This window comes from Roseomonas haemaphysalidis (assembly GCF_017355405.1).
GTDB classification, from domain to species: Bacteria; Pseudomonadota; Alphaproteobacteria; order Acetobacterales; family Acetobacteraceae; genus Pseudoroseomonas; species Pseudoroseomonas haemaphysalidis.
Map to the genome: position 1 here is coordinate 952937 of NZ_CP061177.1, position 55468 is coordinate 1008404.

The 55468-nt window shown below is 72.8% G+C and carries 55 protein-coding genes (2 of these 55 cut by a window edge); 24 read left to right on the forward strand and 31 right to left on the reverse strand.

Going from position 1 to position 55468, the window contains the following annotated elements; translation table 11 throughout:
• Positions 1-397 carry the 5' portion of an NAD(P)-dependent oxidoreductase gene (locus IAI59_RS04360; RefSeq protein ID WP_207419734.1) on the reverse strand. 578 nt of this gene lie to the left of the window's left edge, so 397 of the gene's 975 nt are visible here — the first part of the coding sequence; it begins with the start codon at positions 395-397; the stop codon falls past the left edge of the window.
• Positions 398-504: 107 nt separating this feature from the next.
• Between IAI59_RS04360 and mntR the strand changes: the two genes are divergently transcribed.
• On the forward strand, positions 505-927 hold the full coding sequence (mntR, locus tag IAI59_RS04365) for a manganese-binding transcriptional regulator MntR (RefSeq protein ID WP_207419779.1): 423 nt from the start codon (positions 505-507) through the stop codon (positions 925-927).
• 112 nt (positions 928-1039) lie between these two features.
• Here the strand turns inward: mntR and IAI59_RS04370 are convergent, their stop codons facing one another.
• The 4 genes from IAI59_RS04370 to IAI59_RS04385 all read right to left on the reverse strand — a co-directional run bounded on the left by IAI59_RS04370 (position 1040) and on the right by IAI59_RS04385 (position 4849).
• Positions 1040-2620 (reverse strand): aldehyde dehydrogenase (NADP(+)), encoded by a 1581-nt coding sequence (locus IAI59_RS04370; protein WP_207419733.1) that lies wholly within the window; start codon positions 2618-2620, stop codon positions 1040-1042.
• Positions 2621-2705: 85 nt separating this feature from the next.
• Positions 2706-3533, reverse strand: coding sequence for a Brp/Blh family beta-carotene 15,15'-dioxygenase (locus tag IAI59_RS04375; protein WP_207419732.1), 828 nt, complete (start codon positions 3531-3533; stop codon positions 2706-2708).
• The gene (locus IAI59_RS04380; protein ID WP_207419731.1) at positions 3530-4240 is read right to left on the reverse strand and encodes a bacteriorhodopsin; all 711 of its coding nucleotides are present in this window, start codon (positions 4238-4240) and stop codon (positions 3530-3532) included. Before IAI59_RS04380 ends, IAI59_RS04375 begins: the two co-directional genes overlap by 4 nt.
• A gap of 132 nt (positions 4241-4372) precedes the next feature.
• A complete protein-coding gene (locus IAI59_RS04385) occupies positions 4373-4849 on the reverse strand; it encodes a MarR family winged helix-turn-helix transcriptional regulator (RefSeq protein WP_207419730.1) in 477 nt (158 codons plus the stop codon).
• A 122-nt stretch (positions 4850-4971) separates the two neighbouring features.
• On the opposite strand from IAI59_RS04385, the gene IAI59_RS04390 reads away from it, so the two are divergent.
• Positions 4972-5400 (forward strand): organic hydroperoxide resistance protein, encoded by a 429-nt coding sequence (locus IAI59_RS04390; protein WP_207417872.1) that lies wholly within the window; start codon positions 4972-4974, stop codon positions 5398-5400.
• Positions 5401-5489: 89 nt separating this feature from the next.
• Here IAI59_RS04390 and IAI59_RS04395 read toward each other — a convergent pair whose 3' ends face one another.
• Both IAI59_RS04395 and IAI59_RS04400 read right to left on the reverse strand, forming a co-directional pair.
• Positions 5490-6233: a response regulator transcription factor gene (locus IAI59_RS04395; RefSeq protein ID WP_207419729.1), complete on the reverse strand. Its 744-nt coding sequence runs from the start codon at positions 6231-6233 to the stop codon at positions 5490-5492.
• A gap of 11 nt (positions 6234-6244) precedes the next feature.
• The gene (locus tag IAI59_RS04400) at positions 6245-8299 is read right to left on the reverse strand and encodes a sensor histidine kinase (RefSeq protein WP_207419728.1); all 2055 of its coding nucleotides are present in this window, start codon (positions 8297-8299) and stop codon (positions 6245-6247) included.
• A gap of 495 nt (positions 8300-8794) precedes the next feature.
• Between IAI59_RS04400 and IAI59_RS04405 the strand changes: the two genes are divergently transcribed.
• Complete coding sequence (locus IAI59_RS04405; RefSeq protein WP_207419727.1) at positions 8795-9127, forward strand: helix-turn-helix domain-containing protein; 333 nt, start codon at positions 8795-8797, stop codon at positions 9125-9127.
• 15 nt (positions 9128-9142) lie between these two features.
• On the opposite strand, the gene IAI59_RS04410 is transcribed toward IAI59_RS04405, so the two are convergent.
• On the reverse strand, positions 9143-9535 hold the full coding sequence (locus tag IAI59_RS04410; RefSeq protein ID WP_207419726.1) for a VOC family protein: 393 nt from the start codon (positions 9533-9535) through the stop codon (positions 9143-9145).
• A 133-nt stretch (positions 9536-9668) separates the two neighbouring features.
• Here IAI59_RS04410 and IAI59_RS04415 point away from each other — a divergent pair, with 133 nt between their 5' ends.
• Complete coding sequence (locus tag IAI59_RS04415) at positions 9669-11357, forward strand: coiled-coil domain-containing protein (protein WP_207419725.1); 1689 nt, start codon at positions 9669-9671, stop codon at positions 11355-11357.
• 114 nt (positions 11358-11471) lie between these two features.
• On the opposite strand, the gene IAI59_RS04420 is transcribed toward IAI59_RS04415, so the two are convergent.
• The 10 genes from IAI59_RS04420 to IAI59_RS04465 all read right to left on the reverse strand — a co-directional run bounded on the left by IAI59_RS04420 (position 11472) and on the right by IAI59_RS04465 (position 23174).
• Positions 11472-12557, reverse strand: coding sequence for a protein-glutamate methylesterase/protein-glutamine glutaminase (locus IAI59_RS04420; protein ID WP_207419724.1), 1086 nt, complete (start codon positions 12555-12557; stop codon positions 11472-11474).
• Between the two features lies 1 nt (position 12558).
• Entirely contained in the window at positions 12559-13404 is an 846-nt protein-coding gene (locus IAI59_RS04425) for a CheR family methyltransferase (RefSeq protein ID WP_207419723.1), read from the reverse strand.
• 16 nt (positions 13405-13420) lie between these two features.
• On the reverse strand, positions 13421-15433 hold the full coding sequence (locus tag IAI59_RS04430) for a HAMP domain-containing methyl-accepting chemotaxis protein (protein WP_207419722.1): 2013 nt from the start codon (positions 15431-15433) through the stop codon (positions 13421-13423).
• A gap of 44 nt (positions 15434-15477) precedes the next feature.
• Positions 15478-15900 (reverse strand): chemotaxis protein CheW, encoded by a 423-nt coding sequence (locus IAI59_RS04435; RefSeq protein WP_237181191.1) that lies wholly within the window; start codon positions 15898-15900, stop codon positions 15478-15480.
• Positions 15901-15937: 37 nt separating this feature from the next.
• Positions 15938-17749, reverse strand: coding sequence for a methyl-accepting chemotaxis protein (locus IAI59_RS04440; protein WP_207443837.1), 1812 nt, complete (start codon positions 17747-17749; stop codon positions 15938-15940).
• Between the two features lie 13 nt (positions 17750-17762).
• A complete protein-coding gene (locus IAI59_RS04445; protein ID WP_207419190.1) occupies positions 17763-18251 on the reverse strand; it encodes a chemotaxis protein CheW in 489 nt (162 codons plus the stop codon).
• 10 nt (positions 18252-18261) lie between these two features.
• Entirely contained in the window at positions 18262-20211 is a 1950-nt protein-coding gene (locus IAI59_RS04450; protein ID WP_207419189.1) for a chemotaxis protein CheA, read from the reverse strand.
• The gene (locus IAI59_RS04455) at positions 20211-20576 is read right to left on the reverse strand and encodes a response regulator (RefSeq protein ID WP_207419188.1); all 366 of its coding nucleotides are present in this window, start codon (positions 20574-20576) and stop codon (positions 20211-20213) included. The genes IAI59_RS04450 and IAI59_RS04455 overlap by 1 nt, the downstream gene beginning before the upstream one ends.
• A complete protein-coding gene (locus IAI59_RS04460) occupies positions 20573-20905 on the reverse strand; it encodes an STAS domain-containing protein (protein ID WP_207419187.1) in 333 nt (110 codons plus the stop codon). The genes IAI59_RS04455 and IAI59_RS04460 overlap by 4 nt, the downstream gene beginning before the upstream one ends.
• A gap of 259 nt (positions 20906-21164) precedes the next feature.
• Positions 21165-23174 (reverse strand): 4Fe-4S dicluster domain-containing protein, encoded by a 2010-nt coding sequence (locus IAI59_RS04465; RefSeq protein ID WP_207419186.1) that lies wholly within the window; start codon positions 23172-23174, stop codon positions 21165-21167.
• An 89-nt stretch (positions 23175-23263) separates the two neighbouring features.
• On the opposite strand from IAI59_RS04465, the gene IAI59_RS04470 reads away from it, so the two are divergent.
• The 5 genes from IAI59_RS04470 (at position 23264) to IAI59_RS04490 (ending at position 27016) form a co-directional block, all read left to right on the forward strand.
• Positions 23264-23953, forward strand: coding sequence for a biotin/lipoate--protein ligase family protein (locus tag IAI59_RS04470; protein WP_207419185.1), 690 nt, complete (start codon positions 23264-23266; stop codon positions 23951-23953).
• A gap of 160 nt (positions 23954-24113) precedes the next feature.
• Positions 24114-24662, forward strand: coding sequence for a DUF6505 family protein (locus IAI59_RS04475; protein WP_207419184.1), 549 nt, complete (start codon positions 24114-24116; stop codon positions 24660-24662).
• Positions 24659-25681, forward strand: coding sequence for a DUF6352 family protein (locus IAI59_RS04480; RefSeq protein ID WP_207419183.1), 1023 nt, complete (start codon positions 24659-24661; stop codon positions 25679-25681). The genes IAI59_RS04475 and IAI59_RS04480 overlap by 4 nt, the downstream gene beginning before the upstream one ends.
• Positions 25682-25871: 190 nt before the next feature.
• Positions 25872-26393: a DUF3305 domain-containing protein gene (locus IAI59_RS04485; protein ID WP_207419182.1), complete on the forward strand. Its 522-nt coding sequence runs from the start codon at positions 25872-25874 to the stop codon at positions 26391-26393.
• Entirely contained in the window at positions 26390-27016 is a 627-nt protein-coding gene (locus IAI59_RS04490) for a DUF3306 domain-containing protein (protein ID WP_207419181.1), read from the forward strand. The genes IAI59_RS04485 and IAI59_RS04490 overlap by 4 nt, the downstream gene beginning before the upstream one ends.
• Before the next feature lie 50 nt (positions 27017-27066).
• Here IAI59_RS04490 and IAI59_RS04495 read toward each other — a convergent pair whose 3' ends face one another.
• The 3 genes from IAI59_RS04495 to IAI59_RS04505 all read right to left on the reverse strand — a co-directional run bounded on the left by IAI59_RS04495 (position 27067) and on the right by IAI59_RS04505 (position 29830).
• The gene (locus tag IAI59_RS04495; protein WP_207419180.1) at positions 27067-27984 is read right to left on the reverse strand and encodes a hypothetical protein; all 918 of its coding nucleotides are present in this window, start codon (positions 27982-27984) and stop codon (positions 27067-27069) included.
• Between the two features lie 109 nt (positions 27985-28093).
• On the reverse strand, positions 28094-29170 hold the full coding sequence (gene mltA / locus IAI59_RS04500) for a murein transglycosylase A (protein ID WP_207419179.1): 1077 nt from the start codon (positions 29168-29170) through the stop codon (positions 28094-28096).
• 3 nt (positions 29171-29173) lie between these two features.
• On the reverse strand, positions 29174-29830 hold the full coding sequence (locus tag IAI59_RS04505) for a Tim44/TimA family putative adaptor protein (RefSeq protein WP_207419178.1): 657 nt from the start codon (positions 29828-29830) through the stop codon (positions 29174-29176).
• A gap of 127 nt (positions 29831-29957) precedes the next feature.
• Between IAI59_RS04505 and IAI59_RS04510 the strand changes: the two genes are divergently transcribed.
• The 3 genes from IAI59_RS04510 (at position 29958) to murJ (ending at position 32928) form a co-directional block, all read left to right on the forward strand.
• Positions 29958-30527, forward strand: coding sequence for a histidine phosphatase family protein (locus IAI59_RS04510; RefSeq protein ID WP_207419177.1), 570 nt, complete (start codon positions 29958-29960; stop codon positions 30525-30527).
• A gap of 80 nt (positions 30528-30607) precedes the next feature.
• The gene (gene secB / locus IAI59_RS04515; RefSeq protein ID WP_207419176.1) at positions 30608-31117 is read left to right on the forward strand and encodes a protein-export chaperone SecB; all 510 of its coding nucleotides are present in this window, start codon (positions 30608-30610) and stop codon (positions 31115-31117) included.
• A gap of 269 nt (positions 31118-31386) precedes the next feature.
• Positions 31387-32928, forward strand: a complete 1542-nt coding sequence (gene murJ, locus IAI59_RS04520) for a murein biosynthesis integral membrane protein MurJ (protein ID WP_207419175.1) — start codon at positions 31387-31389, stop codon at positions 32926-32928.
• Between the two features lie 215 nt (positions 32929-33143).
• On the opposite strand, the gene IAI59_RS04525 is transcribed toward murJ, so the two are convergent.
• Both IAI59_RS04525 and ubiA read right to left on the reverse strand, forming a co-directional pair.
• Positions 33144-33803 carry a class I SAM-dependent methyltransferase gene (locus IAI59_RS04525; protein ID WP_237181192.1) on the reverse strand — a complete coding sequence of 220 codons (660 nt, stop codon included), beginning with the start codon at positions 33801-33803 and terminating at the stop codon, positions 33144-33146.
• Positions 33800-34732: a 4-hydroxybenzoate octaprenyltransferase gene (gene ubiA, locus IAI59_RS04530; protein ID WP_207419174.1), complete on the reverse strand. Its 933-nt coding sequence runs from the start codon at positions 34730-34732 to the stop codon at positions 33800-33802. Before ubiA ends, IAI59_RS04525 begins: the two co-directional genes overlap by 4 nt.
• On the opposite strand from ubiA, the gene IAI59_RS04535 reads away from it, so the two are divergent.
• Both IAI59_RS04535 and IAI59_RS04540 read left to right on the forward strand, forming a co-directional pair.
• Positions 34725-35450, forward strand: coding sequence for a 16S rRNA (uracil(1498)-N(3))-methyltransferase (locus IAI59_RS04535; protein ID WP_207419173.1), 726 nt, complete (start codon positions 34725-34727; stop codon positions 35448-35450). The two genes, ubiA and IAI59_RS04535, sit on opposite strands and share 8 nt — an antisense overlap.
• A 70-nt stretch (positions 35451-35520) precedes the next feature.
• The gene (locus IAI59_RS04540) at positions 35521-36879 is read left to right on the forward strand and encodes a glutamate--cysteine ligase (RefSeq protein WP_207419172.1); all 1359 of its coding nucleotides are present in this window, start codon (positions 35521-35523) and stop codon (positions 36877-36879) included.
• Positions 36880-37145: 266 nt separating this feature from the next.
• Here the strand turns inward: IAI59_RS04540 and IAI59_RS04545 are convergent, their stop codons facing one another.
• Genes IAI59_RS04545 through IAI59_RS04555 form a run of 3 tightly spaced genes read right to left on the reverse strand, consistent with a single transcriptional unit; the run spans position 37146 to position 38792 of the window.
• Positions 37146-37466 carry an AzlD family protein gene (locus IAI59_RS04545; protein ID WP_237181193.1) on the reverse strand — a complete coding sequence of 107 codons (321 nt, stop codon included), beginning with the start codon at positions 37464-37466 and terminating at the stop codon, positions 37146-37148.
• Entirely contained in the window at positions 37463-38182 is a 720-nt protein-coding gene (locus IAI59_RS04550; RefSeq protein ID WP_237181194.1) for an AzlC family ABC transporter permease, read from the reverse strand. The genes IAI59_RS04545 and IAI59_RS04550 overlap by 4 nt, the downstream gene beginning before the upstream one ends.
• Positions 38175-38792: a RecX family transcriptional regulator gene (locus IAI59_RS04555; protein ID WP_207419171.1), complete on the reverse strand. Its 618-nt coding sequence runs from the start codon at positions 38790-38792 to the stop codon at positions 38175-38177. Before IAI59_RS04555 ends, IAI59_RS04550 begins: the two co-directional genes overlap by 8 nt.
• A gap of 92 nt (positions 38793-38884) precedes the next feature.
• On the opposite strand from IAI59_RS04555, the gene IAI59_RS04560 reads away from it, so the two are divergent.
• Complete coding sequence (locus IAI59_RS04560; protein ID WP_207419170.1) at positions 38885-39487, forward strand: TetR/AcrR family transcriptional regulator; 603 nt, start codon at positions 38885-38887, stop codon at positions 39485-39487.
• 21 nt (positions 39488-39508) lie between these two features.
• Positions 39509-40309: a type I methionyl aminopeptidase gene (gene map, locus IAI59_RS04565; RefSeq protein WP_207419169.1), complete on the forward strand. Its 801-nt coding sequence runs from the start codon at positions 39509-39511 to the stop codon at positions 40307-40309.
• Here map and IAI59_RS04570 read toward each other — a convergent pair.
• Together IAI59_RS04570 and IAI59_RS04575 are read right to left on the reverse strand one after the other, a co-directional pair.
• The gene (locus IAI59_RS04570; protein ID WP_237180929.1) at positions 40306-42384 is read right to left on the reverse strand and encodes a protein-disulfide reductase DsbD family protein; all 2079 of its coding nucleotides are present in this window, start codon (positions 42382-42384) and stop codon (positions 40306-40308) included. The two genes, map and IAI59_RS04570, sit on opposite strands and share 4 nt — an antisense overlap.
• Before the next feature lie 69 nt (positions 42385-42453).
• Complete coding sequence (locus IAI59_RS04575) at positions 42454-43128, reverse strand: YggS family pyridoxal phosphate-dependent enzyme (RefSeq protein ID WP_207419168.1); 675 nt, start codon at positions 43126-43128, stop codon at positions 42454-42456.
• Between the two features lie 254 nt (positions 43129-43382).
• Between IAI59_RS04575 and IAI59_RS04580 the strand changes: the two genes are divergently transcribed.
• From IAI59_RS04580 to holA, 5 genes are all read left to right on the forward strand, one after another.
• A complete protein-coding gene (locus tag IAI59_RS04580) occupies positions 43383-44663 on the forward strand; it encodes a porin (RefSeq protein WP_207419167.1) in 1281 nt (426 codons plus the stop codon).
• A 122-nt stretch (positions 44664-44785) separates the two neighbouring features.
• Positions 44786-45310, forward strand: coding sequence for a DUF3576 domain-containing protein (locus IAI59_RS04585; RefSeq protein ID WP_207419166.1), 525 nt, complete (start codon positions 44786-44788; stop codon positions 45308-45310).
• Between the two features lie 221 nt (positions 45311-45531).
• Positions 45532-48141: a leucine--tRNA ligase gene (gene leuS, locus IAI59_RS04590; RefSeq protein WP_207419165.1), complete on the forward strand. Its 2610-nt coding sequence runs from the start codon at positions 45532-45534 to the stop codon at positions 48139-48141.
• The gene (lptE, locus tag IAI59_RS04595; protein ID WP_207419164.1) at positions 48134-48661 is read left to right on the forward strand and encodes an LPS assembly lipoprotein LptE; all 528 of its coding nucleotides are present in this window, start codon (positions 48134-48136) and stop codon (positions 48659-48661) included. The genes leuS and lptE overlap by 8 nt, the downstream gene beginning before the upstream one ends.
• 4 nt (positions 48662-48665) lie before the next feature.
• Positions 48666-49706 (forward strand): DNA polymerase III subunit delta, encoded by a 1041-nt coding sequence (gene holA, locus IAI59_RS04600; RefSeq protein WP_207419163.1) that lies wholly within the window; start codon positions 48666-48668, stop codon positions 49704-49706.
• Positions 49707-49889: 183 nt separating this feature from the next.
• Here the strand turns inward: holA and IAI59_RS04605 are convergent, their stop codons facing one another.
• Together IAI59_RS04605 and IAI59_RS04610 are read right to left on the reverse strand one after the other, a co-directional pair.
• Positions 49890-50354 (reverse strand): DedA family protein, encoded by a 465-nt coding sequence (locus IAI59_RS04605; protein WP_237181195.1) that lies wholly within the window; start codon positions 50352-50354, stop codon positions 49890-49892.
• Positions 50351-52039: an ArnT family glycosyltransferase gene (locus IAI59_RS04610; RefSeq protein ID WP_207419161.1), complete on the reverse strand. Its 1689-nt coding sequence runs from the start codon at positions 52037-52039 to the stop codon at positions 50351-50353. The genes IAI59_RS04605 and IAI59_RS04610 overlap by 4 nt, the downstream gene beginning before the upstream one ends.
• 131 nt (positions 52040-52170) lie before the next feature.
• On the opposite strand from IAI59_RS04610, the gene IAI59_RS04615 reads away from it, so the two are divergent.
• From IAI59_RS04615 to IAI59_RS04625, 3 genes are all read left to right on the forward strand, one after another.
• Entirely contained in the window at positions 52171-53463 is a 1293-nt protein-coding gene (locus IAI59_RS04615; protein ID WP_207419160.1) for an RsmB/NOP family class I SAM-dependent RNA methyltransferase, read from the forward strand.
• Positions 53464-53580: 117 nt separating this feature from the next.
• Positions 53581-54672 carry a hypothetical protein gene (locus IAI59_RS04620; RefSeq protein WP_207443839.1) on the forward strand — a complete coding sequence of 364 codons (1092 nt, stop codon included), beginning with the start codon at positions 53581-53583 and terminating at the stop codon, positions 54670-54672.
• An 11-nt stretch (positions 54673-54683) separates the two neighbouring features.
• Positions 54684-54896, forward strand: a complete 213-nt coding sequence (locus IAI59_RS04625) for a hypothetical protein (RefSeq protein ID WP_207443841.1) — start codon at positions 54684-54686, stop codon at positions 54894-54896.
• 95 nt (positions 54897-54991) lie between these two features.
• Here IAI59_RS04625 and IAI59_RS04630 read toward each other — a convergent pair whose 3' ends face one another.
• Positions 54992-55468 carry the 3' portion of an ABC transporter substrate-binding protein gene (locus IAI59_RS04630; protein WP_207419158.1) on the reverse strand. The gene runs 642 nt beyond the window's last position, so 477 of the gene's 1119 nt are visible here — the last part of the coding sequence; its start codon lies beyond the right edge, outside the window — the gene reads right to left on this strand; it ends in the stop codon at positions 54992-54994.

The window sequence follows — 55468 nt, forward strand, 5'->3', positions numbered from 1 at the left end:
GGCGCTGCGCCACCACGGCGTCGGAGATGCCGCGGGCGAGGTCCAGCATCTGCCCCAGCGCCAGCTCCGCCACCGCGTCCGTGAAGCCGGGGGTGGCGTGGGTGACCAGGATGCCCTGGGCGGAGGCGGCGGCGATGTCCACCGTGCTGACATCCACGGCGCAGCGCAGAAAGGCGCGCAGGTCGGGCGCGGCGGCGAAGAGCTCGGCGGTGCCGGGAGTGGCGCGGTGGGCGATGATCGCCTGGCAGCCGGCCGCGGCCTCCGCCAGGGCGGCGCCGGACAGCACGGCGTCGCCCCGGTGGCGCACCACCTCGGCGTGCCGGCGCAGCGCCGCCAGGGCGCGGTCGCCGAAATAACGGGGGAAGGCGTCGTCGGTGTGGCTGAGGAAGACCTTCATGGCGGTATAGGCCCGGCACCCGCGCCAAGGTTGCTTCACCCTGGCCCCTGCGGCATCTTGCCGCGCCCATGACCAGCCCGACGCAGGACCCCGGCGACGGCCAGCCGATGGCCGAATCGCATTCCGAGGAAGCGCAGCATGCCGCGCGCCATGCTTCCGCGCGCGCCGGCCGGGCCTCGGCCGTGCTGGAAGACTACGTGGAGCTGATCGACGACCTGCTGCGCGCGGATGGCGAGGCGCGGCCAACCGACCTGGCGCGGCGCATGGGCGTGGCGCACGCCACCGCCATCAAGGCGATCGCGCGCCTGAAGGCGCTGGGGCTGGCGCATTCCCGCCCGTATCGCGGCGTGTTCCTGACCGAGGAAGGCCAGGCCCTGGCCTGCAAGGTGCGCGCCCGCCACCGCGTGGTGGTGGACCTGCTGATGGCGGTGGGCGTGCCGCCGGAGGTGGCGGAAAGCGATGCCGAGGGGCTGGAGCATCACGTCAGCGACGCCACGCTGGAAGCTTTCGCGGCGTTCCTGAAGCGGTGAACAAGGCCGGGGGAAAGAAATCCCCCCGGACCGCCGCCACGGCCGATCGCGCACATAGACCAGAAAAAAGATGGGGGCCTTGGGGGAATCCATTCCCCCCCAACCTTTCCCTTTATTTCTGCCCCAGCACCCCATCCACCCGCCGCGCCAGCCCCAGCGGATTGCCGTCGCGCAGCGCTTCCGGCAGCAGCGCCTGGGGAAAGTCCTGGTAGCAGACCGGCCGCAGAAAACGGTCGATCGCCAGGCTGCCGACGGAGGTGGTGCGGCTGTCCGAGGTGGAGGGCCAAGGGCCGCCATGCACCATGGCATGCCCGACCTCGACGCCCGTCGGGTAGCCGTTGACCAGGATGCGGCCGACCTTGCGCTCCAGCACCGGCACCAGCTGCCGGGCGGCTTCCAGGTCCTCGGGCTCCATCTGGATGGTGGCGGTCAGCTGGCCTTCCAGCTCATGCGCCAGGCGCAGCATGGTCTCGGCGTCCGGGCAGCGCACCACCAGGGAGGAAGCGCCGAACACCTCGTCCAGCAGGGTCTCGTCTTCCGCGAAATGGGCGGCGGTGGTGCTGAACAGCGCGGCGCGGCCCTGAAAGGGGCCGGGGCCGTCGATGCCCTCGGCGATGGTCTGCACCCGGTTATTGGAGGACAGGCGGGACACGCCTTCCACATAGGCGGCGTGGATGCCGGGCGTCAGCATGGTCTGGGCGCCGGCGGCGCGCAGCGCGGTGCCGGCGGATGCCAGGAAGCCGTCGAGATCCGCGCCCTCCACCGCCAGCACGAGGCCGGGATTGGTGCAGAACTGGCCGGCGCCCATGGTCAGCGAGCCGACAAAGCCCTTGCCCATGGCGTCGGCGCGCTTGGCCAGGGCGGCGGGCAGCAGGAACACGGGGTTGATGCTGCTCATCTCGGCATAAACCGGGATCGGCTGCGGCCGGCCCTGCGCGATCTTGATCAGCGCCGTGCCGCCGGCGCGCGAGCCGGTGAAGCCCACCGCCTGGATGCGCGGGTCCGCCACCAGCGCGCCGCCGACCTTGGAGCCGGAGCCGAACAGCAGCGAGAACACGCCTTCCGGCAGGCCGCATTTGGCCACGGCGGACTGGATGGCGCGGCCCACCAGCTCGGACGTGCCGGGATGCGCCGAATGCGCCTTGACCACCACCGGGCAGCCGGCGGCCAGTGCCGAGGCGGTGTCGCCGCCGCCCACGGAAAAGGCCAGCGGAAAGTTGGAAGCGCCGAACACCGCCACGGGCCCGAGCGCGACGTGCTGCTGGCGCAGGTCGGAACGCGGCAAAGGCTGGCGGTCCGGCTGCGCCGGGTCGATGCGCGCCTGCAGAAAGCCGCCGTCGCGCAGCACGCCGGCGAAGAGCCGCAGCTGGCCGACGGTGCGGCCGCGCTCGCCCTCGATGCGGCCGCGGGGCAGGCCGCTTTCGGCGCAGGCACGGGCGATCAGCTCGTCGCCGATGTCGAGGATCGCCTGGGCGCAGGCTTCCAGAAAGGCGGCGCGGTCTTCCAGGCTGGTGTGGCGATAGGTTTCGAAGGCGGCCTCGGCCAGGGCGCAGGCGCGTTCCACCTCGGCGGCACCGCCGCCGCCGAAGGCGGGGTCGAGCGTGCTGCCGGTGGCGGGGTCGGTGGCGTGGATCTCGCCCTCGCGGCCCCGCAACGCGGTTGCGCCGATCAGCATCTCGCCGGTCACGGTCATGGACATGTCTCCCTCGGGCCCGGTGTGGTTCGGGCGATTGCCCGCATGATCGGCGGCCGAAGGGGCGGGCGCAAGCAGGGCGGTGCTATCCGCCCCGGGGCGCGGGCAGGGCGGCGGCCTCGAAACACGGCGTCACCAGCAGGTGCGGCATCGCCAGGGCGGCGATGGCGGCGAACAGGGGGCGGATGCCGGTCTGGTCCGCCGGCAGCAGCCACAGGCCGATGGCGGCGGCCAGGGCCACCGCCAGCAGCAGCACCGGCCCGGTGGCCCGCAGGTATCCGGTCAGGCTGCGGCATCCCAGCATGGCCTGCCGCGCGGCGGTCTGCGGCAAGGCATGCAGCACCAGAAAGCCGACGGAAAAGCCAACCAGCGGCGGCAGCGCCAGCAGGGCCACGACGCCGCCAAGGAGGCGTGGGTCGCGGCGCCGCCACGCCAGCCCCAGCAGCACCGCCCCCGAAACGCCGCCGGCGGCGCCCAGCATGGCGGCCAGGGGCGCCCAGGCGCCGGACGGCCCGCCGGCCGCCGCCAGCACCGCCGTGTATTGCGGCAGGTGAAGGGCGGCGGGCAGGGCGATCATGGCGATGCCGCGCGCGGCCTGCTCCCACACAGGATGCCCCGGCGCATCCTCCAGGGCGAAGTGCAGGGCGGAGGCCGCCATGAACAAGGGCAGCGCCATGGCTGGCCGCCAGGCCCACCACAGCAGGCAGGCGCCCAGCACCAGCAGATAGGCGGCAACAAAGCCAGGCCGGCGCGCGGGCGGAACGATGGCCAGGTCGCTGGCGCCGTGCGCCATGCCGACAATGCCGATGGCGACAATGGCGAAGGCCAGCTGCAGGGCGGGCGGCGCACATGCCGCGGCAGCGCTGGCGGCGGCCAGGCCGCCCAGCGCCAGCGGCCGGGCGTGGCGGGTCATGCCCGCCGGCGGCCGGACCCGTCCGGCGCGCGCAGCGCCGTGTGGAGGTTGGCGGCGGCGTAAAAGGCGTAGACGACCTTGGCCACCACATCCAGCACCAGGATCACCCAGACCGAGGTGGGGTCGCTGACCATCCGCAGGCCTTCCGGCCCGACCAGAAACACGATCGGGTACAGGAACCAGATGACGGTGAGAAAGGACAGGTTTTTGAGATAGGCCCGGCCCAGCGCCGTGCTGTGCTCGCGCGCCATGGCGAGCAGCGGCACCCACAGCAGGTACAGGACGCCGGCAAAGGCGGCACAGGACCATAGGTACCAGACCCATTTGCCGGAAGCGCTGGGCGACAGCGCCGAAACCAGCCCCGCCACGATCATCAGCACGTCGAGCACGATGATGGCCACCAGAAAGCCGCCGATCTCCCCGGTCCGGCCACGCTCGTGAAAGGCCAGCAGCACCAGCCCCGACAACAGGATCGGCGTGGTCACCGACCAGTCGGCATAGCGCGCGAGATACACGGCGGCGCCATCCTGCAGCAGCGTGCCGAAGCCGAAGGCCATGGCGAGATAAGCCGTCGCCGCGATGAACGGGACGCTGCTGTGCAGCAGAACATGGTGGCGTGCCGGCGGCCTGCGCTCGCCGGTCGCGTAAATCGCGAGCGATGCCAGCGACATGATCGAGAAGCCGATCAGAAAAGCCGTCCTGTCCATGGGTGCGGTCCTGTTCGCGATGCGGCCCAAGGCGAGCCTGCCGCGACAACGTGGCCCGGCGCGGCACAGCACGGCGATGAAAGGAATTTCATGTGCCCGGCATCCGGACGTCACGTGAGGATGCGCGGGGGGTCAGCCGCCGGGGGGCGCCGCGGCGGCGTGCAGCAGCCGTTCGCGCAGCTGGTCGATCTCGTTCCGCAGCCGCTCCAGCGCGGCGAGGTCGAGGCCCGATGCATCCAGCACGCAGGCCGGGATGGTGGCGGCCTTGAGCTGCAGCGCCCGCCCCTGCGGGGTCAGGCGCAGCCGCACCTGCCGCTCGTCCCGCGGGTCACGCGTGCGGGTCAGGTGGCCGAGCGCTTCCAGCCGCTTGAGCAGCGGGGTCAGGGTGCTGCTTTCCAACAGCAACTGCTGGCCGACCTGGCTGACGGTGCGGTCGTCCGCCGCCCACAGCACCACCATCACCAGATATTGCGGATAGGTCAGCCCCACCGCATCCAGCAGCGGCTTGTAGATGCGGTTGAACGCGTGGCTGGCCGAATACAGGGAAAAGCACAGGAACTGGTCCAGGGCGGGCGGCGACACAGGGGGCGTGCGGGGGGACTTTGCCATGCCGGATAATAAATCGTGCGCGATGGGATTGCCAGCGATTGACGCCACCGGAGCGAGGCTATAAACATCGCACACGACATGATCGCAGCCGATGTTTTAGCTGCCAACCGGGAGACAGTCAGATGACCGTTGACGTGAAGTACACGACGACCGCGACCGCGACGGGTGGCCGCGACGGCCGCGCCACCACCAAGGACGGCGCGCTGGACGTGAAGCTGGGCGTGCCCAAGGAGATGGGCGGCAACGGCCAGGGCAACAATCCGGAGCAGCTGTTCGCGGCCGGCTACTCGGCCTGCTTTCTGGGTGCCATCAAGGCCGTGGCGGCCAGCGACAAGACCGGCCCCAAGGTGCCGCAGGACGCGACGGTGACGGCGACGGTGGGCATTGGCCCGCGCTCGGAAGGCGGCTTCGGCATCACCGCGGCGCTGGACGTGGCGCTGCCCGGGCTGGACCGCGCGCAGGCCCAGGCGCTGGTCGACAAGGCCCACCAGGTGTGCCCGTATTCCAACGCCACCCGCAACAACGTCGACGTGCAGATCACCCTCGTCTGACGCAGCGGCGCCGCTCAATCCAGCTGGATGTCGAGCGGCCCCGCGACCGCCTGCGGGAACCGTGTTTCCCGCCGGCGGTGCCCCGTGCCTCAGGCACCCGGAAATCCCACGAACACGTAGCCGATGCCGCGCACCGTGCGGATGCAGCCATCCACCCGCTCGTCGCCCAGCTTGCGGCGCAGCACCACGATGGCATTGTCGACCGAGCGATCGCCGAACCGCCAGGGGCGGCCAAAGGCGAGCCGGGACAGGTCCTCGCGCGACACGGGCTGGCTTTGGGCGCGGACCAGCGCCTGCATCAGCTCGAACTCCGCCGTGGTCAGGTGGATCGGCTGCCCGTTCGGGCGGAACAGGTTGCGCGTCGCCACCGCGAAGCGCCAGCCGGGCGGCTCGGCTTCCGCTTCCGCCGGGCGGCGCAGCCGGGCGCGCAGCCAGGCCACCACTTCCCGCCCCGACACGGGCTTGACCAGAAAGTCGTCGGCGCCGGTTTCCAGCCCCAGCACGCGGTCCACCTCGCTGCGGTTGCCGGTGACGATGATGATGATCGCCTTGGTCGCCGCCCGCAGCTGCGCCAGGCGCGACACGGTGTCCACCTTGCCCAGGTGCTGGTCCAACAGGATCGCTTCCGGCTGAGCCTCGGCCAGCAGTGCTTCCAGCCCCGCCCAGTCGTAGCTGGTGCGGATGCGGAAGCCGTAGCGCCCGACCACGTCGGACAGCTCGTCCGCCCATTCGCGCTGGTCATCGACCACGTAAACCAAGGGCTCGACGGCGCGGGCGCCGCCATCCTGCGCCGTGTCCGCGATGCGGGCTGCGCCCTGCTGCTCCGCTTGCATGCATGTGCCTTTCAGGATTGGCCGCCAGGGGGCTGCGTCGCATCCTCTGCCGTGCTAGCCCCGGGCGGGCCGGCGGTCGGCAGGCGGATGGTGAAGACGGCGCCGTGCTCCGCGTTCTCGCCGGTGATCTCGCCGCCGAAGGAACGGATGATGCCGTGGCAGATGGACAGGCCGAGCCCCATGCCCTGTCCCGGCCCCTTGGTGGTGAAGAACGGCTCGAACAACCGGGCCATCGCCTCGGGCGGCAGGCCGCGTCCGCTGTCGGCCACCTGCAGCGCCACCCGGCCGTCGTCCAGCGCCTGGGCGCGGATGGTCAGGCTGCGCTGGTTGTCGGGCATGCGCAGCAGGGCATCGCGCGCGTTCAGCAACAGGTTCATCACCACCTGCTCCAGCATCACCGGATTGGCGGCCACCGGCGGCAGGCGGTGCGGCACCAGCACCTCCACCGCCACGCCGCCGCGGTCCAGCGCGCTGGAACACAGCAGCAGCGCGCTTTCGACCACGCAGGCGAGGTTCACCGCCTCGGTCTTGCCCTCGTCGCTGCGGCCGAACATCCGCAGGTGCTCCACCAGCCCCTGTGCCCGCCGCGTCTGCTCCAGAATGCGGCCGAGCTTGGCGGCCATCACCGGCGCTGCGCCGGCACCCATCGTTTCATGCGCGTCCAGCCCGTTCTCGGCCGCCAGCATCATCACGCCGATCGGCTGCGTCATCTCATGCGCCAGCGAGGAGGCCATGCGGCTCAGCGTCGCCAGCTTGATGCTGGCCAGCGTCTGCGCCTGCAGCATCCGCTCGCCCGAGATGTCCGCCAGGTAGCCCATCACGTCGGCGCCGCCATGCTGCCCGACGGCGACGATGCGGGCCTGCTCGCGCAGCCACACCGTGCGGCCATCGCCGTGGCGGAGGCGGTATTCGATGCTGGATTCGCCGTCGCGGTACAGCGTGTCCAGGTGCTGCGCCAGCGCCGGCGCGTCGGCCGGGTGCACGCGGTCGCGCCAGGCGCCTGGCGGCGCGATGTCCGCCCAGCGCAGCCCGGTCATGCGCTCGACGTTCTCGCTGACGTAGGTCAGGGACAACGACCGGTCGGCGAAGATCTCGGCGCGGTACAGCGTCGCCGGCAAGGCATCCAGCATGTCCTTGATGCTGCCCAGCGCGCGGTCGCGCACCGCGTCGGTTTCAAACGCGTGGCGCGCTTCCATCTGCCGCAGCCGGCGGTCCAGCCAACCCAGCAGCAGCAGGGTCACCACCAGTTGCAGCCCGGCCAGCACGGCGCCGATCACCAGCATGTGCCGGCGCAGCCAGTCCTGGCCCCGGGTTTCCAGCAGCACATCGGCCCCACCGAAGGACAGCGGCGTCATCAGGCGCAGGCCGAGCGGCGCGTCGGGCGAGGGGGTCGCGGCATCGGCTTCCGGCAGCGCGGCGTTGCGTTGCAACAACCGCGCGCTGTCGCCCGCGATCGCCACCAGCGCACCATCCGCCAGACGCAGGGCCACGAAGCCCGGCTCGCCGCGCAGCGCATCGCTCAGCGTGGCGGGGCGCAGGGTTCCCACGTAGAGGCCATCGCTCGCGCGGTCCGCGCCGCCCGGCAGGCGGCCGGCCAGCAACAGCCGGTCCCGGTGCCACAGCAGGCCGGGCAGCGTGGCGACGCGCAGCGCCGCGTCCGGCACATCAACCGGCTGGCCCACGGACAGCGTCCGCCGGCCGGACGCATCCAGCATCTGCAATCCGTCGAAATCCGAGGCCGGGCCGATCAGCGCGTTGCGCAGGCCGGCTTCCAGCGCGGCATGCCCGGATGGCCGCGCGTCGCCCGCCTGCAACTGCACCAGCAGCGCACCGACATTGGCGGCGCGGCGTTGCGCGTCCACCAGGGCCTCCTGCAACCGGGTGGCGATGCGGGCGGCCTCGATCTGCTGGCCGACATCGTCCTGCTGGCGGCTCCATTGCAGCGCGATGCCCGTCCAGATCGCCGCCGCCAGCAACAGGCTGCCGCCGACCACCATGACATGCGGCCAGAACCGCCTGCCATGGGTCGCCCGAAGCCCGGTGGCGCCTGAACCCTGTTCCCGCATGGATGATGCATCATGCCGCTGTTCGGCACCCTGCGCCGCTGCTGGCTTTATCATCTCCGATCCCTGGTCTTGAAACGCCAGACTGACCTGTGCGGTCCGCGAATTGTGGCACCGGGCGCAAGACGGGCGCAACCGGCGCCCCGGCCGGGACACACCGCCACCCGGGCATGGCCACCACCGCCATGGCATGCTGCGCGGCGGCCCTGATCCGCGACGCCGAGAATGCTCCACGGCAGTTCCGCAGTGATAATCGACAAAGCATCAAAGGAAAACGTTTTACTTCCGATATGGCGCCCGGTTCCGTCCATGCGCTGCGGCAACGGTCCCGATCCCTACATAACCCGACAATTCCACGACAGAAATTTGCGATCCCGTCCGACATTCCGACAATTCGCGGTCATTCGGGACTGTCGCGCCGCCCGACCGGCCAGCCATCCTGCCGCCACCGAAAACGCGGCGCCGCCGCTTGCTATATCTTCGCGAAGGACCGTCTCCATGGCCGACGATTCGGCGAGCATCGTGATGCCGGGCGCATCTCTGGTCGACACGCATGTCGCCCGCCAGCTGCGGCGGCTGCGGGTGGCGCGAAACGTCACGCAAACCCAGCTGGCCGCCGGCCTTGGCGTGTCCACCCAGCTGATCCACAAATACGAGGTCAGCCGCACGCGCATCAGCCCGGGGCGGCTGTATCTCTGCGCCCGGCTGCTGAACGTGCCGGTCAGCTATTTCTTTGATACGCTGCACACGGCGGGGGGGCCGTCGCCCTTGCCGCCGCGCCGCCCGGCCCGCGCCGATGACTGGATCACCACCGCCGCCGGCCACGACTGAGGCGCCGCGCGAACGCTACGCCGCGCGGCGTTCCAGCAGCTCCAGCACCACCCCGTCCGGCCCTTCCAGAAAGGCCATCCGCACGCCGGGCCGCACCTGCTGCGCTTCGGTGATGATGCGCGTGCCGCGGGCACGGTGGGCGGCCATCGCGGCATCGAGGTCATCCACCGTGAGCCCGAGATGCTCGATGCCGACGAACGGCATGGCGGCAGGGGCGCGGGCGGTGTCGGCCGGCACGTCCTCGATGAACAGGTTCAGGCCGCCGAGGTCGAGGATCACGCGCAGCCGGTCGCGCACCGTCATCCGCGCGGTTTCCTTCGCGCCCATCGCCTCCACGTAGAAGCTGGCGGCGGCGGCGGCGTCGAGGCTGCGCAGGTGCAGGTGGTCGCAGCGATAGGCGATGGTCATGCGGCAGGGTCCTTTCCCGGAAGGCCGCCAGCGTCGCCGCCCGGATGGGCGCGGTCAATGCGTGGCACCTGGTGAGGAATCGTGAACCTTGGGCGGTGCAGGATGCCGCGCCACGCCTGGAGAGTTCGCCGCCATGACCCCGCCCGCCGGCCTGACCGCCATCGCCCAAGACCTGCGCCTTGCCCATGCGCCACTGGAAGCGGATTTCAGCGCCGCCGGCCGCCAGCTGGAACGCGCGGCCGGGTCGCTGGGCGGGCTTGGCCGCTGCTTCGAGGCGCTGGAGGACCAGCTGCGCGGCCCGCAGCTGCACGGCGCCATCGAACAATTGCAGCAGGCTTCCGGGCAGGTGCGCGGCATCGACGCCGTGCTGCGCGCCGAACGGCAGGCGCTGGAGCACATGGGCGGCCAGCTCGGCGCCATCGGGGCGGCGCTGGGGCGGCTGGACGGCACGGTGCGCGCGGTCGGCATGCTGACCGTCTCGGCCAAGGTCTGTGCCTCCGGCCTGGCCGAAACGCGCGAGGATTTTTCCGCCTTCACCAGCGAGATCGCCCGGCTGTTCGACCTGTCGCGCCGCAGCCTGGAAGGCTTCCAGCACGCCGTGCTGCGGCTGCAGGAGGAGGTGCGCGGCGGGCTGGCGCGGCAGGACGGCTTCGCGCGCACGCAGGCCGACGCGCTGCAGGGCATTCCAGGCTGGCTGGCCGACAGCGTCGCCGCCGTGGACCGCCGCCTGCAGGCGGGGGCCGAGGCCTCGGCCGAGGTGCGGCTGCGCTCGGCGGCCATCGCGCGGCGGGTGGCGGAATCCGTGATGGCGCTGCAGATCGCCGACACCACGCGCCAGCGCGTGGAGCATGTGGAACACGCGGTTTCCGCACTGGCCGGGCACAACATGCCGGCGGCACCGGCCGACGCGGCGCTGGTGCTGGCGCAGGTCTGCCACCTGCAATCCGCCCTGCTGCAGGACGCGGCGCGCAACCACGCGCAGCAGGGCGAGCGCGCGGACGCGGCGCTGCGCGGCATGGCCGCCGACGCGCGCGCCATCTGCCAGCTGGGCGCCGAGGCCTATGGCGCCGGTGAACGGCGTGGCAGCCTGCTGGGCCCGCTGGAAGCCACCGTGCGCCAGGCCCTGGCGCTGCTGCGCGAATTCCGCGTGGCGCAGGCGGAGGTGGACACGATGTCGCGCGGCATCGCCTCCGCCGTGGCGCAGCTGGTGCGCCACATCGCGACGGTGCGCGGGCTGGAAACCGACCTGCGGCTGATGAGCCTGAACATGACGCTGAAGTCCGGCCGGCTGCACGATGCCGGCCGCACGCTGCACACCATCGCGCGCGAGCTGCGTTCCTGCGCCGACCAGACCACCCAGATCGTGGCGCAGATCGCGGACGACCTGACCAGCGTGACCGCCCTGGCGCAGGACCGCGCCAGCCGTGGCCGCAGCGCCGAGGAAGCGGCGCTGGACCAGCTCGACCAGCTGATCGGCGGCGCCATGGAGCGGCTGGAAGACACAGGCCGACAGATCGGCTTGGCGCTGGCGACGCTGGAAGACGAGGGCGGCGGCGCGGCCACGGCGCTGGCCGCCGCTGCGGCGGCCCTGACGGCCACCGATCTGCCGGGCACGCTGCGCGACGCCGCCCGCCGCCTGCTGGAGCTGGCCGGCGGCCCGCCGCCGGACGAGGCGACGCTGGAACGCATCCGCCCGCTGCTGCCGGCCGGTGCCAGCTACACCATGGACAGCGAGCGCCAGGTGCAGGCGCGCCTGGGCGGCGGCGGTGGCGGCCCGGCCGCGCCGGTGGCGAGCGAGGAGCTGGAGGACATCCTGTTCTGAGGGGAAGAAGGGTCAGGGGAATGAATTCCCCCTGACCCTTCTTTTTCTGTCCGTTGGCCGATCGGATATGGCGGCGCTTGGTCTTCAGCCGAAAGCGTCAGTGGATAGATGAGGTTAGTGGGCTTTGCCGCACAGGATCTCGGACGCCAGAGATTCCAGCGGCAGCACGCGTTCCACGGCGCCGGCGGCGATTGCTTCCTTGGGCATGCCGAACACCACCGAGGTCGCCTCGTCCTGCGCCACGGTATGGGCACCGGCGCGGCGCATCTCCAGCAGGCCGCGCGCGCCGTCGTCGCCCATGCCGGTCATGATGATGCCCGTCGCGTTGCCACCGGCGCATTGCGCGGCGGAGCGGAACAGCACGTCCACCGAGGGCCGGTGGCGCGCCACCAGCGGGCCGTCCTTGACTTCCACGTGGTAGCGCGCGCCGGAACGGCGCAGCAGCGTGTGCCGCGCCCCGGGGGCGATCAGCACGCGGCCGCGCAGCACCGTGTCGCCATCTGCAGCCTCCTTGACCTCCACGGCGCAGAGGCCGTTCAGCCGGTGCGCGAAGGCGGCGGTGAAGCGCTCCGGCATGTGCTGCACGACGACGATGCCCGGGCTGTCGGCGGGCAGGGCCTGCAACACCTCGCGCAGCGCCTCGGTGCCGCCGGTGGAGGCGCCGATGCAGACCACCGACTCCGTGGTGCGCGCCATGGCGTGCCGCCCGCTGGGCGGCGGCAGCACGGCGTCTGCGGTCAGCTTCTTCTCGACGGCGCGGATCTCGCCGCCGCGCGGCCGGGCCCCGCGGTTCAGCCGGGCGCGGGCGGCACCCTTGATGGTGTCGCAGATGGTGACGCGCGCTTCCAGCAGCCCCTGCCGCGTATCGAGCTTCGGCTTCAGCAGGATGTCCACGGCGCCGGCTTCCAACGCCTGCATCAGCGTTTCCGAGCGCGCTTCCACCAGCGAGGAGCACATCACCACCGGGATGGGGCGCTGCGCCATGATCTTGCGCAGAAAGGTGATGCCGTCCATGCGCGGCATTTCCACATCCAGCGTGATGACGTCGGGCACTTCCTGCTGGATGCGCTTGGCGGCGACAAAGGGGTCGGACGCAGCACCCAGCACCTCGATCTCCGGGTCGGACGCCAGGATGTCGGTCAAGGTCTGCCGCACCACGGCGGAATCATCGACCACCAGGACGCGGATCTTGCCGGGCATGTCAGGTCCTGCGGAACACGGTGGCGGCGACGGCTTCCACCGGCAGGCCGAAGCCGGCCAGGGATTCCGAATGGCCGAGAAACAGGAAGCCGCCCGGGCGCAGCTGCGCGCAAACCCGTTCCAGCACCGCCTGCTGCGTTGGCTTGTCGAAGTAGATGAGGACATTGCGGCAGAAGGCGATGTCCATCGTGGTATCCAGCCGATACGCGCCGTCCATCAGGTTCAGGCGGCGAAAGCGCACGAACTGCCGCAACTCCGGCGCCACCCGCACCAGGCCCGACGACTCGCCACGCCCGCGCCGCAGGTAGCGCCCGCGCATGGCGGGCGGCACGGGGGCCGCCATCTCTTCCGGGTAGATGCCGAGCAGGGCGGTTTCCAGAACGCGGCTGGAAATGTCGGTGCCCAGGATGGAAGGCGTGAAGCGCCCCCGCGCGGTGGCCACGGCATCCAGTACCATGGCCAGGGTATAGGCCTCGGCACCGGTGGAGGCGGCGACGCTCCAGGCATTGAGCACCGGCACGCGGCCCGCCGGCGCGTCCCGCAACAACTCGGGCACCACCTGCTCGGCCAGAATGCGGAAATGCTCCGGCTCCCGGAAGAACTCGGTCTTGTTGGTGGTGACGGCGTCGATCAGCGCCACCACCTCCTCCGCCATGCCATCCCGCTCGAACAGAAAGGCGCAGTAGTCGCGCAGGTCGTCGCAGCCGGTGGCGGCCACGCGCTTGCGCAGCCGGCCTTCCAGCATGGTGCGCTTGGTGGGCGGCATCTTGATGCCGCTGTGCTCCTCGATGAACCGGGCGAGGCGCAGGAAGTCGGCGTCCCGCAGCCGGTCCAGACGGTCGGCCATGTCCTGCTGCATGGCGTCAGAACCGTTCGAAATCGTTGTCGCGGCTGTCGGGGCCGGCGGACATGTCGAGGGTGGCGCCGGTGGTGGCGGCGGGGCGCGGCCTGGGGCGGGCGGGGGCGGCGGCGACGGGGCGCTTGGCCAGGCCGCGCGCGGCCACCTGGGCGCGCTGCGCCGGCTGCGCCGCCGGCACGGTCCGCACCGCCTCCACCGCCACGCCGCGCGCTTCCGTGCGGAAGTAGGCGATGCTGGATTGCAGCTGCTCCGCCTGCGCCGCCAGCTCCTCCGACGTCGCCGACATCTGCTCGGACGCCGAGGCGTTCTGCTGCGTCACCTTGTCCAGCTGCTGGATCGCCTGGTTCACCTGCTCGCCGCCGATGTCCTGCTCGCGGCACGCCGCGCTGATCTCTTCCACCAGCTCCGCCGTGCGCTTGATGTCGGGCACCAGCCGCGCCAGCATGCCGCCCGCTTCCTGCGCCACCTTGACCGACTGGAACGACAGCCCGCTGATCTCGCTCGCCGCCGTTTGGCTGCGCTCGGCCAGCTTGCGCACCTCGGAGGCGACCACGGCGAAGCCCTTGCCATGCTCGCCGGCGCGCGCCGCCTCGACGGCCGCGTTCAAGGCCAGCAGGTCGGTCTGGCGGGCGATCTCCTGCACGATGGTGATCTTCTCGGCGATGGTCTGCATGGCCTGCACCGCGCGGCCCACGGCCTCGCCGCTGTTCTGCGCGTCGGTGGCGGACTGGCGGGCGATCTTCTCGGTTTGCGCGGCGTTGTCGGCGGTCTGCTTGATGTTGGCCGCCATCTGCTCCATCGAGGCGGAAGCCTCCTCGGTGGACGAGGCCTGCTCCGTCGCCCCCTGCGACAGCTCCTCCGCCGAGGCCGACAACTCCTGGCTGCCCGACGACACGTTGTCCGCAGCCTGCAGCGCATCGCCCACCACGCCGCGCAGGCGGCCGATCATCTCGTTGATCTGCTGCATCAGCTGGCCGATCTCGTCGCTGCTGCGAACGGTGCCGGTGCGGGTCAGGTCGCCGCCCGCGACCGCCTGGGTCAGCGACACCGCCTGGCCAAGCCCGCGGCTGATGCTGAGCGACAGCCACAGAGCGATGCCGGCGCCCGACAGCGTGGACAGCAGCAGCGCCACCATCAGAATGGTCCCGGCGCGCTCGGCATCCTGCGTCGCGGTGTCGCGCGCTTCCTGCATGCGGGCCTGCGCCATGGCGTTGTAGGCCGCGATCTGGCCGTCGATCTCGGCCCGTGCCTGGCGGGCACCACCGATCGACAGGTCGATGGCGGTGATGACGCCACCTTCGCGGACCACTTCCACGGCGCGGCTCATCAGCTCAAACCAGCGCTCCAGCGGCGGCAAGGCGGGTTCCAGCCCGGCGGTGCCGCGCAGCCCGTCCCGCTGCTCGCGCACCGCCGCCAGGCCCGCGCTCATCCGACGGACATTGCCGGCCAGCTTGTCCTGGGTGGTGCTGAGGAGCGCGTCCTTGACGGCGACATCCACCAGCAGCATCGCTTCGCTCAGCGGGGCCGCGGCCGACAGCCGCGCCAGGGCGGCGCGCGCATCCCGCAGCGCCGGCCGGGCCTCGTCCACCAGCAGCTGGCCGCGCACGGTGGAATTCTGCAACGCGCCCGTCCGCACCTGGTCCTGCAGCGGCATGTAGCGTTCCAGCATCATCTGCAGGGTGTCGAGCAGCCGCCGCGCCTCGGGGTCGGAGATCGCCTGCAGGTTGCTCAGCGCCTGCAACGCGGCGCGGCGCTTTTCCACCAGCAGGTTCGCCTGCGCCTCGATCGGCCCGGCGTCGGACAGCAGGATGGCGTTCTTTTCCGCCTGCACGCTTTCCAGCAGGTTGATGCGCAGCTCGCTGGCCAGCCGCGCCTGCTGCGCCCGGGTGGTGGCGAAGTCCTGGATGGTCGCCTGCAGGGACTGCTGGTTGCGCCATGCGACGCCGCCGGCGGCCAGCGACAGCAGGATCACCAGGCCGAAGCCGCCCGCCAGCTTGAGTTTGACCGAGACATTCATGGAGCCAGATCCGTTTTGGAAGAGAGGGTGGCCGACGGGCCGGTTCAGAAGCTCAACTCGCCGGCGGCGAACAGCCGCCCGACGTCAAGCAGCAGCACGAAGTCCTCGCCCTGCCGGCCGACGCCGAGCAGGTGATCGGACCGCCAGGGCGCGCCGAGGTCCGGCGGCGGCGCGATGTCGCCGCCGCCCAGCGCCGTGACCTCGAACACGCGGTCCACCATCAACCCGACCACCCGGCCACCGCCGATGTCGAGCACCAGGATGCGGGTGTGCTCGGTGGTCCCGGCGTCCGGCATGCCGAGGCAGGCGCGCAGGTCCATCACCGGCACGTTGCGGCCGCGCACGTCGATCAGTCCGAGCACCCGGGCCGGTGCCTCGGGCAGCCGCGTGATGCGGCGGCTGTCCAGGATCTCCAGCACGGCGGAAACGGGGATGGCGAAGATGTCGCCATCCAGGCCAAGGGTCACAAAGGGCCCGCCAGGAGCAGGGGCGTCTGGCATGGCGTCAGAACCGTTCGAAGTCGCTGTCGCGGCTGTCGGGGCCGGCGGACATGTCGAGGGTGGCGCCGGTGGTGGCGGCGGGGCGCGGCCTGGGGCGGGCGGGGGCGGCGGCGACGGGGCGCTTGGCCAGGCCGCGCGCGGCCACCTGGGCGCGCTGCGCCGGCTGCGCCGCCGGCACGGTCCGCACCGCCTCCACCGCCACGCCGCGCGCTTCCGTGCGGAAGTAGGCGATGCTGGATTGCAGCTGCTCCGCCTGCGCCGCCAGCTCCTCCGACGTCGCCGACATCTGCTCGGACGCCGAGGCGTTCTGCTGCGTCACCTTGTCCAGCTGCTGGATCGCCTGGTTCACCTGCTCGCCGCCGATGTCCTGCTCGCGGCACGCCGCGCTGATCTCCTCCACCAGCTCCGCCGTGCGCTTGATGTCGGGCACCAGCCGCGCCAGCATGCCGCCCGCTTCCTGCGCCACCTTGACCGACTGGAACGACAGCCCGCTGATCTCGCTCGCCGCCGTCTGGCTGCGCTCGGCCAGCTTGCGCACCTCGGAGGCGACCACGGCGAAGCCCTTGCCATGCTCGCCGGCGCGCGCCGCCTCGACGGCCGCGTTCAGGGCCAGCAGGTCGGTCTGGCGGGCGATCTCCTGCACGATGGTGATCTTCTCGGCGATGGTCTGCATGGCCTGCACCGCGCGGCCCACGGCCTCGCCGCTGTTCTGCGCGTCGGTGGCGGACTGGCGGGCGATCTTCTCGGTTTGCGCGGCGTTGTCGGCGGTCTGCTTGATGTTGGCCGCCATCTGCTCCATCGAGGCGGAAGCCTCCTCGGTGGACGAGGCCTGCTCCGTCGCCCCCTGCGACAGCTCCTCCGCCGAGGCCGACAACTCCTGGCTGCCCGACGACACGTTGTCTGCGGCCGCCACGGCCTCCTGCACCACCGCGCGCAGCTTTTCCAGCATCTGCCTGAGCGCGATGCCCAGCCGGTCACGCTCGGACTGCGGCTGCACCGCCACCGTCAGGTCGCCGCCGGCGATGGCATCCGCCGCCAGGGCCATCTGGCGCAGGTTGCCGGTCATGTTGTTCAGCGCCACCACGAGGTCGCGGATCTCATCGTTGCTGCGCACCTCGATGCTTTGGTCTAGATCGCCTTGCGCGACGCTGCCGGCGAGGCCGACGGCCTTGGTCAGGCCACGGCTGATGCCGAGCGAGATCACCAGGCCGGCGCCGACCGCCACCAGCAGCGCCACCAGCATGGTGGCCAGCAGCATGATCTTGGCTTCGCCGTAGCGCTCGGTCAGGCCGGCGCGGGTTTCGGCGAGCCGGGTCTGGTTCAGCTCGATCAGCGCCTGGAGATGCGTCTGTGCCTGCCGGGTCAGCTGCCGCAGCTCGTTGGTGGACAAGGCCACGGCCCGCGCGGTTTCCCCGCCCTGGACCAGTTGCCGCACGCGGTCCTGCAGGGCCAGGTACTGCGCCCAGCTGGCATCGAACTCGCCGATCATCCGGCGGCCCTGGTCGCTTGCCAAACGGAACAACTGGTCGCGCGTGGTTAGCACGCTGGCGCGCTGCTCCAGCAGCTGGCTTTCGGCCACCGCCGCCGCTTCCGGGGTCGTGGCCAGCAGCAGGTTCTTTTCCGCGCGCACCACCATCAGCATGGCGGTGAAGGTGTCGCGCGCGATCTGCACCCGCTGCACGGGGCCCTCCATCGCGCTTTCCACCCGCTCGTTGAAAGCGGACAGCTGCTGGGTGCCGATGAAGGCCGTCCCCGCCGTCAGCAGGATGACGAGGCCAAAGGCGGCGGCCAGCTTGGCCTTGATGGTGAATCGCATGGTCTGCTCCTGCTCAGGCGGCGGGGATGGGCAGCGCGTCGGCCGCGCGCGGCTGCGCGAAGATCGGCCCGGGGTCGAGCACGACGACAAAGTCGTCGCCCAGCTGGCCGATGCAGCGGACGTATTCGGGGCGGCAGCGCAGGCCGAAGCGCGGCGTCTGGGTCATGCCGACCAGGGCGATGTCGCGCACCTCGTGCACCTTGTCGGCCTGCACCGCGACGGTGACGGGCTCATCCTCCAGCGGCACCTCCAGCACGATCACGCGGGTGTCGATGGTGGTGTCGCTCGGTGCCAGGCCCAGCTTCAGCCGCAGGTCGGCCAGCGGCACGATGCGGCCACGCACGTTGATCAGCCGGTCCAGAAAAGCCGGCGCATTGGGCACCAGCGTGCTGGGGCCGGGGTCCAGGATTTCCCGCACGTGGCGGGTTTCCAGCGCGAAACGCTCGCCTTGCAGGTCGATGGTCACGACGCGCAGCGTCGGCGTGATGTCGGGCGTGCTCATGCTGCGCTCCTCAGGCCGCGGCCATCAGCCGTTCCTCGTGCGCCTGCCCGAAGGCGACGAGGGGGGCGATGTCCAAGATCAGCGCGACGCTGCCGTCGCCCAGGATGGTGGCGCCGGAAAACATCTCGACCTCCGCATGCAGCCGCGACAGCGACTTGATCACCGTCTGGTGGTCGCCGATCACCTGGTCCACCACCAGCCCGACCCGCTGGTCGCCGGCCGAGACGATCACGGCCTTCTTCAGCTTCTCGGGGTCGCGCGGCGTGGCGAAGACCTCGTTCAGCCGGAGAAACGGGATCAGGCTGCCGCGCAGGTTCAGGAAGTTGCAGCGCGCGCCACCGGCTTCCGCGTCCGCATCCAGCTCGACGCATTCCTCGACGGCGGTGAGCGGGATCACGTAGCGGCCCTCGCCCACGCGCACCAGCAGGCCGTCGATGATCGCCAGCGTCAGCGGCAGGCACAGCGTCACCTCCGTGCCGGCGCCAGGGGAGCTGCTGACCTCGATGGAGCCGCGCAGCCCCTCGATGGTGCGCTTGACCACGTCCATGCCAACGCCGCGCCCCGACAGGTTGGTGACCGCGGCGGCGGTGGAGAAGCCCGGCTCGAAGATCAGCTGGAACACCTCCTGGTCGGTCATCGGCTGGTCGGGCGCCACCAGCCCGCGCTCCTCGGCGCGGGCGCGGATGCGGGCGCGGTCCAGCCCGCGCCCGTCCTCGCGGATGGACACGCGCACCTGCGCGCCGGCATGGCGGGCGGAAAGCAGCAGCCGGCCGCGCCGGGGCTTGTCGCCACGCTCCTCCGGCCGCTCCAGTCCGTGGTCCAGCGCGTTGCGGATCAGGTGCACCAGCGGGTCGTTCAGCCGCTCGATGACGGTCTTGTCGAGCTCCGTTTCCTCGCCCTGCATCACCAGCTCGACTTCCTTGCCGAGGTCGCGGCACAGGTCGTGCACCAGCCGGCGGAAGCGGCCGAACAGCTGGCCGATCGGCACGGTGCGGATGCCCATGGTGGTGTCGCGCAGTTCCAGCGCCAGGCGCTCGATCTCCTCCGCCACCGCGCGCAGCTGCATGTCGTGGCTGCCGCCCGCCACCTGCCGCAGCCGCGATTGGGCGATCACCAGCTCGCCCACCCGGTCCATCAGCTCGTCCAGCTTGTTGGCGGGCACGCGCACGCTGTCGGCCGCGGGGGCGGGCTTGGCGGCGGGCGCGGCGCCGGCGGATGGCGGCGGCACGGCCATGGCGGCGGCGGGCGGCGCTTCCACGGGCGCGGCACCCAGCGGCTCCAGCGTCAGCGTCATGTCGTCGATCACGAACATGAACACGTCCTCGACGGCCGCGCGGGGGCAGGGGGCGTCCAGCTCCACCTGCCAGCCGATATGGCAGTCGGTCGGCTCCAGCTCCTCCAGCGGCGGCACGTCGCCGGCCAGCGCGGATACGCGCGCGGGGCCGAGGGCCCGCAACTCGTCCAGCAGCAGCAGCGGGTTGGTGCCCATGGCCATGGCATCGCGCGGCAGGCGGATGCCGATCCTCCAGCCCCGGGCAGCATCGTCCGCCGCGGCAGCCGCGGCCACGGCGGCGGATGCCCCGCCACCGCCCTGCACGATGGCGCGAAAGCCGTCCAGGATCGCGCTCTGCGTCGCGGCATCGGCCTGGTCCGGCCGGTCCAGCAGGATGCGCAGCTGATCCTTGGCCGACAGCGCCAGGGCCACCAGCTCGCTGCTCGCCGCCAGCTTGCCCTTGCGCACCTCGTCGAAGGCATTTTCCACATGATGCGTGAAGGCGGCCACGGCATCGAAGCCGAACATGGCGCCCGAGCCCTTGATGGTGTGCAGGGCGCGAAAGGCGCTGTCGATCAGCTCCATGTCGCCTTGCCGGTGCTCCAGGTCCAGCAGCGCCTGTTCCAGCTGCTCCAGCAGTTCCTGCGATTCCTGGCGGAACGTCTCGACAGGGTCGGGCGCGCCCATCAGCCCAGCACCTTGCGCACCACCGCCAGCAGCTGCTCCGGCTGGAACGGCTTGGTGATCCAGCCGGTGGCGCCGGCCGCCTTGGCCTGCGCCTTGATGCCAGCATCGGATTCCGTGGTCAGAAACAGGATGGGCACGCCGCGATAGGCCGGCAGCTTGCGAAGTTCCGTGATCAGGCCGAGACCGTTCATGCGCGGCATGTTCAGGTCGGTCACCACCATGTCCACGGCGCGGGCATTGGCCTTGGCCAGCCCGTCCACCCCGTCCTCGGCCTCCACCACCGCGAAGCCGGCGCCGGACAGCGTCATGCGCACCATCTGGCGCAGGCTGGCGGAATCATCGACGGTCAGAATGGTCTTGCTCACGACGTGGCCTCGCCTTGCATCCAGTGGGAGAAGCCCGCCGCGTCGGCGACGGGGGGAAAGCCGGCGCGTTGCAGCGCGGCGCACAGGGCCGGGGCGGGCTCGCCGCGCAGGACCACCGGCTTGCCGCCGCGCCGCGCGCTGCGGCCGGCGGACAGCAGGGTCTGGACGGTGGAAAGATCGGCCTCGGTCACGCCGCCGCAGTCGATCTCCAGCCGGTCATGCGACTGCACGGCCTGCAGCAGCCGGGCCCGCAGATCCTCGGCCTGCCGTAGCAGCAGCGGACCTTGCAGCAGCAGGCAGGAATCTTCCGCGGCACATTCATCGCGCATCGCCGATCGGCCCTCCGTCACGGGCCACGCGGCCCCCTGCGCCCGTCTTAGGGTGCGGGGGTAAATTTCCGATGTATCGACGGGGCGCGGCGGCTGACGGAGCGCGAAAGTTTCCCGCCGCCGTGGCTTTTTTTGCGGGCGGCATGGCCGGCACAAGGCGTTGGGGCAAAGCGCCCCCGGGCCTCACCCCTGCCTTGTCGACCCCTTGGCCATGCCAGGCGGCGGCGATGCCGGACGCGGAAAGAAGGGCTGGGCGCCCTTACGCGTCACGATCCGTGCGCGTTCGCGGCCGCGCCGGCCCCGCATAGGGGTCGATCGCCGTCTGCGCGCCGTCGCCCGTCGCGGCGAACACGCGGCAATCCTCGCACAGGTCGAGCAGCGCCAGCCGTACCGGGTCGGCGAACATCCAGTGGCCGCTGGCCGACAGCTTGCGCTTCACCCGGTCGATGGCGCTGCGGGTGCCGAACAGCTTGTGGCATTGCGGGCATTCGGCCGGCGCTTCCTGCCGCAGCACGACGCGCTGCCCGGCTTCCGGCAGCAGGCTGATGCGCGGCTCCAGCGTGATCACCTTTTCCGGGCAGGTGGCGGCGCAAAGGCCGCATTGCACGCAGGCATCTTCCAGGAAGGACAGCTCCGGGCGGTCCGGGTTCGCGGCAAAGGCGCCTGTCGGGCAGACGGTGGTGCAGGACAGGCACAGCGTGCAGCCATCCGCCACCAGCGCCGCGCCGAAGCCGGCGGCGGGCGGCAGCGGGATGATGGCGGCGGGCGTTTCCAGCGCGCCGCGCAGCGCGGCCAGCGCGGCCTTCAGCATCTCGCGCGGGGTGCCGAGGGGCAGGAAGTCGGCGTCGCGCGGCAATGCCACGCCAGGGGGCGCGGCGCGCAGCGCGTCCAGCATCGCGAAGGGGTCATCCTGCTCGATCGCGTCCGGCACGGCCTGCAGGCCGAGGCCCCCCAGCAGCGCGGCGGCGGTGTCCAGGTTGCGCAGCACGCCTTCCGCGCCGTGCGGCCGGCGGGCGGGCAACAGCACGCGCACGCGGCCGGCGCCCCAGGCATAGGGCGCGACCAGGGTGGCCAGGTCCAGCGCGCTGGCCTCGCCCACCCGCAGCGGCAGCACGTCGGCCGGCAGGCCGGGGCCGTGGCGGGACAGCGCATCGAACATCGCCTCCCCCGCCTCGCCGTGCAGCAGCAGGGTGGGGGCGGTGCCGCCGGCGGCGTGGAATGCGCGCAGCAGCACGCGGGCGCGGCGCAGCAGCGCGTCCGGCGGCGGCAGGGCGTAGGTGGCGGCGCCGGTGGGGCAGACGGCGGCGCAGGCGCCGCAGCCGGCGCAGATCTCGGCGCTGATCGCCACGCTGTCCCGGTGCCCGGGCGCGGCGGGGGTGATAGCGCCGGTGGGGCACAGGTCCAGGCAGCGGGTGCAGCCGGTGCGGCGGTTGCGCGAATGGGCGCAAAGCCCGGCGTCAAAGGTCACGAAGCGCGGCTTGTCGAACTGCCCGACCAGCGCCTCGGCGTCGCGCGCCAGGCGGGCGACGGCGGCGGCATCCCCCGGGTCGGCCCGCAGGTAGCCGAGCCGGACCTCATGTGCCGGAAACAGCGGCGGGCCGCCCGTCAGGTCCAGGATCATGTCGCAGCGGCTTTGCGCCCCGTCCTGACCGCGCCCCCAGCGATAGGCGCCGCGCGAGGAGGGGGCGGCCGCCGCGTAGCCATCGATGGTGACGGCGAAGTGGCCCAGCCAGCCGGTGGCCGCGCGCGCCCGGCCGCGCAGCACGGGAAAGGTGCCGGTGGCCAGCGGCTCCACCTCTTCCGCGCCGGTCAGCAGCACGGTCAGGTCCAGGCTGGATTGCAGCGTGGCGGCCAGCCCGAGCGCCGCCGCGTCACGCCCCAGCACCAGCGTGACGCCTTCGCTGGACAGGGGCACCAGCGGCGTGGCGGGCATGGGGACGCCGGCGGCGGCCAGCAGCGCGGCCATCTTGGGCCCGGCCCTGTCGCCCTGGTCGGACCAGCCGGCCTGCTCGCGCACGTTCACGAAGTCCAACGCGCCGCGGTGGCCTGCGGCCTCGGCCTCCTGGCGGAACAGCGGCGCTTCCTGCGTGCAGCCCACGGTCACCGCGTCCTCGCCCAGCGCGGCCAGGAAACGGTCGAGCTGCGAGCGGCAGAGTTGCTCGCCGGTGCGCAGGCGGCCGCCGCAGCCGCGCGTGAGGGCGGCCTCGTCCAGCACCATGGTATCCTCGCAGGAACAGGCGAAGACGGTGCGGGGGCGCGTGCTGTCCATCAATCAATCCTTCGGCCGGTCGGTGGCAAGGCCCGGCCTCAGCGCCTAATATGCTGCCGGTGGACACACGCACAAAGACCCCGGCCAACATGAGTGCCACCGCGCCCGCGCAGGGCCTGCCGCCGCTGCCCAGCCTGTTCGCGCCCCACGCCCTGCCCGCGGGCGCCGACGCGATGGTCGAGGCCGCGCGCATGGCCCCCATGCTCGGCGCCGGCACGCTGGCCTGGGTGGATGCGCCCGACAGCGTGCAGGCCGCCGTGGTGCTGGAACCCGAGCTGCCGCTCGCCGCCGCCCGCGTGGCGCTGCTGGCCGCCGCCACGGCCGCCGTGGATGCCCTGGTGGTGCTGGGTCCGCCGGAAATCCCCATGGCGCTGCGCTGGCCCGCCACCGTGCTGGTCAATGGCGGCACGGTAGGGCAGGCCCTGCTGGCCACGCCCCCCGGCACGGCCGAGACCGCGGTGCCGGACTGGATGGTCGCGGGCATCCGGCTGGACATGCACGGCCACGCCGCCGAGCCCGGCCTGTTCCCCGACCGCACCGCCCTGGCCGAGGAAGGCTTCGCCGAGGTCCCGGTGCCGGAGCTGGTGGCCGCCTGGGCGCGACACCTGATGGCGGGCCTCGCCGAATGGCAGGAGGAAGGCTTCTTCCGGCTGTCGGAACGCGTGCTGGAACGGCTGGAGGACGCGCAGGGCGCGGCGCTGGACCCGCTGGATGGCAGCCTGCTGCTGCCCGGTGGGCGGCGCTTTTCCGTGATGACGGACAGAAAGGCCGGGGAATGAATTCCCCGGACCCTTTCTTTCTTTTTGGCCGTTTCCGGTCACGCCCGTGGTGCGGCCGGGCTTCCGGCGCGACGGCAACGCATGTGTCAGGCAGGCAGAAAAAAGGTGGGGGTCCGGGGGAGTTCTCTTCCCCGGCCTTTTCCGCGCCCGGAGTGCACGCATGAAGCTCCCCCGCACCCTGCGCCTCGACCCGTCCGACACGGTGGTCTTCGGCCAGGCCGCGCCGCCCGGCGAATGGGCGGTGCCCGGCGGCTTCGCCTTCTGGGACGACGACCTCGCGGCGTTGAGCGGCCAGCGGCGGCAGGCCTTCCGCGCCGGCTTTCTGGGCCTCGGCAGCTTCGGCTGGTCGACGCTGGTGGAAGTGGCGGAAGCCAGCGCCGCTGAGCGCGAAGCGGCCGTCGCCCGGCTGGCCGCGCATATTCGCGCGGCCTATGGCGCGCCGGACGAGGCCAGCGCCCGCGCGGCGGCGGAGGACGAGCTCGGCTTCGCGGAATCGCTGTGCGACCACCCGCCCGGCACCGTGCTGGCCCTGGCGCGCAGCGTGGTGGATGGCCGTGTCTCGGAGCAGTTCCGCACGTTGCACCGGCGCGAGGCGCCGCACCGCGACTTCGGCAGCCTGCCGGTCTTCGGCATCGTCGAGGTTGAGGATGACGAGGCGCCGGACCACATGCCCGATCTGACCAGAATGGGCCCCGGAGCAGACCGATGACCGACTTCTGGATCGCCTCCGGCCACCACCTGTGCGACCGCGACGCGGCGGGCCGGCTGCTGCCGACGCCCGACCTGTGGCGCGCCTTTCTGGCCCGCCCCGAGCTGCGCCCGCCGCCCGAGGCCTGCAACGCCGAGCGCGCGCTGCACGCCAGCCTGCTGCGCGACCCGTTGCGGGCGGTGTCCGGCGCCAGCCTCGCCGCGTTGGCCGATCCGGACGCGGCGGAGAACTGGCAGGTCTTCCTGCGCTTCCGCGACCGCGTGGCGGCGCAGCCGACGCTGGAAGCGGCCTGGATCGATTTCTTTCGCGGCGACGTGCGCGGCGTGCCGCCCCTGTTCCTGCAGATGCTGACGCAGCTGGTGTGCCGCGCGGCGCTGGACGGCGTGACCGACGCCTATGTGCTGCGCGCCGCCGAATGCCTGTTCCGCCCGCAGCGCGCCGCCATCCACCAGGGTGCCCTGCTGCTGGCCGACGAGGAGACGGTGGACCTGCGCGCCCGCGACGGCGACCTGGGCGCGCTGGGCCAGTTGCTGACCGAGGCCGGCGCCGCGCCGCGCGCGGTGGAGCTGGACGTGCTGGCCTCGCCCGACGTCGCCGCCTATGCCGCGCGCGCCGACGCGCATGACCTGGCGCTGGACATCGCGCAGAACCGCCCCGGCCAGCATGCCCTGGCCCGCGCGCTGGAACGCTTCATCGAACACGTGCTGGGCGAGCGCACCGCCATCCGCCCCGCCGCCGTGATCGAGGACCCGGACTGGTCCTGGCATGTGGGGCTGGACACGGAAGCCACGGCCATCGCCAACGACCTGTGGCACGGCAAGGACGTGGCGCAGGCGCGGCTGGCGCGCATCGTCTGGCTGGGCGTGCTGGATTTCGCCGAAGCCAGCCGCGTGCTGCCCCGCGCCGCCGGCCGGCCGGTGTATCTGGCGCTGGCGATGGACACCGCCCAGCGGCTGCGCCTGAAGCCGCAGAACTTGCTGGCCGGGTTGCCGCTGCTGGCGGCGGAGGCGGCATCGTGACGCGCGTGAAGCAAAAGGCCGGGGAAGGAATTCCCCGGACCCCATCGTCTTTTTGTTTCGCTTCCGGTCGCGCCGCTGGGCCGCGTCCGTGTCAGACCGCCGCATGCCACGGCCGCACCCTGAATCAGACAGAAAAAAGCAGGGGTTTCAGGGGAATTCATTCCCCTGACCTTTTCCCCCGGCCCGCCGCATGAGCGACGCCTTCGGCACCCCCGACACGCTGCGCATCGGCCTCGCCGTCGTGGCCGAGCGCCGCCCCGCCACCAGCCCCTGGGCCGACTGGGTGTGGCGCGTGGTGGACGTGATCGAGCATGCGCCCGACACCCCGCCCTGGACCGTGCTACGGCAGGAGCCGTCGCGCACGCTGTTCCTGGCCGGCCATGCCGTGCTGTCGCTGCACCCGACCGATACGGACAACTACCGCCAGAACCTTCACAGCGACGACCCGCGCGTCTGGGTGGTGCTGCGCGATGCGCCGGGCGAGCCGGGCATGGCGCTGCATCTGGTGACGCTGGACCCGGGCGAGGCACATCTCTACGCCGATGTCGGCAACGACACGCTGGAAAGCCTGCCGCTGCCCGCGTTCCTGATGGGCCCCGCACAGCGTTTCGTGGCCACCCACCACAAGGAACGCAGCTTCCACAAGCGCCGGCGCGACCGCGCGGACCCCGAGGCCCTGGCCCGCCGCCGCCCCGGAGACGACGACGCGTGAGCGGCTTTCTGGGCCGCTGGTCCCGCCGCAAGCGGGGCGAGGATCTTTCGGAACCCGGTGCCGCTCCGCCGGTGCCGGAAGCGGCGCCCGCGCCATCGCCGCCGGAGCCGGCCTTCGACCCGGACAGCCTGCCGGCGCTGGACAGCCTGGGCGCCGGGTCCGACCTGTCCGCCTTTCTGCACCCCAAGGTCCCGGAACTGCTGCGGCAGGCGGCGCTGCGGCGCGTTTGGGCAGCCGACCCCGGCATCCGCGACTTTGTCGGCCCGGCCGACTATGCCTGGGACTTTAACGCCCCCGATGGTGTGCCGGGCTTCGCGCTGCAGGTGGGCGGCGACCTCCGCAAGCTGCTGGCCCAGGCGATCGGCGAGGTGACGGCGCCCGAAACCACAGCCGAAGCCGTGCCCGAGGACACCCCCGTGGTGGCGCCGCCCTCCAGCCCCGTGCGGTTGGCGGAGCCGGCCCCGCCCGGGATCGCGGCCGAGGAGGAGCCGGAGCCGCCGCCCTTGCGGGAGCGGCGGCATGGCGGAGCCCTGCCGGTGCCGGGTGGCGAAACAACGGGCGAGGAGCCGCGCGTGGCCGGGCGCGACGATCCTGGGCGCGAACAGCAAGGCCGCCAGGGCTGACCCTGGCGGCCTGATAGCCGTCGCCGCACCCGTCCGGCGGGTCAGGCCGTTCAGTCGTAGGCGACGCGGCCCTTGGGCGCGCCCGCCTTGCCGCCGAGATAGCCGCACAGCGCCGCCAGGATCAGCACCACGAAGCTGATCAGCGCAGCGCGGGACACCACCTCGGCCGCCGTCTGTGCCGCCTGGGCCGCCTGGTCGCGCAACCGCTGCGCCGCGGCGCGGTACTGCTGCTCATATTGCGTGATCTGCGTGCGGGCCTCGTCCACCGGGATGGACCGAGCACGGGCCAGCGCCTGCGCCGCGCGCTCGCGGGCCTGCTGCTGGTCGGCGGCATCGCCGGTCAGCAGCGAACGGACGGCGGAAATGGCGCTGTCGCGCAGTTCGGCCGGGTCCTGGCCGCCGGTGGTTTCGCGCAGCTGCTGCTCGATGCCCGCGAAGGGGTTGGCCTGCTGCGCCAGCGCGGGGGCCGCGCCTTGCACCGCCGAGCCGGCACCCTGCGCCACGCCGCCCAACACGTTGGTCACGCCGTTCAGCGCGCCGCCCACCAGCCCGCTGACGGCGCCCGACAGCATGAACAGCACGACCAGCGTCGTGGTGGCCCAGGTGGCCAGCCCGTGCAGGCCGCCGGTGCCGCCGGCCGGCTGCGCCGACAGGCGACCGGCCACCCAGCCGCCGGCAAAGGCGGCGATCAGCCCGGACACGCCGTACCAGGCGGCGGCGGCGATCGACAGCGTGCTGGCGTTGGGGCTTTGCCCGGTGGCCGGGTCCAGCGTGGCGACGCCGATGCCGATGCCCAGTAGGCTCAGCGCCGCCTGGACGACCAGCGCGATGGCGACGCCGGCCAGGATGGCGCCCCAGGACATGCGCCGGAGGCCACGCTCCATCCCGCCATAAGGGGTGGCGTAGGCCGCGCCCGGGGCGGGCTGGGCCAAGCTTGGGTGAGCATGGGGGGTCGTGTAATCGCTCACGTCGCGTCTCCTGCCCGTGTGACCGGTGCCTTTGCCCTGGACGGGGCGGAAGCGCCGTCCACTGCGTGTCGCAACGCCGGGAAACAGGAAAAGTGGCAGGTGCCGGCGGCTATCCGGCGTCCGGCGCGGGGTTGTTGCGTGGCTGCAACACGTACAGCGTCGCGCGTTCCTGCATCGGGCCGGCGGCATGGGCGGCGGCCTCGCCCCATCCCCAGAACAGGTCGGCCCGCGCCGGGCCACGGATGGCGCCGCCGGTATCCTGCGCCAGCACCAGCCGGCGCAGCGGGGCGCCGCTGCGCGGGTCGCGCGCCACCACCCAGACGGGGCTGCCCAGCGGGATCTCGGCCCGGTCCACGGCGATGGAGCGCAGCGGCGTCAGGGGCACGCCCTGCGCGCCCGTGGGGCCCTGGTCCGGCCGGGCGGGGACGTCGCGGAAAAACACATAGGACGGGTTTCGGTCCATCATCGCCCGCGCCCGGTCCGGGCCGGCGGCGGCGAGCCAGGCGCGGATGGACTGCATGGACACCTCGGCGCGCGGAATGGCGCCCTCGTCGGCCAGCAGGCGGCCGATCGGCACGTAGGGCCGGCCGTTCTGCCCGTCATAGCCGACGCGGCGCACGCCGCCATCCGGCAGCACCACCCGGCCCGAACCCTGGATCTGCAGAAAGAAGCGGTCCACCGGGTCCGCCAGGAACAGCAGGGCGCTGCCATCGCCGGCCTCGATCGCGGCACGGTCGGGGTAGGGCCGCAGGCGGCCGCCTTCCACCCGCCCGGCGGTGCGGCGGCCCTTCAGGTCGGGCGCGAAGGCGCTCAGGTCGACCTCCACCAGGTCGGCGGGCCGGCGGTGCAGCGGCACGGAATAGTCGGGGGAGGCGGTGGCGGCGCCGCGCAGCTCCGGCTCGTAGTAGCCGGTCATCAGACCCTCGCCGGCGGGGCGCAGGGTGAAGTTGCGTTCAAAGAAGTCGCGGGCGGCGGCATGGTCGCCCGGCGGCAGGGCCGCCGCCTCGGCGCACAGGGCCGCGGTCTGCACCGGGGTCCGCTTTCCGCAGCCGGACAGGTAGGCGGGAATGGCCTCGGCCAGGGCGTCCTCCCCCCAGCCGGGCAACTCGGCCACCCGGCGCGGCTCGGGCGGCGTGCAGGCCGCCAGCCCCAGCAGGGCGGCGGCCGCGACGGCGAGGCGCAGCAAGCGTTACGCCGCGCCGGTGCTGACCAGCTTCCAGACGGGCTCGCCGCTGCGCAGGTCGCGCTGGAAGGTCCACAGGTCGGTGATCTCGGTGACGCCGTCATGGCCCGAGGCCACGCTGCCATCCGCCGCCGTGGTGATGTTGATCTGGTCGGACACGATGCGCACCGTGATCTCGGCCACCGTGCCGCGCAGGTCGGCGGCCTCGATCACCATGTCCTGCACGTTGCGGATTTCGGTGCGCTGGCGCTCGCCCGCCGTTTCGCGCGCCACGATGGCGCCCTCGAAGCCGGCATAGGTGTCGTCCGACAAGAGGTTGCGCAGCGTCGCGCGGTCGCCGTTGGCGAACGCCTCGACGATCATGCGGAACGCGCCCTCGGCCCCGCCCAGGAACAACGCGGGGTCGAAGCTGCCGTCCTGCGCGCGGATGCGGGCCAGCCCCTGTCCGGCCGGGGTGCGGGCATCCGGCACGCCGCGCGCCGGGACCGCCGGCACGGCGTCCGGGACCGCCTGCGGACCGGGACGCACGGCTTCGGCGGGCCCCTGTGCCTGCGGCGTCCGCTCAAAACCCTGGCGACGGCCGAGCACGCTCCGCAGCCGAAGCACCAGGAACGCCGCGATCATCGCGAACAGGATCAGTTCGACTGGAAAGCCGCCAGACATTGCATTCTCCTCATGTGGCGTCACTTAGGGTGCGCCTGTCACGGCCGCAACGCCCGGCGGGGCCGATTCGCCACCAGCCCGGTGGAATCGCGCCGCCCGGCCGCGGCGCCCCAGCGAAAGTTCCCCCATGATCCTGCTGCGCCACGGCCAAAGCGAGTTCAACCTGCACTTCACCGCCACCCGCCGGGACCCCGGCATCGAGGACCCCAAGCTGACCGAGCTGGGCCACCGGCAGGCGGAAGCGGCGGCCGAGGCGCTGCTGGCCGAGGCCGGGCCCGGCGGCATCCGCCGCATTCTGGCCAGCCCCTATACCCGCGCCATGCAGACGGCGGCCCCGCTGGCCCGTCGGCTCGGGCTGCCGGTCACCATCCAGCCCCTGGTGCGCGAGCGCTTCGCCTTCGCCTGCGACATCGGCACGCCGCGCAGCCGGCTGGCGCTGGACTGGCCGGACCACGAGCTGGCCCATATCGACGAGGTCTGGTGGCCCGCCGCCGAGGAGCCCGCCGACCAGGTGGAAGCCCGCGCCGCCCTGTTCCGCGGAGAGATGTCGGCGCTGGAGGACTGGGCGCAGACGGTGGTGATCACCCACTGGGGGTTCATCATGTCCATGACGGGGCAGTCCATCGGCAACGGCGAATGGCTGCGCGTGGACCCCACCGCGCCGCCGCCGGCGGTCATCAGCTGGAAGCACGGCTGAGGGCCGGTCGCTCCTGACAGCCGCCCCCCGGCGTGCTACCCCGCGCGCCTGATCGCCGCACACCCCGCGAGGCCCAGCCCATGTCCGACACCACCCCGCCCGTCCCCAACGGCGCCGCCGCCCCCCAGCCCGGCCAGCCCCAGGGCCCGCTGCTGCTGAACCTGCAATACACCAAGGACCTGTCCTTCGAGGTGCCGGGCGCGCCGGAGATCTTCACCACGCTGCGCGAGCAGCCGCGCATCGACCTGCAGCTCGACGTGCAGGCCCGCGCCCTGCAGGACGGCGGCAATGTCTTCGAGGTGTCGCTGAACATCCGCGCCGACGCCCAGGCGCACGGCCAGACCGCTTTTATCGCCGAACTGGTCTATTGCGGCATCTTCACCGTCAACGTGGAGCCGCAGATGGTGGAGCCGCTGCTGCTGGTGGAATGCCCGCGCCTGCTGTTCCCCTTTGCCCGCAACATCCTGGCGGACGTGACGCGCGACGGTGGCTTCCCGCCCGTGCTGCTGACGCCGATCGACTTCGTGGCCCTGTGGCAAAGCCGCCGCGGCGGCCAGCAGGGCGCGGCCGCGCCGGTCGCCGACGCCTGAAAGCCTCCCCCGCCGACGACGTTGAAGGTCGGGGAATGAATTCCCCGAACCCTTTCCTTTTCCTGTCTGTTCTCGGGATGGGCGCTGGACGGCGCCGCCGCTATGAGCCGGCTTTCCAAGTGAAAGACCGCCCGTTCCATTCCGCCTGACCGAAAGCGGATAGAAAAAAGAAGGGGCTTCAGGGGAATTCATTCCCCTGACCTTCCGGTCCCCACCTGCGCCACGCTTCCCGCTTTACATCCCCGGCCCTGCACGGCACACGGCCCCGCATGTTCCGCAACATCGTCACCATCGGCGGCTGGACCTTCGCCAGCCGCATCCTCGGCTTCGCGCGGGACATGCTGATCGCAGCCTTTCTCGGCGCCGGGCCCGTGGCGGACGCCTTTTTCCTGGCGCTGCGGCTGCCCAACATGTTTCGCCGCCTGTTCGGCGAAGGCGCCTTCAACGCCGCCTTCGTGCCCGCCTTCACCGCCGCCCTGACGCTGGACGGCCCCGCCAAGGCGCGCCTGCTGGCCGAACGGATGGCGACGCTGATGACGCTGTGGCTGTCGCTGCTGGTGGTCATGGGCATGGTGTTCATGCCACAGCTGATGTCCGTGCTGACGCCAGGCCTGCTGGACGAGCCGTTCCGCTTCGAGCTGGTGGTGGAGCTGTCGCGCATCACCTTCCCCTACCTGCTGTTCATCTGCCTGACCGCGCTGGTGTCCGGCGTGCTGAACGCGGCCGACAAGTTCGCCCTCGCCGCCGGGGCACCGCTGCTGTTCAACCTGTGCGCCATCGTTTCGCTGTTCGCGCTGACGCCGTTTGTCGCCACGCCCGCCCACGCGCTGGCCTGGGGCACCATGGCGTCCGGCGTCATGCAGCTGGCCGTGGTGGTGTGGGCCGCGCACAAGGCGGGGCTGGGCTTCCGGCTGATCTCCTTTCCCAAGCTGACCGAGGACACGCGGCAGGTGATCCGCCGCATGGTGCCCGGCGTGCTGGGGGCGAGCGTGACGCAGCTGAACCTGGCGGTGGACATGTTCATCGCCTCCTGGCTGCCGGCCGGCGCCATCTCCTACCTGAACTACGCCGACCGCCTGGCGCAGCTGCCGCTCGGCGTGGTGGGCGCGGCCATGAGCACGGCGCTGCTGCCGGTGCTGTCGCGCCAGCTGCGCGGCGGCAAGGCGCTGTCCGCCCACCGCTCCATCAACCGCGGCATCGAGCTGTCGCTGGCGCTGACCCTGCCCGCCGCCGTGGCGCTGATCGTCACCGCGCAGCCCATGCTGACCGTGCTGTTCCAGCGCGGCGAATTCACCGCCGACAAGGTGGCCGCCACCGCGCCCGCCCTGGCCGCCTACGCGCTGGGCCTGCCGGCCTATGTGCTGATCAAGTCCCTCGCCCCCGGCTTCTTCGCGCGGGGGGATACGGGAACGCCGGTCAAGATCGGCATCGCCACGGTGGCCTTCAACCTGTGCCTCAACCTGGTGCTGACGCCGCAACTGCAGCACGTGGGCATCGCGCTGGCCACCGCGCTGTCGTCCTGGGCCAATGCCGGGCTGCTGGCCTTGATCCTATCCCGCCGCGGCCATTGGGTGGCGGACCGCGCGCTGCGCCGCAACGCCTGGCGCCTGCTGGCCGCCGCCCTTGCCATGGGCGCCGTGCTGTGGGGGCTGGACCAGATCCTGTTCCCGGCCGCCGGGCTGTGGCGATTCGTGGCGCTGGGCGTGCTGGTGGCGGTGGGGATCGCCTCCTACTTCGGCGCCACCCTGGCGCTGGGGGCCTTCGACCTGCGGGAATTCCTGCGCAAGCGGAAGCGCCGCGCGGTGGCGTGACGAAGACCGCGGGCGCTGCCCCCAGACCCCGCCATCAGAAAGCATCGGAGCGAAAAGACCGATCCGGACGCTGACCGCAGGCGGGATTGTTCAGAAATATTCGCGTGTCACGGCCTGCATCGATCCCCGGCAAGCCCCGCATCACTTTCTGCTGCCGGGGTCCGGGGTGGCTCAGCCACCCCGGCTGGGTCCAGGGGCGGCGCCCCTGGCCCGCGCTAGCCCAGCACGCGATACACCGTCACCTCGCGCACGTCCCGGTCCTCCAGCTCCCGCGTCACCGGCACGGGAAAGCGCTGCACGGCTTCCAGCCCCTGCTTGGGCAGGTAGGCCCGCCCCGGGTCGGCCAGCAGGACGGTCGCGCCCGCGGCGGCCATGCGGCGCAGCCAGGGCATGATGTGGCCGGTCATCGGCGCCTCGTAGCAGACGTCCCCGGCCAGCACGGTGTCCCAGCGGCAGGCGCTGCCCACCACGTCGCCGTCCGGCGTCGCGACGGCCACCCCGTTGTGGCGGGCGTTGAGGCGCGTCGCGGCCAGGGCCAGGGGGTCGATCTCGGCGGCCTCGGCGAAGGCGGCGCCGGCCCGCATCGCGGCGATGGCGGCCAGCCCGCCGCCGGCGGCGAAGTCCAGCACCCGGTGGCCGCGCACCGCCACGGTGCCGTCCAGCATCAGCCGGGCCAGCGCCTGGCTGCCGGGCCAGGCAAAGGCCCAGAAGGGCGGCTCGATGTCGCGCTGCGCCAGCCAGTCCTCGGTGGCCTGCCAGATCGGGGTGATCTCGGTGGCGAGGTAGAGCTCCACCTCCGGCACCAGGGCGGGGCGGGCCAGGGCGGTGTGGGCGGCGATAAAGGCTTCGGGGTCCAGCAGGGCGGGGCCGGTCACAGGCGGCCGGCCAGAAAGGCGAGGGCGATCAGCAGGCCGGTTTGCCGGTTGCTTTGGAACAGCCGGAGGCAAAGGGGCGCGTCGTGGATGTCGAGCCGCGCCACCTGCCAGGCGAGGTGGGCGGCCGGCACCAGCAGGGCGGGCCAGAACCAGGGGCCGCTGCCGCCGAGCCACCCCGCCAGCGCCAGCAGCGCCACCACGCCACCGTAGCAGGCGACCAGAAAGGGGCGGGTGCGCTCGCCCAGTGTCAGCGCGGAGGAACGGATGCCGACCATGGCATCGTCCTCGCGGTCCTGGTGGGCGTAGATGGTGTCGTAGCCCAGGATCCACAGAAAGGCGGCGGCGTAGAGGGCGAAGGCGGCGCCGTCCAGCCGGCCGGTGGCGGCCGCGTATCCCATCAGCGCGGCCCAGGAGAAGGTGAGGCCCAGCACCGCCTGCGGCCAGTCCGTCACGCGCTTGGCGGCCGGGTACAAGGCCACCGGCAGCAGCGACAGCACGCCAAGGCCGATGGACAGGAGGTTGAGGCTGAGCAGGATGGCCAGCCCGAGCGCCAGCAGCAGCACCAGAAAGGCGGTAGCCCGCTTGGCCGAGACGGCACCGGACGCCAGCGGCCGCGCGGCGGTGCGGCTGACCAGCTTGTCCAGGTCGCGGTCCCACAGGTCGTTCACGATGCAGCCGGCACCGCGCATGATGGCCGCCCCCAGCCCGAACAGCAGCGCCAGCCACAGCCCGCTGCCCCAGCCCGGCGCCGCCAGCGCGAAGGCCCAGAGCCCGGGCAGCAGCAGCAGCCAGATGCCGATCGGCCGGTCCAGCCGCATCAGCAGCGCATAGGCTTGCCAGCCCCGGGGCAGATGCGCCACCCAGCCCTGGGCGCGGATGTCGGTATGCGGCACCGCGCCGCCTGTTCCTGTGGAGCCGCCCATGTCCATCCCCCGCCTGTTCGTCGAAGCCGATCTCGCGCTGGGGGAGGATGTGCCCGCTTTGCCCGGCCAGGGCCACTACCTGGGGCAGGTGATGCGCAAGGGAGAGGGCGATGCGGTGCTGCTGTTCAACGGACGCCATGGCGAATGGCGCGCCCGCATCGGCACGCTGCGCAAGGACAAGGCGACCCTGGTGCCGGAGTCGCAGTCGCGCCCGCAGGCCGCCGGCCCCGACATCCGCCTGCTGTTGGCCCCCCTGAAGCGGGATGCCATGGAGTGGGTGGTGGAAAAGGCGACCGAACTCGGCGTGGCCTCCATCCACCCCGTGCTGACGGCGCGCGGCGTGGTGGGCCGGGTGAACGAGCAGCGGCTGGCCGCCATCGCGCGCGAGGCGGCGGAGCAGTGCGAGCGGCTGGACCTGCCGCGCATCGCGCCGGCGCTGGACCTGCACCGGGCGCTGGATGCCTGGGACGGCACGCCGATCCTGCTGGGGCATGAGCGCGGCGCGGCCCCATCTTTGGCGCAGCGGGTGGCCGGCCGCGCGCCACCGCTGGCCCTGCTGATCGGCCCCGAGGGCGGCTTCGCGCCAGAGGAACTCCAAGCCCTGGCGCGGCGTTCCTGTGTCTCCTCTGTCGCCCTTGGCCCGCGCATCCTGCGGGCCGAGACGGCGGCGGTCGCGGGGCTCGCCGTCCTCCAGGCCATGGCGGGCGACTGGACCGTGGCCTGATCATGCGGCAAACCCCGTTTCCAAGACGGGCTTTCCCGGCCCACGCTGAAACGGATCGCAGGTTCCCAGAATGTCCAATCCCGGCGAGGCCGATCTCACGCCGATCACCGACCGGCGGCAGCTCGCCGCGTGGTTCGATCAGGGCTCCAAGCCCCGCTCCGAATGGGGCATCGGCACGGAGCACGAGAAATTCGGTTTCTATCACGACGACCACCGGGCGCCGCCCTATGACCCGGGCGCGCCGCGCGCTGGCGGCATCCGGCAGCTGCTGGAAGGCTTCCAGCCCAAGGGCTGGGCGCCGATCCTGGATGCCGGCAACCCGATCGGCCTGACGCGAAGCAAGGCCAGCATCAGCCTGGAGCCCGGCGGGCAGTTCGAGCTGTCCGGCGCGCCGCTGGCCGACCTGCACGCCGGCTGGGCGGAGCTGCAGAACCACCTGGAGGAAACCCGCGCCGTGGCGGGGCCGCTCGGCATGGGCTTCGCGCCGCTGGGCTTCCACCCGCTGGCCCGACGCGACGACATGCCCTGGATGCCCAAGGGCCGCTACATGATCATGCGCAACTACATGCCGCGCGTCGGCCGCATGGGGCTCGACATGATGCTGCGCACCTGCACCGTGCAGGTGAACCTCGACTTCGGCAGCGAGGCGGACATGGTGAGCAAGCTGCGCGTCAGCTTGGCGCTGCAACCCGTCGCCACCGCGCTCTTCGCCAACTCGCCCTTTCTGGAAGGCAAGCCCAACGGGCTGCGCACGCTGCGCGGCCGCGTCTGGACCGAAACCGACCCCGACCGCACCGGCATCCCCGCCGTGGCCTTCGAGCAGGGCTTCGGCTTCGAGCGCTTCGTCGACTACGTGCTCGACGTGCCCATGTATTTCATCATGCGCGACGGCCGCTGGATCGACTGCGCCGGCGCCTCGTTCCGCGACTTCATGGCCAAGGGCCTGCCCGCCCAGCCCGGCGTTTCCGCCACCATGGGCGACTGGGCCGACCACGTGACCACGGTCTTCACCGACGTGCGGCTCAAGCGCTTCCTGGAGATGCGCGGCGCGGACGCCGGCAGCCCCGAGATGCTGCATGCCCTGCCCGCCTTCTGGACCGGCCTGCTCTACGACCCCGCGGCGCTCGCCGCCGCCGGCGCCCTGGTGCGCGACTGGCCGGTGGCCGAGATGCAGGCGCTGCGCGTGGCCGTGCCCGAAGGCGGCCTGACCACCCCCTTCGGGGGCCGCACGGTGCGCGAGGTGGCGGCCGACGCGGTCGCCATCGCCCGCGACGGTTTAAAGGCGCGCGGCCTGGGCGAGGAGGTGTACCTGGCGCCGCTGGAGGAGATCGTCGCCACCGGCGAAACCCAGGCGGACAAGTGGCTGCGGCTGTTCCACGGCGAATGGCGGGGGGACGTGTCCCGCATCTTCGCGGCGGCGGCGATCTGAGGCGTCGGCCAGGGGGCGCCGCCCCCTGGACCCCCGCTGGGGGGACAGTGTCCCCCCAGACCCCGCCATCTGTTTTTCCGCATCGCGCCAGGGGTTTTCGATCCCCCGCGACCGACGATCTGCCTTTGGGATCATCATGAAAATCCCGCCCGCGGCTCTGGCTTCCTGTGGATAGCAGACAACACGCTTTCTGATGCCGGGGTCCGGGGTGGCTCAGCCACCCCGGCGGGGTCCAGGGGCAGCGCCCCTGGCGGCGCCCCGCCCCGTCACCCCCCGATGAACGGCCGCAGCAGCGCCACCGCCGCCACCCCCACGATGATCGACAACCCCAGGTTCCCGGTCTTCCACTGTGTCGCCACCACGGCGAGCGCCGCCAGCCACGAGGCCGGCCCTAGTCGCGACAGGGCCAGCGCCACGTAGGCGGCGAAGAGTGGCCCCGGGATGTTGCGCAGCATGGCGTCCAGAAAGGGCGGCGGCCGCACCACGCGCAGGATGGCGTAACCGCCGACGCGGCACAGAAAGGTCACCACGGCCATGACCAGGATGGCCAGCAGCACGTCGGTGCGCAGCAATGCCTCGGGCGTCACGCGCGGCGCTCCTGCCAGGCGGCCAGCGCGGCGCCGGACAGGGCGCCGCCCAGCAGCGGCACCGGCTGCGGCAGGCCGAGGCGGGCGGCGGCCAAGGCCACGCCGGCGGCCAGCAGCCAGGGCCACAGCTCGCGCCGGCCACGCCACAGTGGCACCAGCAGGGCGCAGAAGGTGGCGGTGGCGGCGAAAAACAGCGGGCTGCCCGCCGGCAGCCGCACCAGCCCGCCGAACACGTGGCCCAGCGTCGCGACCAGCACCCAGGCGAGCCACAGCACCACGCCGATGCCCAGCAGAAAGCCGCCGTCCCGCGCGCCCCCGCGCATGTCGGCCACGCCGAGCGCGAAGGAATGGTCCACGATGGTGCCGGCCGCCAGCCAGCGCCGCCAGCCGCGCATGCGGTCCAGCACCGGCGCCAGCGCGGCGCCCATCGGCACCATCCGCACGTTCACGGCGAAGGTGGCGAGGGCGGCGGCCAGCAATGGCGCCGGGTCGGCCCAGAGCTGCATGGTCAATAGCTGGGCGGTGCCGGCATACACCGCGGCGGACATCAGCAGCGTCTCGAACAGCGTGAGGCCCTGGCCCTGGGACACCACGCCCACCACCAGCCCGAAGGGGGCGAGGCCGAGCATCAGCGGCAGGGCCGCGCGCAGCCCGCGCCGGAAGCCGGTCATGCTGAAGCCGTCGGGCGGCTTCAGGGGGTCGGGCGGCTCATCCACGGCGGGCGGCCAGCAGGCGGTCGGTGGCTTCCTCGGGGTCGAGGTCCAGCGCGCGCTCGGCCAGATCGCGGGAAAAGCCGGCGCGGGCCAGGGCGGCCAGGGCCTTGAGGCGGGCCTCGGGGGTGGGCGGGTGCCCGGCCGCGAAGGGGCCGGCGCGGCGGCGCTTCAGGTGGCCCAGCGCGGCGTTCAGCTCGTCCACCTCCTCCAGCAGCGCGCCGGCGGTGCCGCCGTCGACGCCCTTGGCCGCCAGGTGGGCCGCGATGGCGCGGCGCGACCGGCCGGATTGCGCCAGCCGGCGGGTGCGGGCGGCGGCGAAGGCCTCGTCGTCCACGGCGCCGACGCTGGCCAGCGCGCGCGCGACCTCGGCGGCGGCGGCGCGGCCGGCGCTGGCCAGCGGGGCGATGGTCTCGGCCAGCTGGCCTTCGCCCTCGGCCCGGCGGGCCCAGCGGTCCACGCGGCGCTCCAGCACGCGGCGCAACCCGGCCTCGGTGGTGCCGAAGCGGGCGAGATGCGCCAAAGCAGCCTCCCGCAGCCGGGACGCATCGGGCGGCTTGCCGGCGGGAATGTCCCGCCGGGGGCGGGAAGGCTTGCGGCCCGGTGGGGTGTCCATGATGGCAGGCAGTTTGCCACGGGGGCGGGGGGCGGGAAAGCGGGGGCCGCCGGGTTCTGGACGATCTATTCTAGAACGTGTATTCCATTTGCATGGTCAGAACCGCCCGCTTCGCCGCCGGCCACTTCGTGGACGCCGCCACCGCCCTGGTGTCCGAGGGCGGCCCCGGCGCCGCGACCCTGCAGGCCATCGCCCGCCGCGTCGGCGCGCCCACCGGCTCGATCTATCATCGCTTCGAATCGCGCTCCGCCATCCTCGCCGCCGCCTGGAACGCCGGCTACGGCGCGCTGGCGGCGGTGCTGGTGCCGCTGCTGCGGGCCGGCCGGCCGCGCGAGGCCGCGCTGGCGTTGTTGCCCTGGGTGGCCGAGGACGGGCACCGCGCCCGCTTCGTGCTGTTGCACGAGCCCGTCGCCTTGTTCGAGGACGCGCCGCCGCCCGAGGCGCTGCGCCGGGAGATGGAGCGGCTGGAAGAGGACATGGACCAGGCCTTCCGCGCCTGCGTCGCCCGTTGCGGCGACGGTGCCGTGCGGGACGAGGACCTCGCCCGCGCGCGCTTTCTGATCTTCGACGCGCCCATCGCCATTCTGCGCCCGCACCTGCTGCCGGGCGCCGCCGTGCCCGCCTTCGCGGGGCAGATGATCGCGGAACTGCATGCCGGGGTTCCCCTGGCCGGCGCCGGCCGGCAGGCGGCCTGACGCTTCTTCTTCGGAACAGCCATGAACGACACCAGGGCCGAACGCCGCATCACCCTGCACGCGCCGGAGGATTTCGCCGGCATGCGGGCGGCCGGGCGGCTGGCCGCCGCCACGCTCGACATGATCACGGCGCAGGTGCGGGCGGGCACCACCACGGCGGAGCTCGACCGCCTGTGCCACGCCTTTATCCTGCGGCAGGGCGGCGTGCCGGCCTCGCTGGGCTACCGCGGCTACGCGCATGCCACCTGCATCTCGCTCAACCACGTGGTTTGCCACGGCATCCCCGGGGGGCGGGTGCTGGCGGAAGGCGACATCCTGAACATCGACCTCGCGGTGATCCTGGACGGCTGGCACGGCGACAGCAGCCGCATGTATGCGGTCGGCCGCATCGGCACCCGCGCGGCGCGGCTGATCGCGGTGGCGCATGAGGCGATGATGCGCGGCATCGCGGCGGTGCGCCCGGGCGCGACGCTGGGCGACATCGGCTTCGCCATGCAGAGCCATGTGGAGGCCGCGCGCTTCGCCATGGTGCGGGACTTCTGCGGCCACGGCCTCGGACGCCGCTATCACGATGCGCCGGACGTGCTGAACCATGGCCAGCCGGGCCAGGGCCGCCGGCTGAGCGCCGGGATGTTCCTGACCATCGAGCCCATGGTGAACGCGGGCCGCGCGGAGGTGAAGGTGCTGGCCGACGGCTGGACCGCCGTCAGCCGCGACCGCAGCCTGTCCGCGCAGTTCGAGCACAGCATCGGCGTGACGGCGGAAGGCTGCGAGATCTTCACCCTGTCCCCCGCCGGGCTGTCCGGCCTGCCTGGCGGCTAGCCGTCGAGCGCCCGCAGCAGGATCGATTCGGTCAGCACCTGCGGCAGCACCACGGGCGCGCCGCCCCCCGCGGGGTAGAGCAGGTACAGCGGAACGCCTTCCCGCCCGTGCTCGCGCAGCAGGTTGCCGATGGCCGCGCCGCCGCGCGTCCAGTCGCCGGTCAGGGCCAGCACGTTGCGGCGGGCAAAGGCCGCCCGCACGACCTCGGTATCCAGCGCCACCCGCTCGTTGACCTTGCAGGTGATGCACCAGGCGGCGGTGAGGTTGACGAAGACCGGGCGGTTCTCCGCCCGGCCGGCGGCGACCCGCTCGGCCGACCAGGCCTCTTCCCCGGTGCGGGCGGCGGCGGCGGCGCTGCCGGCGGGCGGGGTGTCGCGCAGCAGGGCGGGCAGCAGCGCGGCGGCGCCCAGCAGCGCCAGGCCGCCGGCAAGGCGCCCCAGCCAGCGGCCCCGGCCGCGCGACAGCTGCGCGAGGCCCAGGGCCCAGGCCGCGAAGCCCACCGCCAGCCCGCCGGCCAGCGCCGCCGCCAGCGCGCCCGGCCCGGCCAGCTGCGCCAAGACCCACAGCAGCCACAGCGCGGCGCCGTACATGGGAAAGGCCAGCGCCTGCTTCAGCCGCTCCATCCAGGCGCCGGGGCGGGGCAGGCGGCGCGCCAGCCCGGGCAGCAGCGCCAGCACGCCATAGGGCGCCGCCATGCCCAGCCCCATGGCGCCGAACACCGCCAGGGTGGCGGCCGGCGGCATGGCCAGCGCGGCACCGATGGCGGCGGCCATGAAGGGCGCGGTGCAGGGCGTGGCCACCAGCACCGCCAGCGCGCCGGTGCTGAAGCTGCCCAGGTGCCCGCCCCGCCCCGCCAGGGCGCCGCCGGCCGCGACCGGCCTGCCCATCTGGAACACGCCGGACAGGTTCAGCCCCACCGCCAGCATCAGCCAGCCCGCCAGTGTCACGAATAGGGGCGAGGTGAACTGAAAGCCCCAGCCGGCGCTTTGCCCCGCCAGCCGCAGGGCCAGCAACAGCCCGGCCAGCGCCAGAAACGACAGCACCACCCCGGCGCTGTAGCTGGCGGCATGCGCACGCACCTCGGCCCTGGCGGCGCCGGACAACCGCGCCAGGCCCAGCGCCTTCATGGCCAGGATGGGAAACACGCAGGGCATCAGGTTGAGGATCAGCCCGCCCAGGGCCGCCCACAGCAGCGCCCGCCCCAGCGGCAGGCCGGGCGGCGCCGCCAGCACCGGCGGCACCGGGCCGGGAATGGCGGACACGGCATAGGCGCTGCGGCTGCCGGCGGCATCGGTGATCGCCACGACGCCTTCCACCGTGGCGGGCAGCGGTTGTTCGCCGCGCGGCAGGCCGAGCCGCAGGCCGCCCGCGGCCACCTGCAGCGGCTGCGCGGCCGCGTGGTCCAGCACGCCGCCCTCGGCCGCAAAGAAATATGCCTCCTTCACCGCCGCCGGCGACAGGTCGGCGCCTTGCAGCAGCAACGCGCCCTGCTGGCCGTCGAAGCCGATTCGCGCCGGCCAGGGGGCGGGGCGGGGCAGTTCCGACTCGGCTTGCAGGAACAGCGGTGCCATGGCCGGGTCGGGGCGGGCGGAGGCTTCCACCGGCAGGGTCAGGCTGAAGCTGCCTTCCTCGGGGATGCAGACCTGGGCGCAAACCAGCCACTGCCCGCTGGCCTCGACCGTGAAGGATTGCCCGGGGCGCAGTCCGGGCGGCGGCGTCACCACCAGCGGCAGGAGCACCGCGCCCTCGTAGCCATAATTGACCAGCGGCCCGAACGGGATGCGTTGCGGCGCCGGCCAGGAGAAGGCCCCCGCCGAGGCCCCGTCCGGCAGGGACAGCGCCAGCTCGGGCGGCAGCCCGGCGTCGCCCGGGTTCTTCCAGTAGGTGTGCCAGCCGGGCGCCAGCCGCTGGCGCAGCCCGATGCGGAAGGGTTGCCCCGGCGCCACGCTGGCAACCTCGGCCGCCAGGGTCATGGTGGCGCGCTCCGACCGCACCGGCGCGCTTTCGCCCGCCTGCGCCAGGGCGGGCAGGGCGGACAGCAGCAGGGCGAGGGCGAGGGCGAGGAAGCGCGGCATGCGGCAGGGGTAGGCCGGGTGGGGGCGGCAGGTCCAGCGCCAGAGCGGCGGCGGCGGCTTTCGCCCCGCCTACGCCGGGTAGGGCCTGCTGCCGAAGATGGCGCTGCCCACCCGCACATGGGTGGCGCCCTCGGCGATCGCGTCCTCGAAGTCGCCGCTCATGCCCATGGACAGGGTTTCGAGTCGCAACCTGCCGGCCAGGCTGGCCAGGGCCGCGAAATGCGGCCGCGGCGGCTCCCCGGCGGGCGGGATGCACATCAGGCCGTCGATGCGCAGCCGATGCGCCTCGCGGCATTCGGCCAGAAAGTCCTCTGTCGCGTCGGGGTCGATGCCCGCCTTCTGCGGCTCGCGGCCGATGTTGACCTGGATCAGCAGGGCGGGGCGGCGGGCTTCGCGCGCCATCGCCTCGGCCAGGGCGGCGGCCAGCCGGGGGCGGTCCAGGCTTTCGATCACGTCGGCCACCCGCACGGCGTCGCGCGCCTTGTTGGTTTGCAGCGCGCCGATCAGGTGCAGCCGCAGCGCCGGGTGGGCGGGGCGCAGGGGCGGGAACTTGCCGGCCGCCTCCTGCACCCGGTTCTCGCCGAAGCAGAGCTGCCCGGCGGCCAGGGCCTCGGCCACCGAATCGGCCGGATGGGTCTTCGACACGGCGACCAGCGTGACGCCGCCGGGGCTGCGGCCGGCATTGGCGCAGGCGGTGGCGATGCGGTCCTGGATCCGCTGCAGCGCGGGGGCGATGACATTCATGATGCACCGGACGGTAGAAGCGGCGCGCCCGCGGCTCAAGCCGGGCCTGCGGGCCCCGGGGCTGTGGCCCTGGCGCCACAGTGTCTCGTTGATGTCGCGCCCGACCGTCGCAGGGCATTGCCCCCATTCTTTGCGGTGAACCATAGTCCGCCCGGGCCTGACCCTGCGCTGCGTGCAGTGCTGGGTAGCTTGTCGAGGGGGACAGGTGGGCCGCGGGAACAGCCGGCAAGTCCGGCGCGTGAGGAGGTTTTGGGATGCGCAAGATTTTGCTGGCGACCACCGCTGTGGCCGCCGCCGCTTTGTTTGGCCCGGGTGAGGCTGTCGCCCAGCAGGCGCCGACGGTTCGCGTCGGTGGTTACTTCCGCTTCAACTACGCGTTCACCAACCAGGACGGCTCCTCGGTTGGCACCACCCCGGCCACCACGGTCCGCAACGGCAAGTCCGACTTCGCGTCCGACACCGAGATCCACGTGATCGTCGAGGGCAAGGCCGCCAACGGCCTGACCTACGGTGCCACCGTCGAGATGCAGGTGGACTTCAACCGCGGCGCCACCGCCAACACCTCCAGCAAGACCCAGTTCGACACCGACGAGATGTACATGTGGGTCGCCTCGCCGACCCTCGGCCAGCTCCGCGTGGGTGACGAGGACGGCGTGGTGCTCGGCGCCCTGCTGACCGGCTTCGTGACCAACTTCGGCACGGGCGGCGTCGACGGCGACGTGTACGACTACGTGACCGGCCCGAGCCGCCCGGCCTACATCGCCGGTGGCGCGCTGAGCGACAGCTCCAAGGTCATCTACACCTCCCCGCAGTTCTTCGGCTTCGACTTCGGCGCCTCCTTCGCCTTCAACAACGGCGAGGGCGAGGACACCGGCTGCACCAACGACGTGGTGGCCTCGGTCTGCGACCGCGCGACGTCCTTCGGCTACAGCAACAGCCTCGGCGTGCCGGGCGGCTTCCGCCTGCGCAACGAGCGCCAGGCCGCCATCCGCTACCGCGGCACCTTCGCGGGCGTCGGCCTGCAGGCGAACGTCGGCTACATCGGCTCCGACGTGACCTCCAACACCAACGGCGCTTCCGGCCACGGCCTGGAAGTCTACTCCGCCGGTGTGCAGGCGACCGCCTACGGCTTCCTGGTCGGCGCCAACTACATGTGGGGTGACGGCCAGGCCGGTCTGGGCCTGCTGGCCCGCCCCTCGCCCAACGTCGCCGGCAACGCCACGCGCCTCGACACGCGCAACATGAGCCAGCTGTTCCTGGGCGGGTCCTACACCTTCTCGGGCCTGACGATCGGCGCGAACTACTACAACGGCAAGAGCGCGGGCAACCAGCGCATCGAGACCGGCGAGCGCACCGATCGCGCCTGGTCGGTCGGCGCCGCCTACACGCTGGCCCCGGGCCTGCAGCTGGTGGCCGAGTACAACAACCTGAAGCGTTCGGAAGGTGGCTTCGACCTGCTGAACAGCGCGCTGGGCAACAGCAACAACACCCTGCGGACCGACGTCTTCCTGCTCGGCAGCCGCATCGCCTTCTGATCCTCCGGGATCATCGGGCTACGGAAAGGCGGCGGGGCAACCCGCCGCCTTTTTCGTGCCCGGCGGCCGGCGGCCGTTTTTCCCCTTGCCTGAAACCCCCACCTCCGTATCGTGCGGCGGCCATGCGCAAGCTCCTCGCCTTCGGGCTGCTCCTCCCTGTCCTCGCCGCTTGCGGCCAGGGCCGTCCTGTCGGCAACGACGAATATTACGATGACAGCCGCCGCGCCCGCGTGCAGGGCCGGCTGGGTGGCGGCGACGGCATCCTCATCGTGGGAACCGACCGCTCGCAGCCGCAGGGCGGCGGCGGCGCCCAGGACGGCACCGGCATCGGCGTCAACGCCTATCTGTGGCGCGCCACGCTGGACACCCTGTCCTTTCTGCCGCTCTCCTCCGCCGATCCCTTTGGCGGCGTGATCATCACCGACTGGTACGCTCCCCCCGCCACGCCGGACGAGCGGTTCCGCGCCACCGCCTATATCCTCAGCCGCCAGCTGCGCTCGGACGGCGTGCGCGTGACCGTGTTCCGTCAGGTGCGTCAGGGCGCCGGCTGGGTTGATGCGCCGGCCGCCGCCAGCACCGCCACCGACCTGGAAAACCAGGTGCTGTCCCGCGCCCGCGAGCTGCGCAGCCAGTCGGCGGCGCGCTGAACAAGCGGCGGGGGGCAAGGCCGGGGGGTGAACTCCCCCGGCCCCCCTGCTTTTTTCGGCTTTGTTTGCGGGGATCGGCCTTGGTCGCGGGGCGCTGACGCTGTTGGCCGCGTGTCCCGCTCCACCCGGCACCGGCCGTCGCCACTTCCCTTGCCGCCCCCGGGCGCCTATGGCTCTTCGCCATTGCCCGCCCTTTGCAGCCGGATCGACCGCCCGCCGCCATGACCGACACCGTCCTCCAAGACCAGGCCTCCCGCGCCGAGCCCGCGCGCTACGATTTCGGGCAGGCCGAGCCGCGCTGGCAGGCGGCCTGGAACGCGGGCGCCTGCTTCCGCGCGCCGGACGTGCCGGATGGCAGCAAGCCCAAGTACTACGTGCTGGAGATGTTCCCCTACCCCTCGGGCAAGATCCACATGGGGCACGTGCGGAACTACACGCTGGGCGACGTGGTGGCCCGCTACAAGCGCGCCCGCGGCCACCAGGTGATGCACCCGATGGGTTGGGACGCCTTCGGCCTGCCGGCCGAGAACGCGGCGCGCGAGCGCGGCGTGCACCCGGCGGCCTGGACCTACGCCAACATCGAGGCGATGCGCGGCGAGCTGCAGCGCATGGGCCTGTCCATCGAGTGGGAGCGCGAGTTCGCCACCTGCGACCCCTCCTATTACGGCCAGCAGCAGAAGCTGTTCCTGCAGTTCATGAAGGCCGGCCTCGCCGAGCGGAAGGTGAGCTGGGTCAACTGGGACCCGGTGGACAACACCGTGCTGGCCAACGAGCAGGTGATCGACGGCCGTGGCTGGCGCTCCGGCGCGCTGGTCGAGAAGAAGCAGCTGTCGCAGTGGTTCCTGTCCATCACCAAGTTCGCGCCGCAGCTGCTGGAGGCACTCAGCGGCCTCGACCGCTGGCCCGAGCGGGTGCGGCTGATGCAGGCCAACTGGATCGGACGCAGCGAGGGCGCGCGCGTGCGCTTCCCGCTGGTCACTCCGGCGGCGGGGCTGGACGAGGTGGAGGTCTTCACCACCCGGCCCGACACGCTGTTCGGCATGTCCTTTATCGCGGTGGCCGCCGAGCACCCGCTGGCCGCCGCGGCCGCCGCGGCGAACCCCGAGGTCGCGAAGTTCGTCACCGAGGTCCGCTCCCTCGGCACCTCGGAAGCCGCCATCGAGCAGGCGGAGAAGCGCGGCATCGACACCGGGCTGCGCGTCGCGCACCCCTTCATCGAGGGAGCGACCTTTCCGGTCTGGATCGCCAACTTCGTGTTGATGGAATACGGCACGGGCGCGATCTTCGGCTGCCCGTCCGGCGACCAGCGCGACCTCGACTTCGCGCGCAAATACGACCTGCCGGTGCCGCCGGTGGTGCTGCCGCCGGGCGAGGACCCGGCGTCCTTCGCCATCGGCAAGACCGCCTATACCGATGACGGCACGCTGTTCAACTCGGGCTTCCTGGACGGCAAGACCACCGCCGAGGGCAAGCGCGCCGCGATCGACGCGCTGGAAGCCAAGGGCGCCGGCAACGGCGTGGTGAACTGGCGCCTGCGCGACTGGGGCGTGTCCCGCCAGCGCTACTGGGGCTGCCCGATCCCGGTGATCCATTGCGAGAGCTGCGGCCCCGTGCCGGTGCCCGAGGACCAGCTGCCGCTGGTGCTGCCCGAGGACGTGGACTTTTCCCGCCCCGGCAACCCGCTGGACCACCACCCCACCTGGAAGCATACCGCCTGCCCGCAATGCGGCGCGCAAGCCCGGCGCGAGACCGACACCTTCGACACCTTCGTCGACAGCTCCTGGTACTTCGCCCGCTTCACGGCGCCGAAGGCCGAGACGCCGCTGGTGCCGGCGGCCGCCAATGGCTGGCTGCCGGTGGACCAGTATATCGGCGGCATCGAGCACGCGATCCTGCACCTGCTCTACTCGCGCTTCTTCACCCGCGCGCTGAGCAGCATGGGCGAGATCGCGACGCCCGAGCCCTTCGCCGGGCTGTTCACCCAGGGCATGGTGCAGCACGCCTCCTTCCGCGCCCCCGACGGCCGCTGGCTGGCGCCGGACGAGGTGGAGGCGACGCCCGAGGGCGGCGCCGTGGAGAAGGCCACCGGCACCGCCGTCACCGTGTCGCGCAACGACAAGATGTCGAAGTCCAAGCGCAACACCATCGACCCGGGCGCCATCATCGACCGCTACGGCGCCGACACCGCGCGCTGGTTCATCCTGGCCGACAACCCGCCCGACCGCGACATGGAATGGACGGAATCCGGCGTGTCCGGCGCCGCCCGCTTCAGCCAGCGGCTGTTCCGCCTTGTGCATGGCAGCCTGGCCACCCTGCCGGCGCCGGGCACGGCGCCCGAGGCCGGCGTGTCGCGCGACCTCCGCCGCGTCACCCACCGCACCATCGCCGCCGTGACCGAGGCGCTGGAAACCTTTGCCTTCAACGTCGCGGTCGCCCGCATCCATGAGTTCGCCAACGCCCTGGAGGCCGCGGGCACCCAGGACGGCGCCGCGCGGCGCGAGGCGCTGGAAGCCATGGCGCGGCTGATCAGCCCGATGATGCCGCATCTGGCCGAGGAGCTGTGGTCGCTGCTGCGGGCCGACCAGAAGACCCTGGTGGCCCAGCTCGCCTGGCCGGAATCGGATGCTTCCCTGGCAGCGGCCGACAGTGTCACCCTGGCGGTCCAGGTGCTGGGCAAGCTGCGGGCCACCCTCGCCGTGCCGCTCGGCACCGGCGAGGCCGAGATCTTCGCCCTGGCCGAGGCGGAAGAGAACGTGCAGCGCGCCATCGCCGGGCGCCCGATCAGGAAGCGCATCCATGTCCCGGGACGCATCGTCAACTTCGTTGTCTAGAACCCTGCTTCGCCGCCGCGGCCTGCTCGGGCTTGGCGGCGCCATGGCGCTGGGCGGCTGCGGCTTCCAGCCGATGTATGCCCGCCCCGAGGGTGGCACCGCCATCTCGGCCGAGATGGGGGCCATCCAAGTGGCCCGCATCCCCGACCGCTTCGGCCAGTTGCAGCGCCGCGCGCTGCAGGAGCGGCTGTGGTCCGGCGGCCAGTCCTCGCCGCGCTACACGCTGACGGTGCTGACCACCTTCGGGGTGGAGCCGGAAGGCTTCCGCAACGACGGCCTGCCCACCCGCATCCGCTACAACGCCACCACCAACTGGCAGCTCACCACCAACGAGGTGCCGCCCCGCCCGGTGACCAATGGCACGGAGCGGACGCTGGACGCCTACAACCTGCCGGACAACCAGTTCTTCGCGGCCGACGCCTCGCGCGATGCGCTCTACGCCCGGCTGGTCGAGCAGTCGTCCGAGGATGTCGTCACCCGCCTGGCCGCCTTCTTCCAGCGGCAGGCCGCGGCCGGCTGAACCCTTGGCCAAGCTCGACGGCCGCCGCTTCGGCGCCTTTCTGAAGGATCAGGGCGGCACCCGCGTGGTGCTGCTGTTCGGCGAGGATGCCGGCATGGCGCGCGAGCGCGCCGATGCCCTGCAACAGGCGGTGCTCGGCGGCGACGACCCCTTCCGCCTGGCCGAACTGCCGCGCGAGGCGGCGGCGCGGCCCGGCGCCCTGGCCGGCGAGGTTTCCGCCCTGTCCATGACCGGCGGCCGCCGGCTGATCCGCGTGCGGGATGCCAACGACAGCATCGCCCCCGGCGTCAAGGAAGCGCTGGCCGCCCCCGGCGATGCCCTGCTGGTTCTGGAAGCCGGCGAGCTGACGGCGCGGGGCAAGCTGCGCGCCCTGCTGGAACCGCACGCGGCGGCGGCCGTGGTCGCCTGCTACCGCGAGCGCGGCGCGGAGCTGGCCGCCACCATCGCCACCATGCTGCGCGAGCAGAAGGTGGAAGCCGCCCCCGCCGCGCTGGACTGGCTGGCGCAGCGGCTGGGCGAGGACCGCATGATGCTGCGCCGCGAGGTGGAGAAGCTGGCGCTCTATGCCGGCGAGGGCGGCCGCCTGTCGGAAGAGGACGTGCTGGCCTGCATCGGCGACGGCTCGGCGCTGGACCTGGACGAGGCGCTGATCGCCGCCACCTGCGGCGACATCCCGCTGGCCGATCGCGCGCTGGACGCGGCCCTGGCCGAAGGTGCCCACCCGGTCATGGTGGTGCGCAGCGCGCTGCGCCACGTGCAGCGCCTGCACCTGGCCTCGCTCGCCATGGCCGCCGGGGCTTCCGCGTCCGCGGCGCTGGAAGGGCTGCGGCCGCCAGTATTCTTTCGCGCCAAGCCGGGCTTCGAGCGCGCGCTGCGCTGCTGGTCGCCGGAAGCGCTGCAGGCGGCGGGCGACGCGCTGCTGGTGGCGGAGCGGCGCACCAAGTCCAGCTCGGCCGCGCGGCCGATCCCGGACCAGAGCATCGTGCGGGAAGCGGTCCTGACCATCGCGCGGCAGGCCTTCGCGGCGTCGCGGCGGCGGGCGTGAGGGACTGAGGGCGCGGCCAGGGGCGGAGCCGTTTCGCTTCGCCGCCTCAGGCCCGGCGGCGGCGCGCCTTGAAGACGTGCCACAGATAGGCCAGCACGATCGCCACCACGACAACGTAGCCCAGCGGCTCGATGGCGGATTCGATCTTCTTGTACTGGTCGCGCAGCAGATACCCCGCGACCGTCAGCGCGCTGACCCAAAGGCCCGACCCACCAGCGTCCAGCCGTAGAACACGCCGCGCGGGATGCCGGCCAGCCCGGCGGGGATGGAGATCAGCGTGCGGATGGCGGGCAGCAGGCGGCCAAAGAACAACGCGACGGGCCCGTGCCGGCGCAGCCGGCCCTCCGCCTTGTCGAGATCCCCGGTCGAGACGGCGAACCAGCGGCCGTGCCGGCCCACCAGGCGGCGGATGCGGGTGGAGCCGATTCGGCGCGCCACCTCGAACCACAGCCCGTTGCCGATCACGCTGCCGGCGGTGCCGGCCAGGATGGCCAGCGGCAGGGACATGCGGCCCTCGGCGGCGACAAAGCCGGCCAATGGCATGATGAGCTCCGAGGGGATCGGCGGGAACAGGTTCTCCAGGAACATCAGGGCGAAGACACCGGGCAACCCGCCGCTGTCCACCATGCCGGTGATCCATTCGATCATGACCCGAACAGCCGCAGCACCAGGTGCCGGCCACGCGTGTAGAAATAGCCTTCCACCATGCCTTCCTCCCGTGGCGCCAGGCCCAGGCGCTGCGCTTCCGCCCGGAAGGCGGCGATGTCGCGGTCGCCCACCGCGGCGAAGCGGCCGGGAGCCTCGGCCAGGAACGCCGCCGCCGCCGCGCCGTTGCGCAGCAGCACGGTGTTGGTGCCGGTGGCGAAAAGCTGCGAGGGTTCATGGAAGCCGGACACGCCGAAGCGCCCGGGTGGCAGGCGCTCGGCCGGCTGCAGCTCGGGCGCGCGCTCGGCCAGCAGGGCGGCGACGCGCGGCGCGATCCAGGGCGCGGAAAGGCGCGGCAGCACGCCCCCCATGGCGACGGCGTAGAGCGGGATGACCAGGATGGCGGCGGCGAGCCCCGCGCGGGCCATGGCGCCGCGGCGGATCTCGCCCAGCACGCCCCACAGGAACAGCGCGGCGGCGGGGATGCCCAGCAGCGCGACGGGGTCGATGCGCCGGTCGGCCAGCCAGGGCAGCACGGCGCTGGCGAGGCCGAGGCCGGCGGCCCCCAGCACCAGCGCCCCCACCCCCACCCAGCGCAGCCAGCGCGGCGCCGGGCGGCGCAGCGGGTCCATGGCCCAGGCGGCGCCCAGCAGCATCAGCGGCGGGAACATCGGCAGGCTGTAATGCGGCAGCTTGGTCGCCACCGCCTCGAACACCAGCCAGGAGGGGATGATCCAGGCCAGCAGAAAGCGCGTGGCGGGGTTCAGCCGGTCGCGCCACGCCGCCGGCAGGCCGCGGAGCACCAGAAAGGCGGCGGGAAAGGCAGCGATCAGAAAGGTCAGCAGGTAGTAGCCGGGCGGGCCCCAATGGGCTTCCTCGCCGGAATTGACCTTGGCCAGCATGTCCCCGCCCACCGCTTCCGCGAAGAAGCGGCCTTCGGTGGCCAGCCCGATGGCGATGAACCAGGGGGCGACGACCAGCAGCGTCAGCGGCACGCCCCAGGCCGGGCGCAGCACCTTGAGCCAGCGGCCGCCCCGGTCGGCGATGGCCAGCGTCAGCACCGCCAGCGCCACCACCATCGGCCCGATCGGCCCTTTCAGCAGGATGGACACGCCCAGCACCAGCCAGAACCCGGCGGCCTGCCGCGCGGTGAAGGTGCCGGGCGCCAGATAGGCCCGCCCCAGCAGCCCCATGGCGGCGGCGACGGTGGCGAACATCGCGGCATCGGTCTTGGCGATATGCGTCTCCACCACCAGCACCAGGCAGGACGCCAGCATGGCGGCGGCGAGAAAAGCCGCCCGCCGCCCGACCAGCGCGCGGCCCCAGTGGAAAGTGGCCAGCACGCCAAGCAGAGCGCCGAGCAGGGAGGGCACGCGGTAAGGCCAGATCTGCGTGCGGTCGCCGATGCGCAGCGCTTCCGCCACATGCACGGAAGCCGCCTGCGCCCAGTGGATGCCCACCGGCTTCTTGTTGCGCGCTTCCTCGCCAAAGCGGATGCGCACGTAGTCGCCGCTGTCGACCATCTGCCGGCTGGCCTGGGCGAAGCGGCTTTCGTCGCGGTCGCCGGGCGGCAGGGTGAAGAAGCCGGGCAGCCACAGCAGCAGGCACAGCAACAGCAGCATCAGGCGCGGCCAACGGGTGTCCGGCAGCCGGTCAAGGGCGTTGCCTAGTGGCGTCAGGGGCGGCATCAGCGGGCAATCCGGGGCAGGGGCCGCGCGCTCGGCGCGACCCGGCGGGGGGCAGGCATGCGGGCGGCAGCCCGTGCGGGAGCCGACTTCCCCCTAGCACGCGGCGGCGGAAGGCGACATAGCTGCCCGCAATGACGCCGCCAAACCGCAACCCCCGCCACCGCACCCCCCGCCAGCACCCGCCCGCGCGCGGCGGCAACCCGACGCGCCGCGCGGCGCTGGCGCTGCTGTCCGCCGTGCTGGACCGCCACCGCCCGCTGGAGGAGGCGCTGGACGCCCTGCCGCCTTCCGACCCGCGCGACCGCGCCGCCGCGCACCGCATCGCCGCCGCCGTGCTGCGCCGCCTGGGCAGCCTGGACGCCGTGCTGGAGCCGCTGCTGCGCCGCGAGCCGCCGCCGGAGGTGCGCCAGGCGCTGCGCATCGGTGCCGCCGAGCTGCTGCTGCTGGCCACCCCCCCGCATGCCGCCGTGGCGAGCTGCGTGGACCTGGTGCCGCGCCCCTTCGCCGGGCTGGTCAACGCCGTGCTGCGCAAGGTGGCGACGGACGGCCCGCAGGCGCTGGAGGAGCTGGACGGCGAGCGGCTGGACACCCCCGGCTGGCTGTGGACCGCCTGGCACAAGAGCTATGGCCCCGCCGTGCGCGCCATTGCCCGGGCGCACCGGCAGCCGGCGCCGCTGGACCTGTCGCTGAAGCCCGGCACGGCGCTGCCGGAAGGCGCCGTGCTGCTGCCCACCGGCACCGCCCGCCTGCCCGCCGGCACGCGCATCACGGAGCTGCCCGTTTTCGCCGAAGGCAACGCCTGGGCGCAGGACGCCGCCGCGGCGCTCCCTGCCCGGCTGCTGGCCGCCCGCCCGGGGGAGGCGGTGGCCGACCTGTGCGCCGCGCCCGGCGGCAAGACGGCGCAGCTCGCCGCCGCCGGCGCCCGCGTGGTGGCGGTGGAGCGCGACCCGCTGCGCATCCTGCGGCTGCGCGAGAACCTGGCCCGCCTGGGCCTGGACGCCAGCGTGGTGCAGGGCGACGCCACCACCTGGGACCCCGGCACGCGCTTCGACGCCATCCTGCTGGATGCCCCCTGCTCGGCCACCGGCACCATGCGCCGCCACCCGGACGTGCCCTTTCTGAAGCGCCCGACCGACGTGCCCACCCTGGCCAGGCTGCAGCAGCCGTTGCTGGCCCATGCCGCTTCCCTGCTGGCCCCCGGCGGCCGGCTGGTCTTCGCCACCTGCTCCCTGCAGGCGGAGGAAGGCGAGGCCCAGGCGGCGGCGGCCCCCGCCGGGCTGCGGCCCGACCCGATCCGTCCCGAGGAGGTGCCGGGGCTGGAAGCCGCCATCACCCCCGAGGGCTGGCTGCGCACCCGGCCGGACCTGTGGGCCGAGCAGGGCGGCATGGACGGCTTCTTTATCGCCCGCTTTCGCGCCGGCTGAACACCTTACCGTGCGGGCGTCTTGCCCCGCACGGGTCATCCATGCTGCCTGGGCGCCGACCCGCCCGGGTGGCCGGGCGCCCGACCGGCGCCCGGCCACCCGCGCAAGGAGGCCCCGATGGACCAGCGACACGACACCCCCGCTGCCCCGGACCCCGCCGAAAGCTTCGTGTCCGGCGGCTTCGAGGAACTCGGCTGGCAGCGTCTGCGGCTGGTGCCCGACCCCGGCGCGGCGTTGCCGCCGGTGGAAACGCGCTTCGCCTTTGCGCATCCGCGCCACGGCGTGGCGCTGGTGGACCTTGTCCCCGCCAGGGCGCCCGAGCCTGTTGAGCGCCTGCGCCGCCGCCTGGACGCGGATGGCGAGGACGCCGAGCAGCCGGGCATCCTGCACCTGGTGCTGACCGAGGAAGACGTGTGGCGCCTCAGCATGGTGCTGGACAGCGCCCTGCTGGCGGCACCCCCCGCCATGCCGGCGGAAGGCTGGATGGACCGCGTGCGGCGTGCCCTGTTGCCGGCGCCCGCGGCGCGGCCCGTGCCGGCGGCGGTGGCCGAAAGCCGCCCCGCCCCCTTGCCGGTCCGGTCTGGCGCCGTGCTGCTGCCCGTGCCGGGGAGCAAGGCGCCGGCATCGCGCGTGGCCGCCGCCGCACCCCGCGCCGCCGCGGGCCAGTGGCGGGCGCCGCTGCTGACGGCCTTCGGGCTGCTGGCCGCCGGCGCCGCCGTGCTGCAATGGTTGGGCTCGCCAAACGCCCCGGCACCGGCCCAAAGCGGCACGACGCCCGTTGCCGAGGCACCGCCGGCCGCCGCCCCCCCGCCCCAAGCCGCCGCGCGCGGCGCGGCGCCGCCGCCGGTCGCGGCCCTGCCGAACGCGCAGGCCGACCGGCTGGCCGCGCTGCCCCCCCCCCGCCCCCGCCGGCGGCGCCCGAGCCCCCGGCCACCCGCGACCGGCCGCCACCAGCGGCGGCGGTGCCCGAGGTGCCGGCGGATCAGGTGGCCGCGCTGCCCGTTCCACCGCCGCCCCCACCTCCGCCCGCCCGGGCCCCGGCACCCGCCGCCGCGCCCGCGCCGCCGCCGCCCCCGTTGCCCGATGCCCGCCGGGTGGTGGCCGAGGCGGCACAGCTCGGCGAGGCCGCGCCCGCCGCGCCGCGCCCCGGCAGGCTGCGCATTGTCGCCCATTACCGCCTGGGCGGCCGTGGCGCCGCCGCCGCGCTGACCGAGCGCGCCGTGCCGGACAGCAACGTGGAGCTGCGCCAGGTGGGGGCCACACCGGACGTGGCGGTGGTGCGCTATTTCGCGCCGACCGACCAGGGGGCGGCGATGCAGCTGGCCAGCCGTCTGGGTGGCGGCTGGGCGGTGCAGGACTTCACGCATTACTCGCCACGGCCCAGCGCGGGGACGCTGGAGGTATGGCTGCCGCGCTCGCTGGCGGGGGGATAGAAGGTCGGGGGGGCATTCCCCCGAACCGCCGTCTTCGTTCCGTTTTCACGCCCGCCGCCGGATGGCTTCCGCCCCAGCCCAGCGGGGCGTTTCCGTCAGCCGCGCAGATCCACCCAGTACGTGCCCTGCATCGGCACCGCCGCGAAGCGGGTGTTCAGCGTGTCCAGGCTGCTGCGCGGGTCGATGCCTCCGGCGCGGTCCGGGTGCAGCCAGCGCAGCAGCGCCTCGATCGCGATCACATGCGATGGGTTGTCGTTGCAGCCGTGCCAAAGCGCGTGGGCATGGCCGTCGCGGATGGCGGTCAGCGCGCCCAGGCGGTCGCGGGCGATGACCTCGGCGAGGCTGGCGCGCGCCGCGTCCTCCGCGATGCCGGCGCCCAGCAGAACGCCGCCACGGCCGTTGTAGGAGCCGCCGGTGGCCACGTAGACCGCCGGGTCCTCCGTCAGCAGGTATTCCAGCGTCAGCGGCCCCACGGCGCCGGGCAGCACGTCGGCGCCGATGTTGTGGCCGCCGGCGGCGCGGATGAGGTCGTTGAAGGTGCCCTGGCCGGGGGAGTTGCAGCAGGCGGTGCC

Coding starts and splice junctions, on each gene's coding strand:
- mntR (WP_207419779.1), top strand. CDS start 505: ATGGCCGAATCGCATTCCGAGGAAGCGCAGCATGCCGCGCGCCATGCT.
- IAI59_RS04370 (WP_207419733.1), bottom strand. CDS start 2,620: ATGACCGTGACCGGCGAGATGCTGATCGGCGCAACCGCGTTGCGGGGC.
- IAI59_RS04375 (WP_207419732.1), bottom strand. CDS start 3,533: ATGACCCGCCACGCCCGGCCGCTGGCGCTGGGCGGCCTGGCCGCCGCC.
- IAI59_RS04380 (WP_207419731.1), bottom strand. CDS start 4,240: ATGGACAGGACGGCTTTTCTGATCGGCTTCTCGATCATGTCGCTGGCA.
- IAI59_RS04385 (WP_207419730.1), bottom strand. CDS start 4,849: ATGGCAAAGTCCCCCCGCACGCCCCCTGTGTCGCCGCCCGCCCTGGAC.
- IAI59_RS04390 (WP_207417872.1), top strand. CDS start 4,972: ATGACCGTTGACGTGAAGTACACGACGACCGCGACCGCGACGGGTGGC.
- IAI59_RS04395 (WP_207419729.1), bottom strand. CDS start 6,233: ATGCAAGCGGAGCAGCAGGGCGCAGCCCGCATCGCGGACACGGCGCAG.
- IAI59_RS04400 (WP_207419728.1), bottom strand. CDS start 8,299: ATGCGGGAACAGGGTTCAGGCGCCACCGGGCTTCGGGCGACCCATGGC.
- IAI59_RS04405 (WP_207419727.1), top strand. CDS start 8,795: ATGGCCGACGATTCGGCGAGCATCGTGATGCCGGGCGCATCTCTGGTC.
- IAI59_RS04410 (WP_207419726.1), bottom strand. CDS start 9,535: ATGACCATCGCCTATCGCTGCGACCACCTGCACCTGCGCAGCCTCGAC.
- IAI59_RS04415 (WP_207419725.1), top strand. CDS start 9,669: ATGACCCCGCCCGCCGGCCTGACCGCCATCGCCCAAGACCTGCGCCTT.
- IAI59_RS04420 (WP_207419724.1), bottom strand. CDS start 12,557: ATGCCCGGCAAGATCCGCGTCCTGGTGGTCGATGATTCCGCCGTGGTG.
- IAI59_RS04425 (WP_207419723.1), bottom strand. CDS start 13,404: ATGGCCGACCGTCTGGACCGGCTGCGGGACGCCGACTTCCTGCGCCTC.
- IAI59_RS04430 (WP_207419722.1), bottom strand. CDS start 15,433: ATGAATGTCTCGGTCAAACTCAAGCTGGCGGGCGGCTTCGGCCTGGTG.
- IAI59_RS04440 (WP_207443837.1), bottom strand. CDS start 17,749: ATGCGATTCACCATCAAGGCCAAGCTGGCCGCCGCCTTTGGCCTCGTC.
- IAI59_RS04445 (WP_207419190.1), bottom strand. CDS start 18,251: ATGAGCACGCCCGACATCACGCCGACGCTGCGCGTCGTGACCATCGAC.
- IAI59_RS04450 (WP_207419189.1), bottom strand. CDS start 20,211: ATGGGCGCGCCCGACCCTGTCGAGACGTTCCGCCAGGAATCGCAGGAA.
- IAI59_RS04460 (WP_207419187.1), bottom strand. CDS start 20,905: ATGCGCGATGAATGTGCCGCGGAAGATTCCTGCCTGCTGCTGCAAGGT.
- IAI59_RS04465 (WP_207419186.1), bottom strand. CDS start 23,174: ATGGACAGCACGCGCCCCCGCACCGTCTTCGCCTGTTCCTGCGAGGAT.
- IAI59_RS04470 (WP_207419185.1), top strand. CDS start 23,264: ATGAGTGCCACCGCGCCCGCGCAGGGCCTGCCGCCGCTGCCCAGCCTG.
- IAI59_RS04475 (WP_207419184.1), top strand. CDS start 24,114: ATGAAGCTCCCCCGCACCCTGCGCCTCGACCCGTCCGACACGGTGGTC.
- IAI59_RS04480 (WP_207419183.1), top strand. CDS start 24,659: ATGACCGACTTCTGGATCGCCTCCGGCCACCACCTGTGCGACCGCGAC.
- IAI59_RS04485 (WP_207419182.1), top strand. CDS start 25,872: ATGAGCGACGCCTTCGGCACCCCCGACACGCTGCGCATCGGCCTCGCC.
- IAI59_RS04505 (WP_207419178.1), bottom strand. CDS start 29,830: ATGTCTGGCGGCTTTCCAGTCGAACTGATCCTGTTCGCGATGATCGCG.
- IAI59_RS04510 (WP_207419177.1), top strand. CDS start 29,958: ATGATCCTGCTGCGCCACGGCCAAAGCGAGTTCAACCTGCACTTCACC.
- secB (WP_207419176.1), top strand. CDS start 30,608: ATGTCCGACACCACCCCGCCCGTCCCCAACGGCGCCGCCGCCCCCCAG.
- murJ (WP_207419175.1), top strand. CDS start 31,387: ATGTTCCGCAACATCGTCACCATCGGCGGCTGGACCTTCGCCAGCCGC.
- IAI59_RS04535 (WP_207419173.1), top strand. CDS start 34,725: ATGTCCATCCCCCGCCTGTTCGTCGAAGCCGATCTCGCGCTGGGGGAG.
- ubiA (WP_207419174.1), bottom strand. CDS start 34,732: ATGGACATGGGCGGCTCCACAGGAACAGGCGGCGCGGTGCCGCATACC.
- IAI59_RS04540 (WP_207419172.1), top strand. CDS start 35,521: ATGTCCAATCCCGGCGAGGCCGATCTCACGCCGATCACCGACCGGCGG.
- IAI59_RS04555 (WP_207419171.1), bottom strand. CDS start 38,792: ATGGACACCCCACCGGGCCGCAAGCCTTCCCGCCCCCGGCGGGACATT.
- IAI59_RS04560 (WP_207419170.1), top strand. CDS start 38,885: ATGGTCAGAACCGCCCGCTTCGCCGCCGGCCACTTCGTGGACGCCGCC.
- map (WP_207419169.1), top strand. CDS start 39,509: ATGAACGACACCAGGGCCGAACGCCGCATCACCCTGCACGCGCCGGAG.
- IAI59_RS04570 (WP_237180929.1), bottom strand. CDS start 42,384: ATGCCGCGCTTCCTCGCCCTCGCCCTCGCCCTGCTGCTGTCCGCCCTG.
- IAI59_RS04575 (WP_207419168.1), bottom strand. CDS start 43,128: ATGAATGTCATCGCCCCCGCGCTGCAGCGGATCCAGGACCGCATCGCC.
- IAI59_RS04580 (WP_207419167.1), top strand. CDS start 43,383: ATGCGCAAGATTTTGCTGGCGACCACCGCTGTGGCCGCCGCCGCTTTG.
- IAI59_RS04585 (WP_207419166.1), top strand. CDS start 44,786: ATGCGCAAGCTCCTCGCCTTCGGGCTGCTCCTCCCTGTCCTCGCCGCT.
- leuS (WP_207419165.1), top strand. CDS start 45,532: ATGACCGACACCGTCCTCCAAGACCAGGCCTCCCGCGCCGAGCCCGCG.
- IAI59_RS04605 (WP_237181195.1), bottom strand. CDS start 50,354: ATGATCGAATGGATCACCGGCATGGTGGACAGCGGCGGGTTGCCCGGT.
- IAI59_RS04610 (WP_207419161.1), bottom strand. CDS start 52,039: ATGCCGCCCCTGACGCCACTAGGCAACGCCCTTGACCGGCTGCCGGAC.
- IAI59_RS04615 (WP_207419160.1), top strand. CDS start 52,171: ATGACGCCGCCAAACCGCAACCCCCGCCACCGCACCCCCCGCCAGCAC.
- IAI59_RS04620 (WP_207443839.1), top strand. CDS start 53,581: ATGGACCAGCGACACGACACCCCCGCTGCCCCGGACCCCGCCGAAAGC.